General features: G+C 29.0%; 44 protein-coding genes. 27 read left to right on the top strand and 17 right to left on the bottom strand.

Annotated elements, in window-relative coordinates:
• Positions 1–160: 160 nt before the first annotated feature.
• Entirely contained in the window at positions 161–613 is a 453-nt protein-coding gene (locus CAMP5053_RS05865) for a DUF411 domain-containing protein (protein ID WP_261545228.1), read from the top strand.
• Between the two features lie 10 nt (positions 614–623).
• On the opposite strand, the gene CAMP5053_RS05870 is transcribed toward CAMP5053_RS05865, so the two are convergent.
• Genes CAMP5053_RS05870 through exbB form a run of 3 tightly spaced genes read right to left on the bottom strand, consistent with a single transcriptional unit; the run spans position 624 to position 2,087 of the window.
• The gene (locus CAMP5053_RS05870) at positions 624–1,277 is read right to left on the bottom strand and encodes an energy transducer TonB family protein (RefSeq protein ID WP_261545229.1); all 654 of its coding nucleotides are present in this window, start codon (positions 1,275–1,277) and stop codon (positions 624–626) included.
• Positions 1,274–1,663 carry a TonB system transport protein ExbD gene (gene exbD / locus CAMP5053_RS05875; protein WP_087700129.1) on the bottom strand — a complete coding sequence of 130 codons (390 nt, stop codon included), beginning with the start codon at positions 1,661–1,663 and terminating at the stop codon, positions 1,274–1,276. Before exbD ends, CAMP5053_RS05870 begins: the two co-directional genes overlap by 4 nt.
• Positions 1,656–2,087: a TonB-system energizer ExbB gene (gene exbB / locus CAMP5053_RS05880; protein ID WP_261545230.1), complete on the bottom strand. Its 432-nt coding sequence runs from the start codon at positions 2,085–2,087 to the stop codon at positions 1,656–1,658. The genes exbD and exbB overlap by 8 nt, the downstream gene beginning before the upstream one ends.
• Before the next feature lie 155 nt (positions 2,088–2,242).
• Between exbB and cfrA the strand changes: the two genes are divergently transcribed.
• Entirely contained in the window at positions 2,243–4,333 is a 2,091-nt protein-coding gene (cfrA, locus tag CAMP5053_RS05885; protein WP_337217473.1) for a TonB-dependent ferric enterobactin receptor CfrA, read from the top strand.
• Here the strand turns inward: cfrA and CAMP5053_RS05890 are convergent.
• Both CAMP5053_RS05890 and rho read right to left on the bottom strand, forming a co-directional pair.
• A complete protein-coding gene (locus tag CAMP5053_RS05890) occupies positions 4,330–5,862 on the bottom strand; it encodes a DNA polymerase III subunit gamma/tau (RefSeq protein WP_261545232.1) in 1,533 nt (510 codons plus the stop codon). The genes cfrA and CAMP5053_RS05890 overlap by 4 nt on opposite strands.
• Positions 5,863–5,864: 2 nt before the next feature.
• Entirely contained in the window at positions 5,865–7,169 is a 1,305-nt protein-coding gene (gene rho, locus CAMP5053_RS05895) for a transcription termination factor Rho (RefSeq protein ID WP_087700123.1), read from the bottom strand.
• Positions 7,170–7,344: 175 nt separating this feature from the next.
• On the opposite strand from rho, the gene CAMP5053_RS05900 reads away from it, so the two are divergent.
• Positions 7,345–9,690 carry a heavy metal translocating P-type ATPase gene (locus CAMP5053_RS05900; RefSeq protein ID WP_337217474.1) on the top strand — a complete coding sequence of 782 codons (2,346 nt, stop codon included), beginning with the start codon at positions 7,345–7,347 and terminating at the stop codon, positions 9,688–9,690.
• Positions 9,687–9,896, top strand: coding sequence for a cbb3-type cytochrome oxidase assembly protein CcoS (gene ccoS / locus CAMP5053_RS05905; protein WP_087700119.1), 210 nt, complete (start codon positions 9,687–9,689; stop codon positions 9,894–9,896). The genes CAMP5053_RS05900 and ccoS overlap by 4 nt, the downstream gene beginning before the upstream one ends.
• A gap of 11 nt (positions 9,897–9,907) precedes the next feature.
• Here ccoS and CAMP5053_RS05910 read toward each other — a convergent pair whose 3' ends face one another.
• Positions 9,908–10,213: a c-type cytochrome gene (locus CAMP5053_RS05910; protein WP_087700117.1), complete on the bottom strand. Its 306-nt coding sequence runs from the start codon at positions 10,211–10,213 to the stop codon at positions 9,908–9,910.
• Positions 10,214–10,342: 129 nt separating this feature from the next.
• On the opposite strand from CAMP5053_RS05910, the gene CAMP5053_RS05915 reads away from it, so the two are divergent.
• From CAMP5053_RS05915 to gmhA, 4 genes are read left to right on the top strand one after another with little or no spacing between them, the layout of a single operon-like run.
• Positions 10,343–10,858, top strand: coding sequence for a D-glycero-alpha-D-manno-heptose-1,7-bisphosphate 7-phosphatase (locus tag CAMP5053_RS05915; RefSeq protein WP_214126364.1), 516 nt, complete (start codon positions 10,343–10,345; stop codon positions 10,856–10,858).
• The gene (gene rfaD / locus CAMP5053_RS05920; RefSeq protein WP_087700115.1) at positions 10,855–11,808 is read left to right on the top strand and encodes an ADP-glyceromanno-heptose 6-epimerase; all 954 of its coding nucleotides are present in this window, start codon (positions 10,855–10,857) and stop codon (positions 11,806–11,808) included. The genes CAMP5053_RS05915 and rfaD overlap by 4 nt, the downstream gene beginning before the upstream one ends.
• Positions 11,801–13,174 (top strand): D-glycero-beta-D-manno-heptose-7-phosphate kinase, encoded by a 1,374-nt coding sequence (gene rfaE1 / locus CAMP5053_RS05925; protein ID WP_337217475.1) that lies wholly within the window; start codon positions 11,801–11,803, stop codon positions 13,172–13,174. Before rfaD ends, rfaE1 begins: the two co-directional genes overlap by 8 nt.
• Positions 13,164–13,724, top strand: coding sequence for a D-sedoheptulose 7-phosphate isomerase (gene gmhA, locus CAMP5053_RS05930; protein ID WP_261545236.1), 561 nt, complete (start codon positions 13,164–13,166; stop codon positions 13,722–13,724). Before rfaE1 ends, gmhA begins: the two co-directional genes overlap by 11 nt.
• Positions 13,725–13,731: 7 nt before the next feature.
• Here gmhA and pyk read toward each other — a convergent pair whose 3' ends face one another.
• The 6 genes from pyk to CAMP5053_RS05960 form a co-directional block, all read right to left on the bottom strand.
• Positions 13,732–15,183 (bottom strand): pyruvate kinase, encoded by a 1,452-nt coding sequence (pyk, locus tag CAMP5053_RS05935; protein WP_214100452.1) that lies wholly within the window; start codon positions 15,181–15,183, stop codon positions 13,732–13,734.
• A gap of 12 nt (positions 15,184–15,195) precedes the next feature.
• Complete coding sequence (locus CAMP5053_RS05940) at positions 15,196–16,542, bottom strand: FAD-dependent oxidoreductase (protein ID WP_087700107.1); 1,347 nt, start codon at positions 16,540–16,542, stop codon at positions 15,196–15,198.
• Between the two features lie 109 nt (positions 16,543–16,651).
• Positions 16,652–17,275, bottom strand: a complete 624-nt coding sequence (locus CAMP5053_RS05945; protein ID WP_087700105.1) for a type III pantothenate kinase — start codon at positions 17,273–17,275, stop codon at positions 16,652–16,654.
• Positions 17,262–17,594: a hypothetical protein gene (locus CAMP5053_RS05950; RefSeq protein ID WP_087700103.1), complete on the bottom strand. Its 333-nt coding sequence runs from the start codon at positions 17,592–17,594 to the stop codon at positions 17,262–17,264. Before CAMP5053_RS05950 ends, CAMP5053_RS05945 begins: the two co-directional genes overlap by 14 nt.
• Position 17,595: 1 nt before the next feature.
• Positions 17,596–18,591, bottom strand: coding sequence for a hypothetical protein (locus CAMP5053_RS05955; RefSeq protein ID WP_261545238.1), 996 nt, complete (start codon positions 18,589–18,591; stop codon positions 17,596–17,598).
• Complete coding sequence (locus tag CAMP5053_RS05960; RefSeq protein ID WP_261545239.1) at positions 18,588–19,133, bottom strand: hypothetical protein; 546 nt, start codon at positions 19,131–19,133, stop codon at positions 18,588–18,590. The genes CAMP5053_RS05955 and CAMP5053_RS05960 overlap by 4 nt, the downstream gene beginning before the upstream one ends.
• 149 nt (positions 19,134–19,282) lie before the next feature.
• On the opposite strand from CAMP5053_RS05960, the gene gatC reads away from it, so the two are divergent.
• The 8 genes from gatC to CAMP5053_RS06000 are packed head-to-tail and all read left to right on the top strand — an operon-like array spanning position 19,283 to position 25,509.
• The gene (gatC, locus tag CAMP5053_RS05965) at positions 19,283–19,570 is read left to right on the top strand and encodes an Asp-tRNA(Asn)/Glu-tRNA(Gln) amidotransferase subunit GatC (RefSeq protein WP_039625566.1); all 288 of its coding nucleotides are present in this window, start codon (positions 19,283–19,285) and stop codon (positions 19,568–19,570) included.
• A 21-nt stretch (positions 19,571–19,591) separates the two neighbouring features.
• On the top strand, positions 19,592–20,161 hold the full coding sequence (locus CAMP5053_RS05970) for a CvpA family protein (RefSeq protein ID WP_087700098.1): 570 nt from the start codon (positions 19,592–19,594) through the stop codon (positions 20,159–20,161).
• Positions 20,151–20,606, top strand: coding sequence for a Fur family transcriptional regulator (locus CAMP5053_RS05975; protein ID WP_039617809.1), 456 nt, complete (start codon positions 20,151–20,153; stop codon positions 20,604–20,606). Before CAMP5053_RS05970 ends, CAMP5053_RS05975 begins: the two co-directional genes overlap by 11 nt.
• 11 nt (positions 20,607–20,617) lie before the next feature.
• Positions 20,618–22,120 carry a lysine--tRNA ligase gene (lysS, locus tag CAMP5053_RS05980; RefSeq protein WP_087700096.1) on the top strand — a complete coding sequence of 501 codons (1,503 nt, stop codon included), beginning with the start codon at positions 20,618–20,620 and terminating at the stop codon, positions 22,118–22,120.
• Positions 22,121–23,362, top strand: a complete 1,242-nt coding sequence (locus CAMP5053_RS05985) for a serine hydroxymethyltransferase (RefSeq protein WP_087700093.1) — start codon at positions 22,121–22,123, stop codon at positions 23,360–23,362.
• Positions 23,359–23,904, top strand: a complete 546-nt coding sequence (locus CAMP5053_RS05990) for a DUF1882 domain-containing protein (protein WP_261545240.1) — start codon at positions 23,359–23,361, stop codon at positions 23,902–23,904. Before CAMP5053_RS05985 ends, CAMP5053_RS05990 begins: the two co-directional genes overlap by 4 nt.
• A gap of 19 nt (positions 23,905–23,923) precedes the next feature.
• Positions 23,924–24,730, top strand: coding sequence for an SPOR domain-containing protein (locus tag CAMP5053_RS05995; RefSeq protein WP_087700089.1), 807 nt, complete (start codon positions 23,924–23,926; stop codon positions 24,728–24,730).
• The gene (locus CAMP5053_RS06000) at positions 24,727–25,509 is read left to right on the top strand and encodes a shikimate dehydrogenase (RefSeq protein WP_337217476.1); all 783 of its coding nucleotides are present in this window, start codon (positions 24,727–24,729) and stop codon (positions 25,507–25,509) included. The genes CAMP5053_RS05995 and CAMP5053_RS06000 overlap by 4 nt, the downstream gene beginning before the upstream one ends.
• On the opposite strand, the gene dnaJ is transcribed toward CAMP5053_RS06000, so the two are convergent.
• Complete coding sequence (gene dnaJ / locus CAMP5053_RS06005; protein ID WP_261545243.1) at positions 25,506–26,627, bottom strand: molecular chaperone DnaJ; 1,122 nt, start codon at positions 26,625–26,627, stop codon at positions 25,506–25,508. The genes CAMP5053_RS06000 and dnaJ overlap by 4 nt on opposite strands.
• A gap of 113 nt (positions 26,628–26,740) precedes the next feature.
• On the opposite strand from dnaJ, the gene CAMP5053_RS06010 reads away from it, so the two are divergent.
• Genes CAMP5053_RS06010 through recR form a run of 3 tightly spaced genes read left to right on the top strand, consistent with a single transcriptional unit; the run spans position 26,741 to position 29,215 of the window.
• Positions 26,741–27,412, top strand: a complete 672-nt coding sequence (locus CAMP5053_RS06010) for a response regulator transcription factor (RefSeq protein ID WP_087700084.1) — start codon at positions 26,741–26,743, stop codon at positions 27,410–27,412.
• On the top strand, positions 27,409–28,641 hold the full coding sequence (locus CAMP5053_RS06015; RefSeq protein ID WP_087700082.1) for an ArsS family sensor histidine kinase: 1,233 nt from the start codon (positions 27,409–27,411) through the stop codon (positions 28,639–28,641). Before CAMP5053_RS06010 ends, CAMP5053_RS06015 begins: the two co-directional genes overlap by 4 nt.
• Before the next feature lies 1 nt (position 28,642).
• A complete protein-coding gene (gene recR / locus CAMP5053_RS06020) occupies positions 28,643–29,215 on the top strand; it encodes a recombination mediator RecR (protein ID WP_087700079.1) in 573 nt (190 codons plus the stop codon).
• Here the strand turns inward: recR and CAMP5053_RS06025 are convergent.
• The 3 genes from CAMP5053_RS06025 to CAMP5053_RS06035 are packed head-to-tail and all read right to left on the bottom strand — an operon-like array spanning position 29,202 to position 32,477.
• Complete coding sequence (locus tag CAMP5053_RS06025; RefSeq protein ID WP_087700077.1) at positions 29,202–30,221, bottom strand: hypothetical protein; 1,020 nt, start codon at positions 30,219–30,221, stop codon at positions 29,202–29,204. The genes recR and CAMP5053_RS06025 overlap by 14 nt on opposite strands.
• The gene (gene uvrC, locus CAMP5053_RS06030) at positions 30,218–32,011 is read right to left on the bottom strand and encodes an excinuclease ABC subunit UvrC (protein WP_337217477.1); all 1,794 of its coding nucleotides are present in this window, start codon (positions 32,009–32,011) and stop codon (positions 30,218–30,220) included. Before uvrC ends, CAMP5053_RS06025 begins: the two co-directional genes overlap by 4 nt.
• On the bottom strand, positions 32,004–32,477 hold the full coding sequence (locus tag CAMP5053_RS06035; protein WP_261545245.1) for a hypothetical protein: 474 nt from the start codon (positions 32,475–32,477) through the stop codon (positions 32,004–32,006). Before CAMP5053_RS06035 ends, uvrC begins: the two co-directional genes overlap by 8 nt.
• Before the next feature lie 134 nt (positions 32,478–32,611).
• On the opposite strand from CAMP5053_RS06035, the gene nhaD reads away from it, so the two are divergent.
• Together nhaD and guaA are read left to right on the top strand one after the other, a co-directional pair.
• Positions 32,612–33,970 carry a sodium:proton antiporter NhaD gene (nhaD, locus tag CAMP5053_RS06040; protein ID WP_214100446.1) on the top strand — a complete coding sequence of 453 codons (1,359 nt, stop codon included), beginning with the start codon at positions 32,612–32,614 and terminating at the stop codon, positions 33,968–33,970.
• A 9-nt stretch (positions 33,971–33,979) separates the two neighbouring features.
• Positions 33,980–35,515, top strand: coding sequence for a glutamine-hydrolyzing GMP synthase (gene guaA, locus CAMP5053_RS06045; RefSeq protein WP_039641066.1), 1,536 nt, complete (start codon positions 33,980–33,982; stop codon positions 35,513–35,515).
• Here guaA and CAMP5053_RS06050 read toward each other — a convergent pair whose 3' ends face one another.
• Positions 35,516–36,067, bottom strand: a complete 552-nt coding sequence (locus tag CAMP5053_RS06050) for a class I SAM-dependent methyltransferase (RefSeq protein WP_337217478.1) — start codon at positions 36,065–36,067, stop codon at positions 35,516–35,518.
• Positions 36,068–36,179: 112 nt separating this feature from the next.
• On the opposite strand from CAMP5053_RS06050, the gene CAMP5053_RS06055 reads away from it, so the two are divergent.
• The 6 genes from CAMP5053_RS06055 to CAMP5053_RS06080 all read left to right on the top strand — a co-directional run bounded on the left by CAMP5053_RS06055 (position 36,180) and on the right by CAMP5053_RS06080 (position 44,512).
• Positions 36,180–37,619 carry a hypothetical protein gene (locus tag CAMP5053_RS06055; protein ID WP_337217479.1) on the top strand — a complete coding sequence of 480 codons (1,440 nt, stop codon included), beginning with the start codon at positions 36,180–36,182 and terminating at the stop codon, positions 37,617–37,619.
• A 263-nt stretch (positions 37,620–37,882) separates the two neighbouring features.
• On the top strand, positions 37,883–39,133 hold the full coding sequence (gene purD, locus CAMP5053_RS06060) for a phosphoribosylamine--glycine ligase (RefSeq protein ID WP_337217480.1): 1,251 nt from the start codon (positions 37,883–37,885) through the stop codon (positions 39,131–39,133).
• Complete coding sequence (locus CAMP5053_RS06065) at positions 39,130–39,588, top strand: RDD family protein (RefSeq protein ID WP_337217481.1); 459 nt, start codon at positions 39,130–39,132, stop codon at positions 39,586–39,588. Before purD ends, CAMP5053_RS06065 begins: the two co-directional genes overlap by 4 nt.
• Positions 39,578–41,614 (top strand): LPS-assembly protein LptD, encoded by a 2,037-nt coding sequence (locus CAMP5053_RS06070; protein WP_261545247.1) that lies wholly within the window; start codon positions 39,578–39,580, stop codon positions 41,612–41,614. Before CAMP5053_RS06065 ends, CAMP5053_RS06070 begins: the two co-directional genes overlap by 11 nt.
• The gene (locus tag CAMP5053_RS06075) at positions 41,614–42,270 is read left to right on the top strand and encodes a phosphoribosyltransferase (protein ID WP_087700061.1); all 657 of its coding nucleotides are present in this window, start codon (positions 41,614–41,616) and stop codon (positions 42,268–42,270) included. Before CAMP5053_RS06070 ends, CAMP5053_RS06075 begins: the two co-directional genes overlap by 1 nt.
• Positions 42,271–42,403: 133 nt before the next feature.
• The gene (locus tag CAMP5053_RS06080) at positions 42,404–44,512 is read left to right on the top strand and encodes a polyribonucleotide nucleotidyltransferase (protein ID WP_214100440.1); all 2,109 of its coding nucleotides are present in this window, start codon (positions 42,404–42,406) and stop codon (positions 44,510–44,512) included.
• Positions 44,513–44,596: the final 84 nt, after the last annotated feature.

Consider the following 44,596-nt stretch of genomic DNA (forward strand, 5'->3'; position numbering starts at 1 on the left):
TGGTTTTAGTTTTTGGTAAAGTTAATATTTGTAATAAGTATTTGTGAGTGAAATAGGAATATAATTTTGATTTTGGTATATTTTAAAATAAAAATTATTGGTTTTATAAAAAATATTAATTTTTATAATGTATTTTATCTTTTTTATTTTTGGAGGATATATGAAAAAATTATTTTTAACTTTATCGCTAGGTTTTACAACTTTATTGGCTAATGAAAAATTATTGAATATTTACGAAAGTCCTACTTGTGGATGTTGTGATCTTTGGGCTAATTATATGAAAGATAAAGGCTATAAAGTGCAAATACACAAAAGCGAGGATTTTTTAAAAATAAAAGAAAAAATGAATATTCAGCCTATGTATCAAAGTTGCCATACTGGCGTAATTGATGGTTATGCTATAGAAGGACATGTTCCTGAAGATGCAGTTGCTTGGCTTTTGAAAAATAAACCTGAAGATGTTATAGGTATTTCTGCTCCTGGTATGCCTCAAGGAAGTCCTGGGATGGAGCAAGGTTACGAAGAAGAATATCCTGTAGTTTTAATGCTTAAAAATGGAGATTATAAAATTTATGGGATCTATAAAGGACATAATTTAATCACGACAAACTAAGCAATTTTGCTTAGTTTATTTTATATATTAAGGGTATTCTTATATGAAAAGTTTTTTCATATTGTGGAAAATTCTTAGACGCTATACGTATAGTTTCTAAGGCACTATCGTTCAATAATTTATATTTTGATGGTTTTAATATTTTTAAGTTTAATAGATTTTTATCTTGAGTCCATGTGAATTCTACTAAAATTTCACCACTCATTCGCATTTTTTTGGCTTGTCTAGGATAGATTAAAGCTTCATCTATAGCTTGTTTGACTTCTTTTAAAAGTTCATTGTTATTAGTTAAAGATATGCTTTCTTGAGAAGTTGTTGGAGTGTTTTTTTCTTGGGTTAAAGTTTTTTGAGGTTTTATTTCTTCATTTAATTGATTTGTTATCTTGGTATTAGTTAAAGTATTTACTTTTTTAGGTTGAATAACAGATTTTTCTTTTGTTTGTTCTAGTTTTTTTATTTTTTCTTGTTTAGGCTGTTCGGTTTTTGCTTTAGGAGAATCTTGTAAAAACTGTTTTATAGCTATATTAAATTTTGCCTCTTTTGTAGTGCTGTGTTGTATATGCAAAAAATTCTTGGTATGAATAAAAACAAAAAATAAAGGTAAAAAGAGAAATAAAGTGATAAAAAATGACTGATTTTTATGATTATTTATAAATGTTTTCATCTTTTTTGCTCTGTTAAAATTTGAAAATTTTCATGATTTTTATTTTTTAAAATATCAATAATTTTTACAAAACTTTCAAATTTTGCTTCTTTATCACTTTTTAATTCCACTAAGGTTTTAGAATCTATAGTGTCAAATTTTACTTTTATTTCTTCTAGGGAGATTGCTTTTCCATCGATATAAAATTTATTTTCTTTATCAATCAAAATACTCACTTTGTCCTTGTTTTCATTTATGGAATTTGAATTTTCGCTTTGTGGTAGATTGATTTTGATTTCACCATGTGCGATAAAAGTGGATATGCTTAAAACAATAGCTAGTAAAACAAGCATTATGTCTATAAAAGGAATGATGTTTAAACCTTCATTTTTTGGTAATTTAAGCATTTTTATCCTTAAAAATACGATATGCATTACTCAAGGTTGATATTTTTCTAAGCAATCCATTATAAGCCATTAAAGAAGGAATGGCAACTAAAATTCCCAAAGCAGTAGCCTTTAAGGCTAGTGATAAACCAATAACAATAGATTTAACATCAATATTCCCACTTGCACCCATATCATAAAATGTAATCATAATCCCCACTACAGTTCCCAAAAGTCCTACATAAGGAGCATTAGTGTAAATGATATAAAGCATAGTAAGATTTTCACTAATTGCATCATCAAATTTTTCTTGATATTGATAATCATTTAGTTTAATTTTTCTAAAAAACAATATACGTTCTATAGTACACCATATAGCAATAAATGCCATTATCCCTAAAACTACAAATATAATTAAATCAATATAAGTTTTTAAAAATTCCATCATATCCTCATTTTAAATTTTTTGTGATTATATTACTAAAAGTTAAATTTTTTATTAATAACAATTATCATAATTGATACAATAAATTTATTTTAAATTAATAATTATTATCATAATATTCCAGTTTTGAAAATTTATTTATAAGAAAGGAAATAATGAAAAAACATTGTTTATCGTTTTGTGTTGCTAGTTTTTTGGTTTGTAATGCTTTATCGCAAGAAGTTTTATTAGATAGCTCCATAGTAAGTGCTTCTGGTTTTTCTCAAGATATTAAAGAAGCTCCTGCTACTATAAATGTGATTAGCAAAAAAGATTTAGAAAGTAAGCCTTATAGAGATGTTGCCGAAGCTATTGCTGATATTCCTGGTGTGGATTTATTTGCTAGCAAGGGAAAAACTGGATCTTATAACATTACCATGAGAGGTATTACCGGATACACTTTAATTTTAATCGATGGGCGCCGTCAAGGGATAGGTGGAGAAGTCGGGCCTAATGGTTTTAATGAAATTTCAAATTCATTCCTACCTCCAATTTCTAGCATAGAAAGAATAGAAGTAATCAAAGGACCAATGAGTACTTTATATGGCTCTGAAGCTTTAGGTGGTGTTGTAAATATCATCACAAAAAAAATAAGCGATAAATGGGAAACATCAGTTAGTTTAGATAGTATTTTTAATGCACATAAAGAATGGGGTAATACTTATGGCACAAGTATATATTCAAGTGGTCCATTGATGAATGATCGACTGGGATTAACTTTACGTTTTAGAGAGTTTTATAGGGAGCAATCTAATGTTGAATTTAGCAATGGGAGTGGTCAAAGAGTACAAGGTAATCAAGCACAAAGTCCTACAAAAGCAAATAATTTTAATTTAGGAACTCGGTTAAATTATTTAGTAGATGATTATAATACCTTGATATTTGATATTGATTTTTCAAGAAATCATTATGATAATAAAAAAGGACAACTAGGAACGCTGACTAAACCATCTGGTGATAATGGGGCCTTAACAGGTGGCTATACAGACACTATGCAAGTAGATAAGTTGGTAACTTACCTAAGTCATGAGGGTGTGTATGAAGATTTTTCGATTACTTCTACCTTGCAGTATAACCGTGTAAGTAATGATGGACGCGAGGTGGTTGGTCAAAAAACACAACCATTTTTAGGACAAAATAGAAATATAGTTGCTGAAGATATTATTTTAGATACAAAATCAGTTATTCCTTTAGGTCAAAGCCATATTTTAAGCGTGGGTGGTGAATATAGACTTGAAAAAATGCAAGATAAAATCGCTAATCCTACTAATTTTGATCAGTATTTATTAGCTTTTTTTGCAGAAGATGAGTATAGTATAAGAGATGATTTAAGATTTACTTTTGGTGCAAGATATAATTATCATGAAATTTTTGGAAATAATATTTCTCCAAGAGCTTATTTGGTTTATAATCCCACTAGCGAACTTACTTTAAAAGGTGGTGTTTCAACAGGCTTTAGAACCCCATATGCTAATAGATTGATAGCTGGTGCTTATAATTATAGCGGACAGGGTAAATATCCTATGTATGGAAATCCGAATTTAAAAGAAGAAACCTCGCTTAATTATGAACTAGCTGCTGTTTATAATAATGATTTATTTTATATTTCAGCAACTGGCTTTTTAACAAATTTTAAAGATAAAATTTCTAGTCAAAAATTCGGCAAAGATAGTATGATTTCGAGTATTGGAAAATGCGAGGCTGATATATGCTATCAAGCGATTAATCATGGCAAGGTTGAATATAAGGGTATAGAGCTTGGAGCGGGGATTACTCCTATAGAGCATTTAAATTTAGATCTAGCTTATACTTATCTTGATAGTGAAGTAAAAGATGCACAAGATAAGGCTGTGATAGGAAAACCAGAAATTGATAGTTTAAAACACAATATCGTGTTAAAAGCAAGTTATAATATCTTTAATAAATTCACTTCATGGGTAAAAGGTGAATGGCAAATAGATCGTTATATGGGTGATACAAATATTAATAGAGAATATTATCAAGATGTCTTTCTAGCTTCTATGGGTGTGCGTTATGATATTAATAAAAAATGGAACATTAATGCAGCAATTTATAATCTTTTTGATAAAAGTTTTACAAATGATTGGGATTCTTATAAGAGTGATGGCAAAGATGTTTGGGTAAATACTTATAATCGCATAGAAGAGGGAAGAAGAATTTATATTTCAATCAATGGTAGTTTTTAATTTTGTATTGTCGGAGGACCAAAGAGCTTGTTAAGAGCTTCTTTGGTTTCATCTTTAGGATCATATTTTTTAGCGTCTTTTTTAAAATTTTCAAAATGCTCATTTAAATTTGGAGTGCTTTTTACTTCTTGTTTTATAGGGGTTTTGAATATATCTTGTAGTTTTTGAGTATCTATGGTTTCTATTTTTTGAATTTTAATTTGTGTTTTTTCTCCAAAAAGCTCATGAAGTAATGTTTTGATTAATTTAAAACCATTGTTTAAAACCATTCTATCATCATCTTTAGCATGTGAACTAATACTTAAAATATTACCTTCAAAAGAAATAAACTGCGTGGTTTTTTTGAAAACTTCAGCTAAGTCATAATCTCTTTTATATATTGCTTTTAAGAGATTTTCATAAGGACTAAGCTTTTCTTCTTTAAGAGTTTGTTGAATAGAAGGAATTTCTTGTTGTTTTGGACTTGGTATGTTATCTTGTTTTGAACCTTTAATAGCCTCATCAATGCCTTTTAGATAAGTTGCCTCTATAAGCATGAAAGCCATAACGCAAAGTACAAAACTATCATCATCACTAGAATTTAACATAGTCTTAGCACGTGAAAGAATTCTAAAAAATCTTTCATAAATTAACATAGAAAAAAGATTGTTTTTGGCAAAAAATGCTTCTTTTAGAAAAAATATCATCTCATCAATAACATTGTTTGCTTCATAATCTTCAAATTCTTTTAAAAACTCAAGAACTTTATCTTTATCACTAGCTAAAATGGCTTGATAAAATTCTTCAATTTTAGCTGGATCTAAAAAGCCTAGCATAGCGGTGATTTTTTGTGTTTGTATATTATTTTGGCAATATACTATGGCTTGATCTAGCAAGGTTAAGGTATCTCTTAAAGAACCATTTCCACTTCTTGCAATGAGTTTTAAAGCTTCTTTTTCATAACTAATATTTTCTTTTTCTAAAATCCATTCAAGATGATTTAAGATATCATGGGTAGAAATTTGCTTAAATCTAAAATGCTGTGTTCTTGAAAGAACTGTAGCAGGAAGTTTTAAAGGATCGGTTGTTGCTAGTATAAATTTTACATAACTTGGTGGCTCTTCTAAGGTCTTAAGTAAAGCATTTGCAGCTTGTGGGGTAAGCATATGCACTTCATCGATAATAAAAATTTTAAATCTAGCTAAAGATGGAGCGTATTTGACTTGTTCGATAAGCTCTTGTATATCTTCTAAGCTTCTATGGCTTGCTGCATCCATTTCTATAATGTCTATATTAGAACCATTAAGCGAAGATAAGCATTGAGAGCATTCTCCACAAGGGTTAGCACTTGGTCCCTTTTCGCATACTAGGGCTCTTGAAAAAATTCTTGCACTTGAAGTCTTTCCACTTCCACGTAGTCCTGAAAACAAATAAGCATGTGCTAAACGGTTGTTTTCAAGAGCATATTTTAAGCTTGTAGAAACAGTATTTTGCCCTACAAGTTCATTGAAATTTTTTGGTCTGTATTTAACAGCAAGAGCTTGAAGCATTGCTACTCATTCATGATAGATAATAACTCTTCATTGCTTTTAGTTTTTAGCATTTTAGAGTATAAGAATTTTAAAGCCTCTATGTCATCCATTTGCGAAATAGCTGATCTAATTGCCCAAATTTTTTGAAGTTTTTCAACACCTTGGAGCAATTCTTCTTTTCTAGTTCCTGATTTTATGATGTTAATTGCAGGGTAAATTCTTCTGTCTGAAATATTTCTATCAAGAACGATTTCACTATTTCCCGTTCCTTTAAATTCTTCAAAAATTACTTCATCCATTCTTGAGCCTGTTTCTATCAAAGCAGTTGCTATAATGGTTAATGAGCCACCATGCTCTATATTTCTAGCTGCACCAAAAAAGCGTTTTGGTTTATGTAAGGCATTTGCATCAACCCCACCACTTAAAACCTTGCCACTACTTGGTGTGGCAGTGTTATAAGCTCTTGCTAATCTTGTAATAGAATCAAGCAAAATAATAACATCTTTACCTGTTTCTACCATTCTTTTTGCTTTTTCTATAACAAGTTCAGCTACTCTAACATGATTATAAGCAGGTAAATCAAAAGTTGAGCTAAAAACCTCACCTTTAACACATCTTTGCATATCTGTAACTTCTTCAGGACGCTCATCTACCAAAAGTACAATCAAATGAGCCTCTGGGTGATTTTTAGCAATAGCAGTAGCTAGTTCTTTCATTAGCTCAGTTTTACCAGTTCTTGGAGGTGCCACAATTAAGCTTCTTTGACCTTTTCCTATAGGAGCAAATAAATCAAGCATTCTACCTGTTAGTTTTAAAGGATCGTATTCTAATTTGATTTTTTCAGTTGGAAAAATTGGAGTAAGATTGTCAAATAAAGGTCTTTCTCTAGCTTCTTTTAATGGAAGATAATTAATCGCTTCGATTTTTAATAAAGCGTAGTATTTTTCTTGATCTTTTGGTTCTCTAACTTGACCAGTAACTATATCTCCAACACGCAGAGCAAATTTGCGAATTTGTGAATTTGATACATAAGCATCATTTACACTGTCACTTAAATTTGAATCCATTCCACGTAAAAAGCCATAGCCTTCAGGTGAAATTTCTAAAATCCCCGTAAAGAGTATAAAGCCACCTTTTTTGGTTTGTGCTTTTAGAATTTCAAAAATAAGATCTTGTCTTCTAAATTCTCTTGGATTTTCTATTTCTGCTTCATTGGCGATTTTAACTAAGCTTTCTAGATCAAGCAACTTTAAATCTTCTATCTTGTAACCTTCCACTGGAACGTGTGTTCTTTGATGTTGTTTTTTTTCTTTTGTATTTTCCATGTATCCTCTAAAATGTAGAAAATGTAGTATTTAATAATAAATAAGAGATTTTATTCAAAAAAATGCTTCTTTGTCAAATTTTTAAAATTATAATATAGCTTTGTAAATAATTTTTAAAATAGTGATTTTAAAAAAATGATAAAATATTGTAAAAAATTATTAAAGAAAGTATAAGATGAAATGCAAACACTGCCAATTAAGCTTTAGACAAGATCAAATGATAGAAAAAAATGGAAGTTATTTTTGCTGTAAAGGTTGTGAGAGTGTTTATGAGATTTTACAAGAAAATAATTTGGAGGAATTTTATGAAAAACTTGGCAATCAAACCCTAACCCCTGCGATAATAGAACACAATGTTAAAGATTATGAAAAATACATACAAAAAACCAAAGAAGGTTTTAGTGAGGTTTTTTTACTTATAGAAGAAATTCATTGTGCTGCTTGTGTTTGGCTTAATGAAAAAATTCTCATTAAAAGTGAAGGGGTGATAGAAGTTGATATTAATTCTATTACTCATAAGGCTAGAATTATTTTTGATGAAAAAAGCATAAATTTAGCAAAAATTATCCAAAGTATAGAAAGTATAGGTTATAAAGCTAGTGTGTATTTGCCTACAAAGAATGAACAAAGAGCAACTCAAACCAAAAGAGATTTTTATGCAAAATTAATAGTTGCTATAGCTTGCGTGATGAATATCATGTGGATATCTGTAGCTAAGTATGCTGGATTTTTTAGTGGCATGGAAGCTGATACTAAGGATATTTTACATTTTGCTGAATTTTTACTTTGCACTCCTGTGCTTTTTTACACAGGCTCGATTTTTTATAAAAATGCCTATTATGCTTTGAAATTTAAAAGTGTTAATATGGACACTTTGGTAATTAGTGGAGCAAGTTTAGCTTATATATATTCAGTGTGGGCAATGTTTTCAAGAGCTTCGCAAGTGTATTTTGATTCTGTGGCGATGATTATTTGTTTTGTTTTTATAGGAAAGTACTTAGAGCTTTTAAGTAAGAAAAAAGCTCTTGATACGCTTGATCATTTACGATCATTTTTAAGTAATGAAGTAAGGGTATTAAAAAATGACAAAATAGAAAATATTGATATAGAAGAAGTGCAAATAGGAGATATTATAGAGTTAAAAGAAGGCGATAGGGTTTTAATAGATGGAGTGTGTATTAGTGGTAATATTAGCTTGGATATGTCTAGTTTAAGCGGAGAGAGTTTACCGCTTGATGTGCAAAAAGATGATATGATTTATTCTGCTTCTTTGGTTTTAAGCGGGAATGCTTTATATAAGGCAAATGCACTTTATAAGGATTCTAAATTAGCTAGAATTATTAATTTACTCGAAAACTCAAGTTCAAAAAAAGCTAAAATAGAAAAAATAGTGCAACAAGTAAGTAAGTATTTTTCGCCTATTATCTTAACTTGTGCTGTGCTGTGTTTTGCTTTTACTTTTTTTGTATTAAATTTAGGTTTTGAGGAGGCTATGATACGTATGGTTTCTGTGTTAATCATAGCTTGTCCATGTGCTTTGGCTTTGGCTACTCCGGTGGGTTCTTTAGTGGCAATTAGTGCTGGTTTGAAAGAAAAAATTTTATTTAAAGAAGCAGGTGTTGTAGAAGATTTGAGTAAGTGTAATGTGGCTGTATTTGATAAAACAGGGGTTTTGACAAAGGCTAGTTTGGAAGTTAAAAAAAGCTTTTTGGATGAAAGGTTAGATAAAAATGAGTTATTAAATTTCTTACACCTAACTAACCATCCAGTAGCTAAAAGTATTTTGAAATTTTTAGATGAAAAAATTGATAGTAGAATAGAATTTGAAAAAGTTCAAAATTTTCAAGCAAGAGGTTATAAAGCTTTTTTGGGTAAAGATGAATTTTTGGGAGGAAATGAGAAATTTTTTAAAGAAAATCATATGCAAGTACAAGAATTTCAAACCACGCATTTTATATTTGCTAAAAATAAAATTATATTAGCAGTTTTTGAATTAGAAGACAGTATGAGAGAAAGTTCTGAAGAGTTGATTGAATTTATGAAAGAATGCAAAATGCAAATTTATATGTTAAGTGGTGATAATTTACCTGCTGTGAGTAAGGTGGCCGAAAAATTAAAAATAAATAATTTCAAAGCTTCATGTATGCCAGAAGACAAAATGCAAACAATAGCCAACTTAAATCAAACAAGTAAGGTTTTAATGGTAGGAGATGGGGTAAATGATGCTTTAGCACTTTCTTATGCAGGTGTTGGGGTTTCTTTAAAAGAAGGTTCTGAGCTTGCTATGGAAAATAGTGATATTATATTGTTAAAAAACGATCTAAAAAGCTTACAAAAGGCTATACAAATAGCTAAAAAAACTTATCAAATTATTAAACAAAATTTAGCTTTTTCTTTATTTTATAATGCCTTGAGCATGCCTTTAGCTTTTTTTGGTTTGATCAATCCTTTAATTGCGGCTTTATCGATGTCTTTTAGTAGTATAATAGTGATTTTAAATGCTTTAAGGATTAAAAAATGAATGGTGTTTTAATGATGATGATAGGTGTTTCTTTGATTGCTTTATTTTTGGCAATTTGTGCTTTGCTTTGGGGTATAAAGAATAAGCAATTTGATGATGATTATAAATTTACTATTTTAAATGATAGTGAAGACGCTTTAAATGATGCAGTGATTTTAGAAAAAAGAAAAAAAGAAGCTTTAGAAAAGAACAAAAAACAGCCATAAAGGCTGTTAAATTATTTTTTTAAGCTTTCGATATAATCTTCAATTGCTTTAAAATCTGCTTCTGTTAAACCTTTAAGATTAATTTTCATGATCGCTCCTTGACCATAAGCATTTCTTTTACCTGCTGCATAATCTTTCATGTATTGTAATCTTTCAGCTGCAGTTAAAGTATTTAAAGCAGGAACTTTGTTAAGATAAACTTTATCTGCTTTAGCACCATGACATACTGCACACTTTTTATAAAGTGTAGCACCATCTGCAGCAAAAGCTGAAACACCAAGACACGCTAAAGCTGATAAAACAAGTAGCTTTTTCATTATATCACTCCTATATAAATTGAAAATAAAATGCGTTTAATTATAAGCTTTTTTTATTTAAAGTCGCTTAAAAAACTTTTTTACTTGATAAATTATAAAATCTTAAAAAAAATACATTATAATTTTTTTATGGAAACTAAGGCATTATTTTTAGATAGAGATGGTATTATAAATACTGATAAAAAATATGTTCATAAGATCAGTGATTTTGAATTTTGTGATGGTATTTTTGAACTTTGCGAATTTTTTCAAAAGCAAAATTTTTTAATTTTTGTAGCTACTAATCAATCAGGTATTGCAAGGGCTTATTATAGTGAAAAAGATTTTGAAATTTTAAGTTCATATATGTTAGGTGAGTTTTTAAAAAGAAATATTAAAATAGAAAAAATTTATCACTGCCCACATCTAGAAAATTGCGAATGTCGTAAACCAAAACCTGGTATGTTTTTAAAAGCACAAAAAGAATTTAATATAGATTTTTCTCAATCTTTTTTTATAGGGGATAATTTAAGTGATATGCAAGCTGGAATTAATGCTGGTATAAAAAATCTATTTTTAATCAATGAAAATTATAATGATGATGAAAATTATAGAGTGTTTAAAAATTTAAAAGAACTTTTGCATTATTTAAAGGATAGAAAATGAAAATAGTGATAACAGGTGGAGCAGGTTTTATAGGCTCTGCACTTGCTTTAGAACTTCAAGATAAACATGAAGTTTTAATTGTAGATAAAATGCGCTCAAGCGCTACTTTTGAAAATGGAAATTTAGAAAGTTTTGGTCATTTTAAGAATATTTTAGATTTTGAAGGTGAGCTTTATGTAGGTGATATTAATGATGAAAAAACTTTAAAAGTTATAAAAGCTTTTAAACCTGATGTGATCTTTCATAAGGCTGCAATTTCAGATACAACTGTTTATGATCAAAATAAAGTTTTAAAGACTAATTTAAACACTTTTAAAGATTTTATAGAACTTGCTTTGGAGCTTAATGCAAAACTAATCTATGCAAGTTCGGCTTCAGTTTATGGAGATGCTCCAAGCCCACAAACTGTAAATTTAAGTGAAGCCCCTAAAAATCCTTACGCATTTTCAAAATTAATGATGGATAAATTAGCAAAAAAATACTTTGATAAAATACATATAGTCGGGCTTAGATATTTTAATGTATATGGTAAGGGAGAATTTTTTAAAAATAGCACTGCTTCTATGATTTTGCAATTTGGACATCAAATTTTAGCGGGTAAAAGTCCGCGTTTGTTTGAAGGAAGCGATCAAATTTATCGTGATTTTGTGTATATTAAAGATGTTGTGAGCGCAAATTTGCAAGCTTTAGAAGCAAAAAGTGGAATTTATAATGTAGCTACAGGCAAGGCAAGAACTTTTCAAGATATAGTTGATATTTTACAAAAAGAATTAAATACTAATTATCCTTGTGAATATATTTCTAATCCTTATAAAAACGCTTATCAATTCCATACCCAAGCAAAACTAGATGAGAGCTTTTCGTATAGAGCTAAATTTAGTCTTGAAGAGGGAATAAAAGATTATTTAGATGAGATTAAAAGGCTTTATGAAAAGGAAGTAAATGCTTGATTTTTTGAGTTCTAAAAAGCCAAAAATTTTAGTTGTTGGGGATTTTATGGTGGATCATTATATATGGTGTGATTGCACTAGAATTTCCCCAGAAGCTCCTGTAATGGTGATGAAATCACAAAAAGAAGATAAAAGACTAGGTGGAGCTGGTAATGTATATGCAAATTTAAAAAGTCTTGGCGCTGAGGTTTTTGCTCTAGGACTTGTGGGTGATGATGAGAGTGGGAGATTTTTAAAAGAGAATTTAAATGCAAAATTATTAGTAGAAAAAGGTAGAAAAACCCCTCTTAAGAGCAGGGTTTTATCACATTCTCAGCAAGTTTTAAGACTTGATGATGAGAATGATTTTGATACTAAATTAGAAGATGAAATTATCCAAGAGTATAAAAAAATCGCAAAAGATTATGATGCAATTATTTTGAGCGATTATGCTAAAGGAGTTTTAACTTCAAAAGTAACAAAAGCTTTGATAGAGCATGCAAATACTTTAAATTTACCTATTTTGATTGACCCAAAAGGAAGTGATTTTAGTAAATATCAAAATGCAACCTTGCTAACTCCAAATAAAAAAGAAGCTATTCAAGCTTTGGGTGTAGAAAAAATTGATAATTTAGAAAAAGCTTTAAAAAAATTAAAAGATGATTTAAATCTAGCTTATTCTATTATAACTTTATCTGAAGAAGGAATAGCACTTTTTGATGAAAAATTGTATATTATTCCTGCAAAAGCCTTGGAAGTTTATGATGTAACAGGAGCTGGAGATAGTGTTATAGCTATGCTTGCTTATGCTTTGGCCTTAAAAGTTGATATTGTAAAAGCGTGCGAGCTAGCAAATGATGCAGCAGCTGTTGTAGTAGCAAAAGTAGGAAGTGTGAGTGTAAGTTTAGAAGAGATTAAAAATCTAAAAAAAGCTTCTTTTGAAGATAAAATTAAAAACAAAGAAGAGCTTGTAAAATTAATACAAAATCAAAAAGTAGTTTTTACCAACGGATGTTTTGATATTATGCATTATGGTCATATAAAATATCTTGAAAAAGCTAAAAAATTAGGAGATATCTTAGTTATAGGTTTAAATTCAGATGAAAGCGTAAAAAGACTAAAAGGAAGCTCAAGACCTATAAATTTAGAGTTCCAACGTGCATGTATGCTTGCGAGTATGTATTTTGTAGATTATGTAGTGATTTTTAATGAAGATACTCCTTATGAATTAATAGAGTTTTTAAAGCCTGATGTGTTAGTTAAAGGAGCTGATTATAAAGGCAAAGAAGTGGCGGGCTCAAATTTAGTAAAAAAAGTAGAATTAATTGACTTTGAAGATGGATTTAGCACTACTAATATAATTAATAGGATTACAAATGATAAATAAAATTGAAAAGGAATTTATTCAACATCAAAAAACTTTAGAACAAAGTTTGAATTTAAAAGAGCAAATTGCTATGGTTGCTCAAGAGTTAAAAGTATGTTTGGAAAATGGAGGGAAAATTTTAATTTGTGGAAATGGTGGAAGTGCTGCAGATAGCCAACATTTTGCAGCTGAACTTAGCGGAAGATATAAAAAAGAAAGAAAGGCTTTAGCTGCTATTGCCCTAAGCACTGATACTTCTGCTTTAAGTGCTATAGGAAATGATTATGGTTTTGAATTTGTTTTTTCAAGACAAGTTGAAGCTTTAGCTAATAATAATGATGTATTGATTGGAATTTCTACTAGTGGAAAAAGTCCAAATGTGATCAAAGCTTTTGAAAAAGCCAAGGAAGTTGGTGCTAAGTGTATAGGGCTTAGTGGAAAGGGTGGTGGAGTGATGAATGCATTATGTGAATATAATATAGTCATTCCAAGTGATGATACGGCTAGAATCCAAGAAATGCATATTTTAATTATACACTGCTTATGTGATTTGATAGAAGAAGAATATTAAGTTTGGGTTATTTTCCCAAACTTAAATAATATTCAATTTGATCTTTTTGTAAAATTCTAATTAAATTTGTACTTCCTGCGACACCTACTGGAAATCCTGCGGTAAGAGTGTAAACTCCATCTTTTTTCATAAGGCCTTTTTCAACTCCAAGTTTTACAGAATTGCTTAAAAGTTCTGTTAAATTTTCATGTTTTTCTATTAGTATAGCAGGTTGAACTCCCCAAACTATACTTAAAAAATTTAAAGCTTTTTTAGAATGAGTAATAGCTATGATATCCATTTTTGGACGATATCTTGCTGTTTTAACTGCAGAAGCACCACTACTTGTGATGGTAAAAATTGCATTTGCATTTAAATCGGTTGCTAGTTGCGTGCTTGATTTAGCAATGATATCAGTTTCATTAAAACATTTAAAATTTTCAAATTTTTCATAAGGGTAATTTTTTTCTGTTTCAATGATAGTTTGGGTCATAATATCAACTGCATTTGCCGGATCAATCCCTACTGCACTTTCTTCGCTAAGCATAACTGCGTCAGTACCATCAAGTACTGCATTAGCAACATCTGAAATTTCAGCTCTTGTGGCAGTTTTTGATTTTGCAAGTGAAAAAAGCATTTGAGTAGCAGTAATGACAGGTTTATTAGCCTCGTTGGCTTTTTTAATGATGAGTTTTTGTATATTTGGCACTCTATAATAAGGCACTTCAATACCTAAATCTCCTCTTGCAACCATTATCCCATCGCTACAATTTATGATTTCATCGATATTTTCAACAGCATCAAATTTTTCTATTTTTGCAAAAATAGCAATTTTAGCATTATTTTCATCAAGTATTTTTTTAACTTCATCAATATCATGAGCATTTTGCACAAAAGATATGGCTAAAAAATCAACATCATTCTTAATACCCCACGCAAGATCGTCTTTATCTTTTTGAGTGATAACATCGATATTGATTTTTGTATTTGGAAAATTAATTCCTTTGTTTGAGCTAAGCACCCCACTATTTTCTACTTGGGTTTGGATAAAATCTTTTTCAACTTGTATAACTTTAGTTTTTATAGAGCCATCACAAAGGTAGATATATTCCCCAACCTTTAGCATAGAAAGAATTTCAGGATGATTAATACAGACTTTATAATGTTCATTAGAAAGTTTTTCACCTTCAAAAGTATCTTTGTAAAAGTCTAGTCTATCTCCATTTTTTAGCTCAAAAGCTTCTGGAATCTTTAAGGTTCTAATTTTTGGCCCACTAATATCTTGTAAAATTCCAATTCTTGCATTAAGTTCAGCTGCTACTTTTCTAATAGTAGTTAAGTTTTTACTATGATACTCATGGGTTCCATGTGAAAAATTTAAGCGAAAAACATTCACTCCATTAATAATCATTTGTCTTATTGTAGCCTCATTTTCGCTTGCTGGCCCAATCGTTGCAACTATTTTTGTTTTTTTTAACATTTATTATCCTTTTTATAGTAGTTCGCTAGTAAATAAATCCTCATTAAAATTAGCACCTAAATATTGACAAATAAGTTTTGCATCTCTATAGCCATTACCAAGACAGCTTGTAGCACCTGGACTTGGTGTCATATTGAAAATTATACCTGGAATTTCAGTGATGCTTGCCTCGCCAAGCATTAATTCTCCTGCTTTTTTATCAAGCACTTGAGGGCGTACTCCGCCAAAGTTTTTAGCATAGTAAATATCATCTGTTTTTAAACTAGGAACTATTTTTTTGGCATCTTTTACAAAAAGTCTTTTATTGATATAAGGAATTTCAAACAAATAATTATAAAGAATATAATTTCTAATAGTAGAATCTTTAAAAAGATTAAAACAAATTTTAACTACATTCATATCTAAATTTAATGTTTTGAAAAATTCAGGTAGTGATTTAAAGCCATGATATCTTTCTAGCATAGGAATAACTAAAGCAGTAGGACCAAAGCGCGTATTCATATTAGCTAATAAATCAGGATCACCATGTAGTGCTGCAAATGGGAGTTTTGGATTTTGTACCATATAAACTTTACCATTTAAAATTTTTCTTTTTGCCATGTAAAAACTTCCTGCAACAGGAAAGCAAGATTTATCTAATCCTATGCCCATTTTATGTGCTAAAAATAAAGAATGCGCTCCCGCATTTACTATAATCGATTTTGCACTATATTCTTTAAAATCTCTTGTTTTTATATAAAAAATATCATCTTTTTTTTCTATAAAAACAACTTCTTGATTATAAGCTACATGGGTATTTTTACCTTGTTTGCAAGCTTGTTCTATAAGATTTTGACTCATTAATCCAAAATCTACCGTGGTGTAAATTTCACCTTCTTCTACACCCATAGCTACTATATTATCTGCTCTATCATTGATGCTATCTTCACCTAAGACAACATTGGGTTCTATTTGTTTAATATCATTTTTGGTATAAAATTTAATATAAGGATATAATTCTTTAAATTCTTCATATCTATTTTTCATATACTCGCATTCTTTATCTCCAACTGCAAGTGCAAGTTTTTGGTGTGAGTGCATAAATTTATTTTGTGCATTTTGCAAAAGACCGTATTTAACAATCATATCTGCAGTTTTTTTGACTTTTTTTGCTTTTTCTAAGGTATAGTTTGTTTCTATATCGCCACAGTGGATAGTTTGCGAATTGCTTGTGCTATGACTATTTAAAGTTGCGGCATTATTATATTTTTCTAATAAAGCAATACTTTGAATATTTGTATATCTAGCTAGCTCATAAAATGCCGCAGCACCAGAAATCCCACCGCCAATTACTACGGTATCAAAATGTTTTTGATCCATTGTTGTCAATTCCTTTTGTATGTTTACTTTTGCTAATGATATCAAAATATAGTTGTTTTGAGTTTAAATAAAGCTTATAATTTTAAGAGTGGGGGTGCAGAAATAAATTTTAAAGTATAAAATTTTCACAAACAGCTTTTTTCATACCTCTAAAAATTAAAAATTTATCATAAATAGCATAGTCAAAAAAATTTGCGAGAAATTGTCCATCACCGCCGGTAAAATACAATTTTTTACCATATGCACTATCTTTTATGAGTAAATATATGCTTTTAAACACACCATAACTTAAAGCATCAACAGTTCTTTGGGGAAAAGCATCAAAATTTATTTGGGTATTTAATTCATATTTTAAACGTGATGAAATATTAGAAAAAGATTTTTTGTAGCTTTCAATACCAGGAAGAATAAATCCGCCAAGATGAATAGAATTAGAGATAATATCTACAGTAATTGCAGAACCCGCATCAACTACAACACCATCTTCTATAGTATAGCAAGCTGCTATTCTATCGACCCCTAAATTATCATAAATAGTATCAAAGTTAAAATATGGAGCAAGATTGATAAATAAGGGATTTTGTTTCAATCTTTGCTCTAAATTTGGATTAACATTGATATAAAATACTTTCTGTGTTGGCTCATATTGTAAAAACTGTTCTATACTCATAGAATGAAATTTTTGCTCGTTTAAAAAACTTGCGGTTGTATTGCCAATATCACATAAAAGCATAGCTTTTAATCCCTTTGGTAGCTAAATATTCTTTTGCTTTTGAGCAAATTAAAGCTTGATGAAAAATAAAATAATTTTTGAAATTTAAATTTAGAGTTTGGTTTATATTTTGAAAAATACTTTCAAATTCTAGACATTCTTTTGTTAAAATTTTACTTTTCGCAAAAGAAAATAAAATTAAGCAGTATTGCTTACTTGTATTTTCTCCATAAATGCAAATTGTTTTTTTCTTTTTGCTAAAAACATGAATATCTAAAGACTTAGTGTTTTTTAAAATAATCCCATGTTTTATAAGAATATCACTAAGTTCTTGATTCATTTTAGTTTAATTGCAAAAATTTATTTTGATAGAAAAATTTACCATTAACCATAAAACTTTTCTCATCAACAGCTTCATTGAGTGGATATACTATGTAATCTTTTAAATTTGTATTCAGTTTAATTAAATAGCCTGTTTTTTCAAAAATATATAAAGAGTTGTTATATAAGGTACTTTTAGAAAATAGAGCAAATTGAAATTTTACTTCATCAATTTTTCTAAGATTATAATCATTTTTAAGAATTCTTCCATCTTTTGTAAGTATGAAAATTTCACTATCATTGGTATTTACTTCTTTAATATTTTCGTTTAAATATAAGGTTCTATTTGGAGTGACAACAATGATTTTTTGTGCTGTTGCAGCAACCATTGTATCATTTTTTACATGAAGATAAATAATATTGTTAAAAAACTCTTCACTGCTTACTAAAATCTCTTTGCTAACTTTTAATGTGCTTTTGTTAAGTATAGCTAATTTTCCATTAAGCATAGGATATATTATAATAGTATTTAAAAAATAAGGATTAGCATAACGACTATCTTGAGCATAGGATGTGCCTAAGTTTTGAAGCATTCTGATACCAAGGTTTTTATTTGCATATACTAAAGTATTACTAGCTAAAACCAAAGCTATATCATCTCCATCTATACTCGCACTTACCACGCTTTCGTTAAATTTATGAGAAAATAATTCTTCACCTTGTAAATTTAAGATTTTAAAGTTTCCATTATCATCAGCTATGATGATTTCTTCTAAATACGCATTTAGGATATGATAATTTTTATCTAGTTTAAAATTAATAATATTACCCATGCTATCTACAAAGGAATTATTGCTTAATTGTGCTATATTGTTATTGAAATTGATAATTTTACCGTTAACATTTTGAGAACTATAAGGAAGTTGTTCTGTTTGTGTTGGTTGATAATACTCCCTTTTTGTGCCACAAGCACTAAAAAATATTAAAGTGATAATAAATAAATAAAAGTGTTTCATTTTATTCCTTGGTAATGTTTTAAGCTTGTAATAATTTGCCATAAGGGAGAATTTATAGGTATTTTATTAAATTCTATATCTGCATTTTTAAAATCATTTTGTTTTAGAAATTCAAAACCTGCTAGCAAGGTATTATAATCTTTTAAAAATTCTGACTTTTGATTATTTTGAGCAAGTACTATTTGTTTTAACAAAGGATCTATATTAAGATTTAAAGTTTGGTTAAGATCTTGATTGTTTTGACCCATGATGAATATGGTATATAAATTTGCATTTTTTTGTTTTAATTCTTCGAGTAATTTTTGATCTGAAGGATTTTTTAATAAATTATTAAAAATTATATTACTTTCTTGAATATTACTTTCTTGTTTTAGATTATAAAAATAACTTCCACTAAAATATGCAATTAAAAGCACAATAATTGCAATGAAATAGTATTTGTATTTTTTTATAAAGCGTTCGGATTTAATAAAATTTTCCATCATTTGCTCTTGAGAGCTTAATTCTTCTTGGACTGCTTTTAAGTTTTCTTTTAAAGCCATATTTTCCCTTTTTTAGCAAGAATAAACATTATTTATTGTTTTAAGTCTATAATTGTAACATATAAAAATGAAAAAATAAATGATTTTATGTTATAATTTTTAATCTAAAAAGAGTTTTCTTGGATATAAATTAAAAATTAAGGTAAATCATGCAAATTGATGATAAATTATTGACTAAACTTGAAAAGCTAAGTGCTTTAAAAATTGCTGATGAGAAAAGACAAGAATTAGAAGAACAATTAAGTCAAATTGTTAATTTTGTAGAAAAATTAGATGAATTAAAACTTGATGATGTGGAAGCTATGACAAGCACTACAAAAGGTGGAACGCCATTTAGACTAGATGAAAGTATAAAATCTGAAGTATTTGATGTAATTAGCAAGCATGCTCCAAATTCTCAAGATGGATTTTTTATAGTTCCTAAAATAATTGAATAAAATATTTGGAGTTTAGTGTAGATGGAAAATTTTTCGTGGTTTGATGTATTTGTTTTGGGCTTAACTGTGATTTTAGGCTTGAAAGGTTTAGTAAGTGGTTTATTTAAAGAAATTTTTGGCTTGTTAGGTATAGTTGGTGGGGTTTTACTTGCTTCAAGATATGCTAAAGAAGTAGCAGAAATTATCAATAATAATTTTTATGCAATTGAAAATGAAAATCTTGCAATTTTTGCAGGTTTTTTAGCTTTATTGATTGTGATATGGATAGCATGTATGGCTTTGGGAAATATATTATCAAAAATGTTTAGCATGAGTGGTCTTGGTTTTATAGATCGTATTGGTGGATTTTTATTTGGTAGTGCTAAAATATTTTTAATTTTTGCTATTTTGGTGGCTTGCATTAATAATATAGAATTTTTAAATTCAAGTTTAGAAAAATATGCAAAAAATAGTCAAACCTTGGATTTACTTAGAAAAACAGGTGAATATATAATGAATACTAATTTTACTCAAAATGGTTTAGATAAAATACAAGAACAACTTATAGATTCTAATATAAGTCTAAATTCGGAGGTAGACAATGCAAATTGAAAATATAGAATACGATGTTTTGCTTGAGCGTTTTAAAAAAACACTTAAAGACAATGGCCTAAAATATACCAAGCAAAGAGAGGTGCTTTTAAAAACTTTATATAATAGTGATATGCATTATACTCCAGAAAGTCTATATGTAGAAATAAAGCAAAAAAATCCCGAATTAAATGTAGGCATTGCAACAGTTTATAGAACTTTAAATTTATTAGAAGAATCAGGTATGGCTACTTCTATATCTTTTGGTGCTTCAGGAAAGAAATTTGAACTTGCAAATAAACCTCATCATGATCATTTAATTTGTAAAAGTTGTGGTGAGATTGTAGAATTTGAAAATCCTATTATCGAACAACAACAAATGTTAATCGCAAAAGAATATAATTTTAAATTAACAGGACATTTAATGCAACTTTATGGTCTATGTCCACAATGTAGTAAAAAATAAAGGTATATTTAATGTTTGATAATATTTTAGAGCAACAAAAAATTCAAAAAGCGCAAGAACTAAAAGAACTAGGAATCAACCCTTATCCGCATTTTTTAAAAAAAGAAATGAGTATAGATGAGTATAAGGTTAAATTTGCTTACGTTAAAGATATGGAAAATCAGCGCGATGAAAATGCTCATGGAGTATTAGCAGGAAGATTAAAACTTCTTAGAATAGCTGGTAAATCGGTATTTGCTAATATAGAAGATGAGCAAGATAATTTACAAATTTATTTTAATCAAAACATTTTAGGGGAAGAATACTTTGCTATTTTGAAAAAATATCTTGAAGTAGGGGATATTGTTTTGGTTAAAGGTTTTCCTTTTATGACTAAAACAGGAGAATTTAGTCTTCATGTAGAACAAATTCAAATAGCTACAAAAGCCATAGTGCCTTTACCGGAAAAATATCATGGATTGACAGATATTGAGCAAAGATATAGAAAAAGATATCTTGATATGATTATGAATAGTGAGGTAAGAAAAGATTTTATTTTGCGTTCTAAAATTGTTTCTTATATTAGATCTTTTTTTGATAATAAAGGATTTTTGGAAGTTGAAACACCAATGATGCATCCTATTGCAGGGGGAGCAAATGCAAAGCCTTTCGTGACTTATCACAATGCTTTGGGCGTGGAAAGATTTTTAAGAATTGCCCCAGAATTATATCTAAAACGTTTGATTGTAGGTGGTTTTGAGGCGGTTTATGAGATTAATAGATGTTTTAGAAATGAAGGGATGGATTTAACGCATAATCCTGAATTTACTACAATCGAGTTTTATTGGGCTTATCATAATTATCATGATTTAATGGATTTGACAGAAGAGCTTTTTGCGATGCTTTTAGATAAGTTAAATTTAGATAAAAAACTTGAATTTGATGAAAAAATAATTGATTTTTCTAAGCCATTTGAAAGAATTACTTATAAAGATGCATTAAAAAAATATGGTGGTTTAGATGATGAGCTTATTAACAATAAAGAATTAATTTTAGAAAAGCTAAAAAAAGACGGCTTTGAAGCTAATGAAAAATTAGAATTAGGTCATTTACAAGCTGAACTTTTTGATAATTATGTTGAAGATAAATTGATTGATCCTACTTTTGTGATAGATTTTCCTATTTCTATAAGTCCTTTGTCTAGAAGAAGTGATAAAGACAAAGATATTGCTGAAAGATTTGAGTTGTTTATCGCAGGTAGAGAAATTGCTAATGGATTTAATGAGCTTAATGATCCACTAGATCAATATGAGAGATTTTTAAAGCAAATTGAAGCAAAAAATGCAGGCGATGAAGAAGCATGTGAAATGGATGAAGATTTTGTTAATGCGCTAGGTTATGCTATGGCGCCAACCGCAGGTCAAGGTATAGGAATAGATAGATTGGTTATGCTTTTAATTAATAAAAAATCAATTCGTGATGTAGTACTTTTCCCAGCTATGAGACCACTTAAAAATGAGATAAAAGGAGAGTAAATGTTGGAAAAATTTGATAAAGAAATTTTTGATTTAACCCAAAAAGAGCTAGCAAGACAATGCGATGGTCTTGAAATGATAGCAAGTGAAAATTTTACCATACCAGAAGTTATGGAGGTAATGGGTAGCATTTTAACAAATAAATATGCAGAAGGCTATCCTGGTAAAAGATATTATGGCGGATGTGAATTTGTAGATGAGATTGAAACGATTGCTATAGAAAGATGTAAAAAACTTTTTAATTGTAATTTTGCCAATGTACAACCTAGTTCAGGCTCACAAGCAAATCAAGGTGTGTATATGGCATTATTAAATCCTGGTGATAGAATTTTGGGTATGGATTTAAGCCATGGAGGACACCTAACTCATGGCTCTAAAGTAAGTTCTTCTGGAAAGGTTTATGAAAGCTTTTTTTATGGAGTTGAGCTTGATGGAAGAATTAATTATGATAAAGTGAGAGAGATAGCAAAAGAAGTTAAGCCAAAACTTATCGTTTGTGGTGCTAGTGCTTATCCTAGAGTGATTGATTTTGCTAAATTTAGGGAAATAGCAGATGAGGTTGGTGCGTACTTGTTTGCTGATATTGCACATATTGCAGGTTTAGTTGTAGCAGGCGAGCATCCTAGTCCATTCCCTTATGCTCATGTTGTAAGCTCTACTACACATAAAACTTTAAGAGGTCCAAGGGGTGGGATTATTATGTGTAATGATGAAGAAATTGCTAAAAAGATAAATTCTGCAATTTTCCCAGGTATTCAAGGTGGTCCGCTAATGCATGTAATTGCTGCTAAGGCTGTTGGGTTTAAATATAACCTAAGCGATGAGTGGAAAATTTATGCTAAGCAAATTATTAAAAATACTGCTACTTTAGCACAAGTTTTAATAGATAGAAAATATGATTTAGTAAGTGGTGGCACTGATAATCATTTGATTTTATTAAGTTTTTTAAATAAAGAATTTAGCGGTAAGGATGCAGATTTAGCGCTAGAAAGAGCAGGTATTACAGCTAATAAAAATACTGTTCCAGGTGAAACTAGAAGTCCTTTTGTAACGAGTGGTTTAAGACTTGGGACAGCAGCTTTAACGGCAAGAGGCTTTAAAGAAGAGCAAATTGCTACTGTTGCAAATTATATAGCTGATATTTTAGATGATATACAAAATACTAAATTACAAGAAGAAATCAAGGTTAAACTGAAGGATTTAGCAAGTAATTTTATTATTTATGAAAGGGCTTTATTTTGATTACAACAATGGATTTAGCTTTAATTAAAATGGTTACAAGCCATTATTATATAAAGCGTGATACTATAATAAATAAATACGAATACAAGGGTAGAATTTTCTTTGACAAATTTGAGAAAGTCAATGCTCCATTAACTGCTAGTGTTATACAAGAGCATATGGAAAAAAAGATAATCGTGGCACATTCTTTGATCAATAGTTTTGATAAAGTTGAAAATATTGTATTTGATTATAATGGTTTTAATGCGGAGCGTTTTTGGCATAGAGCACAACTTATTTTAAGAGAAGAAGGTTTTATTAATTTTACTGCTTATAGAACAAGAACTAATAATCATTTGCATTTATATATCCATAAAGGACATACAACCTTTAATGAGGCTTGTTCTTTGGGTTCAAAATTATCTTTACTTTTTTCTCAAAAAATGCCTGTAGAGTGGAAAGTTTTTCCTAGTATGGATATACCTAGAGAATTTAATATTTTAACCCTACCCTATGAAGTTTATCAAAAAGAACGCGGTGCTTCTTGGTCTAAACATATGTAATTTTTTGAAAGGATGAAAAATGGAAGAAAACAATAAAAACGAATTTGATGATATTATTTTGCAAAAAAGCAATAAAAGCGAAAAACTCAAAAAAATTTTACTTAGATCGATTATTTTAATCATTGTATTTTTAGTTGTTATGATAGTAATGAAGCTAATTAATGATCCAGGTGAAGAAAAAACTTTGCAAATGCCATCAGAACCACAAGAGCAAGCTGCTTATGAAAATAATTTTAATTCTTTACCTATTACAGATAGTACTAAAGAAGAAGATGAATTTGAAGCTTTGGCTAGAAAATTAAAAGAAGAAAGCTCTTTGGTTGATACAAATACTACTATAGAGGAAAAGCAAGAAGTTCCAAATAATAGTGTGTTAGATCAAATTGCTACAGTAGAATCAAAAGAAGAGTCAACTAAGGTAGAAGAAAAACAAGAAGAGATTAAGCCTGTAGAAAAATCTATAGAAAAACCAATTCAAAAACCTTCTGAAAAACCAAAAAATAATGTAGTTGAAAAGCCAAAAGCTCCAGAGCAAAGCAATACAAATGAATTGTTTGAGAGTATAAAAACTCCAAGTGTTCAAACGCAACTTCCTGTAGGTGCGTATATTCAAGTTTTTTCTTTAAATAGTTTGGATCCTAAATCAAAAGAATTGAATATACTTAAAGAAAATGGATATGATTACAAAATTTATAAAACAACAGTAAATGGTAAAGAGTTAACAAAAGTTTTAGTTGGGCCTTATAAAGAAAGTGAATTAAAGGCCGAATTAGAAAAAGTACGTTCTAAAATTGCAAAAGGTGCTTTTACATTTAGAGTAAAATGAAAACTTTTGCAGTTATAGGCGATCCTATTATGCATTCTAAATCCCCAAGAATGCATAATAATGCCTTGCAAGCTCTCAAAAAGGATGCAGTTTATATAAGATGTCACCTAAAAGATAAAACAAAATTAAAAGAAACTATTCAGAAGTTAGATGGGGCTAATATTACCATACCTTTTAAAGAAGTAGCTTGCGAAATCGCTGATTTTAAAGATGAAAGCGTTATACATATAGGCTCTGCTAATACTTTATTGAATAAAAATAATAAAATTTATGCTTATAATACAGATTATCTAGGATTTTTAAAAGCGATTGAAGATTTTTCTTCTGTTGAAAATACCTTGATCTTGGGTGCTGGAGGTACAGCCAAGGCTTTGGCATATGCTTTAAAATCTAAGAATATTAAAGTCACAATAGCAAATCGCTCTAATGCTAGGTTTGAAAATTTAAGTAATTATCTGTGTTTTTTATATGATCAACTTGACTTAAATGAAAAATTTGATTTAATTATTAATACAACTAGCGCAGGCTTAAATGATGAAAAATTACCTTGTCAAGAAGAGATTTTAAAAGGTGTTTTTCAACAAGCCAAATATGCTTTTGATGTGATTTATGGTAAAAATACACCTTTTTTAAAATTAGCAAGAGAAAATGGCTTGAAAATAAAAGATGGTACACAAATGCTTTTATGGCAAGGTGTTTTTGCTTTTGAGTTGTTTTTGGAATGTCAAAAAACAGAAGAAATTTTTAAAGCCATGGAGATGGCTTTAAAACTTCCTTAATGACTAAACCAGGATTTGATTTTATCAAACAAGCTTTCTTGTTCTATAAAAGCTTCTTCATCTGCCAAGCCAAAGCTTTTTTCAAGTTGTAACAATAGATTTTTTTGTTCTTCGGTGAGAGTTTTTGGAAATTTTATTTCAATTTGTACAATATGTGAACCAAGTTTTCCATTGTGAATATTTTTAACACCTTCATTAGTTAATTCAAATTTTTGCTTATCTTTTGCACCTATTGGAAGCTTAAGATCAGCTTCTCCTCTTATGGTAGAAACTTTAATAGTTTTTCCAAGAGCAGCTTGAGTAAAAAATACAGGTACTATAGTATAGATATCATCATCATGTCTGATAAATTTATCATCATCTTCTACAATGATTTTGATATATAAATCACCTCTTTGAGAATAATTTGGAAGCTCGTTGGCTTTGTTTTGCACTCTAAGACTCATACCGCTATCTATACCTTCTGGTATATCAAGCTCTATACGATCTTTAATTTCTTCATAACCATTACCATGGCATGTTTTACATTTATCTTTGATAATCTGACCGCTACCTTTACAATGATCACAAGTTTGTACAAAGGTCATAAAGCCTTGCCTAATACCAACTTGACCTTTCCCATCACAATGAGAACAAGTATTTAATTTTCCATTTTCTGAGCCACTTCCTTTGCAAGATTTACAAAAACTTTTATAGGTAAAATCAATTTTTTTCTTACAACCAAACACAGCTTCTTTAAAATTAATTTTTGATGTTATCTTTGAGTCATGGGGGTATTTGTTTTCTTTTTCCTTTTTACGTGTTGAACTGCCAAAACCAAATCCTTCTCCAAAAAAGCTTGAAAATATATCTCCTAAATCAACATCTCCAAAACCGCCAAATCCACTTGCTTGCCCTTTAAGCCCTTCTTTCCCATATCTATCGTATATGCTTCTTTTTTCATCGTTGCTAAGCACCTCATAGGCTTCATTAACAAGTTTAAATTTTTCTTCCGCTTCTTTATCTCCTTGGTTTCTATCAGGATGATATTTTAATGCCATTTTTCTATAAGCTTTTTTTATGGTCTCTTTATCTGAAGTTTGAGAAATTTCTAGTATTTCATAGTAATTAAGTTCCACTTTTTTCCTCTCTTGAAAAATTAATATTGTAATTTTAGCAAAAAAATAAATGAATAGTTAAATTATGTGTTATAATGTTAAGTTTGTAACATATTTTCACTAAAGGGGTAGAGATGATTAATGTTTTAATGATCGAAGATGATCCAGATTTTGCAGAGTTTTTGGCAGAATATTTGGCCCAGTTTAATATAAAAGTTACTAATTATGAAGATCCATATTTGGGAATGAGTGCTGGTATAAAAAACTATGATTGTTTAATTCTTGATTTAACTTTACCTGGACTTGATGGTCTTGAAGTTTGTCGTGAAATAAGGGAAAAATATAGTATTCCTATTATTATTTCTTCAGCTAGAAGTGATTTAAGTGATAAAATTGTAGGCCTTCAAATAGGCGCAGATGATTACTTACCAAAACCATATGATCCAAAAGAAATGCATGCAAGAATTATGAGTTTGATTCGTCGTTCTAAGCGAACTAATGAAACTCCTGAAAAAATAATCAATTCAGCATTTAAAATTGATGAAAAAAGACATGAGATAAGTTATAATGATGAAGTTTTAATATTAACACCTGCTGAGTATGAAATTTTAAGTTATATGATAAGACAGCATGGCTTTTCGGTAAGTAGAGAGCAGCTTGTGTATCATTGTAAAAGCCTAAAAGATAAAGATTCCAAAAGTCTAGATGTAATTATTGGTAGGTTAAGAACTAAGATCGGTGATAGTTCTAAAGCACCAAAGCATATTTTTTCTGTTAGAGGAATAGGGTATAAGTTGATAGGATGAAAATCACAATTAATCTTAAGATTACTGCTCTTTTTGCAACAGCTTTTTTGTTTGTTTGTGCATTATTTGTTTTGCTTGGAAAAATTCAAATTGATTCGTATTTAACAAGTGAGCAAAATAGACAAAAAGATATTATCGAAAAGATTATTTATAATTTGGAAAGAAAGGAGAAATTTTCTGTTCATGATTATCTTCTTTCTAAGTCCTTTGTCTTGGTTGAAAGTGAGCGTAGTATAAAACATATTGTTACAAAAGGTGAAAAGGTTTTTAGAATCAATTCTTTATATGGCAACTTTGCTTCTATTGTTTATCATAATCAAATTTATTTTTATGTTGAGCAAGATAAAACAAGATGGCTTTATGAATTAAATTCTTCCACACGTTTAGAATATTTGTTTTTGCTTAGCTTTTTTTTCAGTTTGATTTTAATTATATTTTTATACTTTTCTGTATTAAAATCACTAACACCTTTAAAAATTTTAAAGAAAAAAATTAAAAATATTAGTACAGGTAAAATAGAACCTTTATCTGAGTATTCTCAAATTAATGATGAAATTTCTGAAATTTCTTTTGAATTTGATCACGCAATTAATAAAATACAAGAACTTGTAAAATCTAGACAATTTTTTTTAAGAATGATTATGCATGAACTTAAAACACCTATTGGAAAGGGTAGGATAGTTTGTGAGATGTTAGACAACCAAAAACAAAAAGATCGCTTGGTGGCGATTTTTGAAAGGCTTGAACTATTGATTGATGAATTTGGAAAGATTGAAAAGGTTTTATCAAGAAATTGTCAACTCAATTTGCAAACCTACCATCTTAGTTTAATTTTAGAACAAGCTGAAGATTATTTGATGAGAGATGATTTTTATCAGAAGGTTAAGATTGTATATAAAGATGATGTTATGATTGTGGCAGATTTAGAACTCTTCTCTTTAATGCTTAAAAATTTAATTGATAATGCTATTAAATATTCTGATGATAAAAGCTGTGAAATTATATGTTCTGGAGATTATATAATTGTTAGAAATAAGGGTGTGCAGCTTAAAAAAACTTTTGATTATTATTTAAAGCCATTTGTAAGAGAACAAAATACCCAAGTTGAGGGCATGGGGTTAGGACTTTATATTATTAATAATATTTGTAATCTTCATGGTTATAATTTAACCTATAGTTATGAAGATGGATATCACACCTTCAAAATTGTTTTTTCAAGGTTAAAATAGCTTGAAGGGTATAGAAAAATTCAATGAGTTAGTAGAGATTTTTTCTGCTCTTCCCACTATAGGTAAAAAAACGGCTTTAAGGCTTGCGTATCATGTGTGTATAAAAGATCCTTTACTTGGTTCAAAACTTGCTTATCATATTGAAGAATCTATTAGAGCGATTAAAAAATGCATCCAATGTGGATCTTTAAGCGAAAATGAATTATGTGAAGTATGTTCTAATATAGAAAGAAATAATAATATAGTTTGTATAGTACAAGATCCAAAAGATGTTTTGGTTTTAGAAGATAGTGGAAGTTATGATGGACTTTATTTTGTACTAGAGAATACTAGTGAGGATAATATTATAAAATTAAGATTAATAATTGAAAGTAAAAATGTAAAAGAAATATTTTTTGCTTTCACACAAGGATTAAATTCTGATGCTATTATTTTTTTTATAGAGGAAAAACTAAAAGATTTAAATTTAAGCTTTTCACAAATAGCCCAAGGTATTCCAAGTGGTGTAAGTTTAGAAAATGTGGATTTTATATCTTTGCATAAGGCAGTAAATCATAGAACTAAGCTTGATTGATGTATTTTTTTAACAGTGCTAACCATTCAATTTTGTTAATGTCATTTAAGACCATATTGGCAAAGTCACAGTTTTTAATCCTATCTTTGGAAAAAAGCAAAATGGTATTTTTGGGATTTTTTATTTTGTATTCATGTAGTATTTGGCTAATATGTATTAAATCAAATTTAATAACTTCATAATCTATTAAAATCAATTTGAAATTTAATTGTAAAGCCTTTTTAAAATCACTTAAATTGTTTACAGCTTGATTATTTGGACAAAATTGATTGGTTATATTTAAAATAAGATTATTTTCAAAACTAGTAGATTTAAAAATCAAAACATTAGAATTTTCTTTTCTATAGTTCTCTTGCGCAAAATTAACATTTAAAAAATTAATTATGTCTTCAGTGTAAATTTCAGTAAAAGTAAAATTTAAAATATCATCAACTCTTTCTTTTGAGATAATAAAAGTAAAATTTCTTTCTTTATAATCATTTATAATTTCACTGCTAATTCCTATATTTAATAATATACATTGTAAAAGAAAATTTTCAATAACATTGTTGTTTATAATACCCACATGAATATTTTCAAAACAATTATTTGTGGAAATTTTATTGTGGTGATATTGCTGTAAAATTGGCTTTAGTGTAGATAAATTATCTGCTTGTAAATAGCTTAAACCTTGAATAAGATACTGGAAATTTTTTTGTACAAGTTTATTTTGTAGTTTTTGATCTTGTAATTGCTTGTTGATTGAATCAAATAATAGTTTTAAATTTTCCTTTAACTCTTCCAAAGAATTTGATTTTGGCAAAGAAAAATATTTTTCAATCTCCTGAGTTAAAAATTTATTTTTTTTGATTTTCTGATTTTTTAGAGTTATACAAATACACGCAATGATAAAAATCAAAATACTCACAAAGGTATAAACGAAGAATAGTTTTTGGTCAATAGGGTATAAAAAATAATAATTTAAAAAGCATAAAATTAAAGTCAAAAGACTAATAAGTAATATCATAAATTATCCTTGATTAATTTGGCTATTTTTGCATTAGAAAGTGATTTTAACTCATCAAAATTAGCTTTACTAATCTTATCAAAACTACCATAATAATCTAAAAATTTTTTAATATATCCTTGGGAAATTCCAAGTTGCATTAGCTTAGAACTTTGCAAATCTTGCTTTCTTTTTGTTTTTTGATGAAAACTAATTGCAAAGCGATGTGCTTCATCACGCAATTTTTGTAAAAATTGTAATTTTTTATCATCGGTGGAAAGTTGAATTTTGCCTTCTTGGGTATAAATTTTATCTTTTGCATTTCCTTTTGCCCTATAAGCTTTTGTATCTATTTTTTCTTTAGAAATTGTTAAAATATCTACATTTGCTCCAGAACTTTTGATGATATTATTTGCTAGCTTTAATAAAGTATCTCCTCCATCAATTAACCATAAATCAGGCGGAGGATTTTTATCAAACGACATGGCTCTTTTACTAAGAGTTTGAAGCATTTGATCGTAATCATTTTTATAGGATAAATGGTAGTGCCTATAAGAACTTTTGTCAAATTTTCCATCTTTATAGGCTACCAAAGCACCGACATTTGCTTCACCTTGCATGTGAGAATTATCAAAAATTTCTATATGATTAGGATAATTTTGTAGGTTAAAAAATTCTTTTAATTCTTTTAAAAATAAATAATCATCACTTTTTAAGTGTTTTTGTATATTTATTTTTGCATTTTCTAATGCAAGCTCACACAAGGCCTTTTTTTCACCAAGTTTTGGAGTCTTAAGGTGAAATTTTTTAGAAAATCTCTCACTAAGTAAATTTTGCAAAAGATTCATATCTTCAAATTCTTCATGTGTATAAATTCGGGTTGAATTTATTGGGCTATCTTGGGTGTAATTTTCTAATATGTATTGCTTGTATACTGCATTTAAGTCAAATTCATCTTGATGATTTAGGGTTAGCACTTTATGGTTTGAGCTAATTATCCTACCATTATTGATGACAAAACGCACCATAGAGAGTATATTTGCTTCATGGTATATGGCAAAAACATCAAAATCTTCTAATTTTGCAAGGTCTATTTGTATTTTTACGCTTAAATCTTCTATTGTTTTGATTTGATCTCTTATAATAGCTGCTTCTTCGTAGTTTTCGTTTTTTGCATACTCTAGCATTTTATTTTCTAATTTTTTTGTTAAAGATAGAGGATTTAAAAGAGCTTGAGTAGCCTTTTGGATAATTTTTTCATATTCTTGCTTAGAAATTTTTTGCTCACATGGTCCTTTGCAACGCTTAATTTGATAAAAAAGACAAAGCTCTTTGCAAGATTTTTTTTGTCTTAGTTCAAATGATAAATACAAAGCATTTAAAAGCTCTTTTGCTCCTTTAAAAAACGGACCAAAATATTTTATTTTATTTTTTTTGATGATTTTTCTTGTAATTTCAAATCTTGGAAAATCTTCGTTTAAATCTATGTAAATATAAGGGTAGGTTTTATCATCTCTTAATAGTATATTGTATTTTGGATGAAGCTGTTTTATAAAAGAATTTTCCAATATTAAAGCATCGGCCTCACTTTTTGTGGTAATAAATTCTAAATGATGAGTCTGGCTGATCATCTTTTGAATTCTTAAACTATTGTTGGGATTTGGGCAAAGATTTGGAGTGAAATTAAAATAACTTCTAACGCGGTTTTTTAAATTCTTGGCTTTACCTACGTATAAAAGCTTACCTTGTATATCAAAATACTGATACATGCCAGGTAAATTGGGTAAAGTCTTGAGTTCGTTTTCAAGCATTTTTTATAAGCTTTCGCAGTTCTTCAAATTTATTATATAAAATAGGATTTTTAAAATGGTTTCTAAAATCTCCATTAGAAAGTTCTAGATGAGTATTTTTATGTTCAATAAAAATACTATTTTTAGATGTAAAGTTTTTATCATTAAGTATTTTTATGTTTTCTACTTTTGCAAAATTACTCATTGGCTTAGCTAAAGTATAGTTTTTTATGAGACTTTTAATCATTTTTTTGGTATTATCGTGATTAAGCTCCATATATGCAATGTGGTGTTTAACTAAAATAACCAAAGTATTATTTTTTATAAAGAGTTTAGTAATCATTTGTTGGTGATTAAGGTTTAACAAATTTAAAAACTCTTTATATTGTAAAAGTGCTTTTAAAGGTCTATAATGTTTATATTTTTCAGAATTGGCAAGTGTATTGATAACATCATGACTTGTTTTAATTTTATTTTCAACTTTCATTTGATTATTGTAACATTTTTTTTATTAATATTGTTAAGTGCGTGTGGCTATAAAGCTGCTCCATTTTATGAAATAAAAGATAATAATGGTAGTGTAAAAGAGATAAAAAAATTCCAATCTTTGGAGAGTGAAATATGAGTAAAATACTTTTTTTACTTTGTTTTGGCGTTAGTTTTTTATTAGCTAGTCAAACACATGAGTTAAATTTAGCTTTTAGTGCTTTGGGTATAGGCGTTTTAATAATTTTTATATTAGGCTATTATTTTATTGCAGCAGAAGAAAAATATCATATTAATAAAACCAAACCCGCTTTATTTATAGGAACTTTGTCTTTTGTTATCATAGGTATATATATGGTAATGAATGATTTAGATACGCAGATACTTGAAGAAAGTGTTAACCACCTTATTTTAGAAATTGCACAAATTGTCTTTTTCTTAATAGCTGCTATGACTTTTATAGAGGCTTTGATAGAAAGATCAGTTTTTGAAACTTTAAAATACAAACTTGTGAGTAAGGGTTATACTTATAGAAAGTTATTTTGGCTAACAGGAATTTTAGCTTTTTTTATCTCCCCAATTGCAGACAATCTTACAACTGCTTTGATTTTATCTACCGTGCTTTTAACCATAGATAAGCATAACAAAGAATTTTTAATCCCTGGTGCTATAAATATTGTAGTGGCGGCTAATGCAGGTGGAGCTTGGTCGCCTTTTGGTGATATTACTACTTTAATGGTTTGGACGGCAAAAAAAGCTACATTTTTTGAATTTTTTGCTCTTTTTCCTGCTTCTTTTATTGGTTGGTTGCTTACTGCTTATTTATTATCGCGTTATGTGCCTAATATTGAGCCAAATTTTCACAAAAATAATCTAGAAAAAATTGAGATTAAACCAGGTGGCAAAGTTTTTATTGTACTTGGTTTTTTAACTATTGCTTTAGCAGTATTTATTCATAGTATTTGCGATTTACCTGCGATGTGGGGTATGATATTTGGCCTTTCTTTGCTTAGCTTATATGTATATTTTTTTAATAGAAAGCAAAAAAAGAAAGACTTAAATATTTTTCATTATATGACGCGTATAGAGATGGATACTTTATTGTTTTTCTTTGGTATTTTATCTGCAGTTGGCGCCTTGCATTTTGTTGGTTGGCTTGCTTACGCTTCTGATCTTTATGCAAAATTTGGAGCTACTAGTATTAATATAGGCGTAGGATTTTTATCTGCTATTGTAGATAATGTTCCGGTTATGAGTGCGGTACTAAAAGCAAATCCAAGCATGGATGATACTCAATGGCTTTTAGTAACTCTTACAGCAGGAATAGGGGGATCATTAATAAGTTTTGGTTCGGCTGCTGGAGTAGGAGTAATGGGTAAAATGAAAGGAATTTATACTTTTAATGCTCATTTAAAATATGCATGGACGATTTTGGTTGGTTATATAATATCTATTATAGTTTGGTATGTACAATTTCAATTGTTAAATTTATAAAGGAGTTAGATGAAAAAAGCAGATATTTTAGTTTTGGATTTTGGTTCACAATACACACAACTCATTGCTAGAAGATTAAGAGAGCAGGGTGTGTATGCAGAAATTTTACCTTTTAATGTGAGTTTAGATGAGATTAAGGCTAAAGAGCCTAAGGGTATTATTTTAAGTGGTGGACCAGCTAGTGTATATGCAAATGATGCTTATTTTTGTGATAAGGGTGTCTTTGATTTAAATATACCTGTTTTAGGGATATGCTATGGTATGCAACTTATGGCACATCATTTTGGAGCAAATGTCGCTCCAGCAGGTCATAAAGAATATGGTAAAGCAACTATAGATATTCAAAATGATAGTGATTTGTTTAAAAACTTACCTAAAAAGCAAACAGTGTGGATGAGCCATTCTGATAAGGTTGAAAATTTACCACAAGGTTTTGAGGTTTTAGCAACTAGTGAAAATAGTCCATTTTGTGTGTTTGGAGATGAGAAGCGTAAATTTTTTGCTTTACAATTTCATCCTGAAGTGCAACACAGTGAATTTGGAAAAAGCATCTTGAAAAATTTTGCTAAGTATGCATGTAATTGTGATAGTGTATGGAATATGGGATCTTTTGCAAAAACTCAAGCACAAAAAATCAAAGAAGAAGTAGGAAATGATAAAGTACTTTGTGCAGTAAGTGGTGGAGTGGATAGTAGCGTAGTGGCTGCATTGTTAGCAAGTGCAATTAAAGATCAAGTAGTGGTTGTTTTTGTTGATAATGGTCTTTTAAGAAGCGGTGAAAAAGAACAAGTTGAGTATATGTTTAGACATACTTTGGGTATTGATCTAATTAGTATTGATGCTAGAGAGATTTTCTTAAGTCGTTTAGCAGGGGTGAGAGATCCTGAGCAAAAAAGAAAAATCATAGGAAATACTTTTATAGAAGTTTTTGAAGAAGAAGCTAAAAAACATAAAGATGTAAAATATCTAGCGCAAGGGACTTTGTATACTGATATTATTGAAAGCTCGGTCGTAGGAGCTAGTAAAACTATAAAATCTCATCACAATGTGGGTGGTTTACCTGAAAAGATGAATTTAAAACTCATCGAGCCTTTAAAGGAAATTTTTAAAGATGAGGTAAGAGCTTTAGGAATGGAGCTTGGCTTAAGTAAAGATGTGGTTTATCGTCACCCTTTTCCAGGGCCAGGTCTTGCTATACGTATAATGGGTGAGGTAAATGAGCCTAGTTTGGAGCTTTTAAGAAAAGCAGATGTTATTTTGATTGAAGAATTAAAAAGTAGTGGTTGGTATGATAAGACATGGCAAGCTTTTTGTGTGCTTTTAAACGTACAAAGTGTTGGTGTAATGGGAGATAATAGGACTTATGATAACGCAGTTTGTGTGCGTGTTGTTAATGCAAGTGATGGTATGACCGCGACTTTTTCTCATTTGCCTTATGAATTATTAGAAAATATTTCACGCCGTATTATTAATGAAGTAGAAGGAATCAATCGCGTGGTGTATGATATTTCTAGTAAGCCACCAGCAACGATTGAATGGGAATGATTATTTAGTACAAAAATATACAAAAGCAGGGGGAAGATTTTGCCAAATGATAGGTGAAATTTCTACCTTGCTAAAAGTAGCAAAAAGTTTTTTCTTAAAAGCCCTTCCTTTTGGTGTTGGGAGTATATAAGCAAATGTTGCAAAACAACCGTTTTCCTCTAAAGCATCATGGATAGATTTTAATAATAAATCTTGCTCTTTGGAATTTAATAAAGCCCAAGGAATTCCTGAGATGATCAAATCAACGCTGTTGATCGCTCTTTTTTCTAGCATATTAGGCAAGAATTCTGCTGAGCTGATTTCTATATCTATATTTTTTATATTTTGCTTTAATTTTTTTGCCATGTGAGGGTTGATTTCAACGGCAAAAAAACTTGCATTATGATTTTTTTGCTTGAAAATATATTTTGTAAAACTTCCTGTGCCAGGTCCTATTTCAACGATATTTTTTGCATGTTTAACATGGGAAGTTATGAGTTTGCTTAATTTTTTAGAGCTTGCACAAAACGCTCCTGTTTGTTTTGGGTGTTTAAAATATTGATATAAAAACATAAATAAAATACCTAAAATATTTGTTTTGAAGAAATTCTAAAATATTATTGTAAATTTATAAAAACAAAGTTAAAATAAGAATTTAATTTTTCTTTAGATCAAGGATTTGGATATGCACGGAAAAATAATGGTTTATGTGGATGCTACTGGGAGAGGAACAGTAATTAATCTAGCAAAAACATTTTTTGAATTTAATAAACATGCATGGCATGATAAAAGAAGTATGCCAACGGTTGGTATGTTTGTTGAATTTAGATCCGATGGAAAGCATATTACTGATTTAAGACCTTCTAAATTCCAAGAATTTACAGATAATGATTTTATTAAAGAAAGAGATTTTTGGAAAACAGATAGTGATGATGAATTAGAAGATTTAAGATTAACAAGACGTGATGCTTATGTTCAAGAACTTTATAGAGAAACTGATTATGATAATCTTGATAAAATCACATTAAATTTAACCATTCCGCAAGCTATTCAAAGGTATTTTTATAATGAAACCTTGTCAATTAATGCAGTAAAAGATATTAACACAGATGAAGTGCCATATATTATAGATTTTTTTGCTATGAAACGTTTCTTATATAAGGCTTTAGATACTTTGTTGTTCTCAGATAATACCATCAATCAAGCTGATTTTTCTGCAATGAAGAATATCATAGTACACCTTGAAATGGCATATAAAGATATGAAAGATAAGCAAAAACATATTAATATGGAACGTTTGTATGATGAGGTATTTTTATCTCATCAATGTCATTATCAAGCTCTTTTGGCTTCAATTGATAATAGGAAAAATAGGAAATTAGCACTTGATCGTCAAATGAGTACTTTAATTACAGATATAAAATCAAAACAAGCAAGATTGGAATCTGAAAATGGTAAAAAACGCCAAGAATTTGAAGTGTTAATACAAAGTAAAAAACAAAAATTAATAGAAATTAAAAATGAAGCGGATTATTTTACAAAAAGTGTAGAAAAATTAGAGGCGATGAAAAAGTCTTTTTATGAAAAAAATCTTACTATTTTTAGTAATAGTTTTAATATGGCAAGAGAAAAACTTTTTGAAAAAATTAAGCAAGGCTTGAATATTTGTGCTACAAAACTAGATATAGAAATTTGGAAAAAATCTTTAAAGTCGACAAGTATAAAAAATTCTTATTTTAAAACAGCAAGTGAAATTTCTTTTTGTACTCTTTCTTTTGCTGAACTTTACTTAAATAGATTAAACAAACATGCACTAAACCCAAATGATCAGCTTTTATTTTCTTATGTTAAAAAAGTAAGAAAGGAATGCGAAAAGAGTTTTTTAGTAGTTACTTCTAATCCTGATTTATATGTTAGCATGAAGATTCAAATTTTTGCAATGAATCCTTATTATGTAGTTAAACATGCACCTAAAAAAGTAAATTATCAAGGATTAATGAAAAATACTGAATTTGATATAGTTTATGTAGATGAAAAGACTATATGGGCGCCTGTTGCTGATGTTATCTTAGAAGGGAAATATTTCTTAAAAAAAGATTCTAAAACTAAATTTAAAATTTTATAAAAATCCTTTTTAAACCCTATTTTTAAGTTTTCTTAGTTATAATTATATTGCCTAAATGGTTCGATATGGTATTAAAGAGGATCCAACACATTAATTATAAGCTGTGATGTGTGATTTACCGTGTTCTGTGACTTCGTTTGAGTTTTGAAAAAAGCGAGAAGCTGCAGCCTTTAAAAATCACCTAATGGCATACTTTGACTTTTTGAGGGTCAGACACTTATACTCCGGCCATTTGGGTTTTTGCAACACTTTTAAGGAAAATAATGAAAATTTTAATATTAGGAAGCGGTGCAAGAGAGTATTCTATCGCTTTGGCTCTTCAAAAAACAAATGATAATTTAGAATTTTATTTTGCTCCAGGAAATGGTGCTACTGCTAAAATAGGAACTAATCTTAATATGAAAGATCCTAAGGTGATTACAGCTTATGCAAAAGCATCTGAAATTGATCTTTGTATAGTTGGGAGCGAAAATTTTTTAGCAGAGGGTATAGTAGATCTTTTTAAAGAAAACAATATTGCTATTTTTGGACCTACTAAAGCTGCTGCTATGCTAGAGGCTTCAAAATCTTATATGAAGAGTTTTTTAAAAAAATATAAAATTAAAACAGCTAAATTTTTAAATACAACAGATTATGAAAAGGCTAAGAAATTTATTATGAGTTTAACACCTCCTATAGTGGTAAAAGCAGATGGCTTATGTGCGGGTAAAGGAGTAATTATAGCACAAAGTCACGAAGAAGCTTTGGAAGTTACTAAAAATATGCTTAGTGGTGAAAGTTTTGGCGAAGCTGGAAAAATTGTTGTAATTGAAGAATATCTTAATGGTTTTGAATTAAGTGTATTTGCGGTTTGTGATGGAAATGATTTTGTATTATTACCTGTTGCGCAAGACCATAAAAGATTATTAGATAACGATAAAGGACCTAATACAGGTGGTATGGGGGCTTATGCTCCAAGTGCTTTAGCAAGTGAAATCTTATTAGAGCAAGTAAAAAAAGATATAATAACACCGACTCTTAAAGGCATGAAAGAAGAAGGTGCTGAATTTGTCGGTGTGTTATTTATAGGTTTGATGGTTGTAAATAATAAACCTTATGTTTTGGAATATAATGTGCGATTTGGCGATCCCGAGTGTGAAGTTTTGATGCCTTTGATAGAAAATCCTTTGGATTTATTTTTAGCATGTGTGAATAAAAATCTTGCCAATGCTCATATAAAAATTAAAAACGAATTTGCTGTGGGTGTAGTTTGTGCAAGTAAAAATTATCCTTACAAGGACTCACCAAAAGCCTTGATTGAGATAGACAATATCCCGCAAAATTCTCATATTTCTTATGCTGGTGTAAGTTTGGAAGATGATAAATTATACGCTAGTGGTGGTCGCGTATTGGTTTGTGTGGGAACTGGAAAAAGCATTGAAGAAGCTCAAAAAAATGCTTATTTACTTTGTGAAAATGTCCATTTTAAAGGAAAACAATATAGAAAAGATATTGCTTTTCAGGTTCTTAAATGAGTGCAAATCAAGAATTATTTGATAAATTAGAAAAAGAAGAGCTAAAAATAGCAAGTTTTAAAAAAAGATTTTTAGCTTATATTGTTGATAGTTTTGTGATTTTAGCTATTGTAAGTATTATTTTATTTGATAAGATTGACTCTATGCAAACTTATGATGAAATTCATAATCTTTTAATGCGTTTTGCTAGTGGAATTTTGATTTTGCAGTTTGCGTATCATAGCTTGTTTACTTATTTATATGGTGCAACTTTAGGAAAAATACTTTTGAAAATTATGGTGATTGATCAAGAATTACTAGATAAGCCAAATTTTACCCAAAGTGCCTTAAGGGCAGGTATAAGACAAGTTAGTGATATGTTATATGGTTTAGGTTTTGCTTGGGCTTTGAGTAACATTGTTTTAAAAACTTGGCATGATTATGCAGCAAAAACAGTGGTGATAGATCTTGCGTAAAATATTACTTTCTTTGGCTTGCATAGGAAGTTTATATGCTTCTAAAGTAGATATTTATGCTTTAGATGTTGTAAAAAAAAATGATATTATAGAAGCAAAAAATAATGTAGTTGTAGTTTCTGATTTGTATTTAATAACTGCAAGCGAGGCTAAATTTAATGAAACAACTAAAGATTTAGAATTATTTGGTGATATAAATATCTTAAGAGGACAGAAAGAAAGAACTAATTCTACTTATACTAAAATTAATCTCAAAGATAATACAACAGCTTTTAAAAATTTATTTTTTTCAAATAATGATTTGGAAGTTTGGTTGCAGTGCCATCAAGCTAAAATTGATGATAAATTTATAATAAGTAAAAAGTCTGTTGTGTCTAGTTGTAATGTTGAAAATCCTGATTGGGAGATTCGTTTTGATGAAGGAAAACTAAACAAAGAAAGTAATTTTTTGCATCTTTATAATGCAAGATTATATGTTAAAAATACTCCTGTGATGTATTTGCCGTATTTTGGTTTTAGTGTGGATACCAAAAGAAAAAGTGGTTTGTTAATTCCTCAGGTAGTTTTAAAACAAAGCGAGGGATTATATTATAATCAACCAATCTATTATGTTATTGATGATAATGCAGATATACAATTTGAACCTCAAATTAGAACAAAAAGAGGTTATGGACTATATTCAACTTTAAGATTTATCGATAGTCCTTATTCTCAAGGCGAAATTAGTGGTGGTATTTTTGGAGAAAAATCAAGCTATAAAAGAGAAGAAAATTTAAAAAACAAAGAACACTATGGTTTAGAAATTAAATATTCAAGTGAAGCTCTGTTTAAAAGTCTTTTGAGTGATGAATTTCAAGAAGGTTTATGGGTTGATGCTACTTATTTAAATGATGTTGATTATATGAATTTGAGTTCTAGCGCAAAAACAGAAGCTTCTTTGGTCACTTCTAAAATAAATTATTTTTTATCAGATGATGATAATTATTACGGTGCTTATGCAAAGTATTATATAGATACTTCTAAAATTAGCAATAAAGATACTTTGCAAGAATATCCATCTTTTCAATATCATAGATATCTAAATGGTTTTTTTGATAATTATATACAGTATAGTCTAGATGCTTCTTTTCATAGATATTATAGACATACTGGTATTTATGCTAAAACTTTAGATTTTGATTTACCATTAATTTATCATACAAGTTTTATGGATGATTTTTTAAATTTTACCTTTACCGAAAGGGTTTATGCTAATTTTGTGGATTATTCCAATACAGATATTAAAAACCAAGAGCACTTATTTCAAAATTCTCATAATTTTTCTTTATATACAGATCTTTCTAAGCCATATGAAAATTTTTATCATACTTTGTATTTAGGAGTTAATTATTTTCTACCTGGAGCCAAGTCTGGAGAAATAACAGAAGATTTTATAAATATTGATAACAATCCTGAACAATTTAATTTTTCAATGTTTCAGTATTTTTATAATACTTTAGGCAAAAAAAAATTATACCATAGTTTAAAATTAAAATATTTTACCAAAGAAGGTAGTTTTGGTGGTTTTGATAATATTGTAGAATATTTTTACAATGATTATATAAGCTTTAGAAATGAAGCAGAATATTCAGGAGTAGATAGTCGTTTTGATAAAGTTTTTAGTGAAGTATTATTTGATTATGATAAATGGAAATTTAGCCTAAATCATGCTTATAGAATTTATGAAAAGGAAAAATATAACTTTTTGGGAACTAAAGCCCAATATGATATAAACACTAATTATCAAATTTTTGGTGGATTATGGTTTGATTTAGATAAAAATCCTGATAAATGGGAGGTGGGTTATACTTATCAAAGAAAATGTTGGAATTATTCTTTGATGTATCGTAAAGATATTTCACCTAAGCTTACTAGCGGAGGGATTAGCGCCAAAGATCAAAGCGGTGTATATTTTATGTTTAATTTTTATCCATTGGGCGGAGTTTCTTATGATTTTTCTTTGGAAGAGAATGAAAGGTCTATATAATGTTTTTTGAAGATGAAAAAGATGCACTTGAGAGATTATATGATATATTGCCGTTGAATAAACTAAAAGATTATATTATCATTACACCTTCTTTAAAATCTATAGTTTTTGTTAATGCGCTGGCACAAAAATTAGAAATTCCATATGATTTTTTATTCACAGAGCAAATTAAAGCTCCTAATAATGATGAGTGTCAAATAGCTATGATTAGCGAGACAAAAGAGCTTGTTTACAATAAGGCTTTAGTTAAAGCTTTTGATATAAGCTTAGATTATATTTATGGTGAGGCAAACAGGACTTATGAAGAAAAAATTTTAAAAAATGTATATCGTTATAGAAAAGGAAATCTTTTAAAAGGTTTAAAAGGAAAAAATATTTTAATGCTGCATGAGGGCTGTGAAAGTGGGATTACTGCTTCTTCATGTATTAAAAGTTTGCTAAAAGAAGAAGTAAATAGCATTATTTATGCCACTGCTTTAATGCCAAGCGATGTGTATGATTATATTAGTGTTTTTGTAGATGAGGTTTATTGCGCGCAAAAAATTGATCATTTTGTGAATATTGAGTTCTATTTTAAAAATAAAACGATTTTGCAAGCCCATGAAATTTTAGATATTTTAGAAGAAAGTAAATATTATCTTCCTTTAAAAAAGTAAATTTATATCTAAACAATTTGTTGTTTAGATATAAATTTATAGGCAAAATAAAAACAGGCTTTTTAAGTTTTAATTTTTAAAATTTAAAAAGCTTATTTGGTTTTGTCTATGATAAAAATTTAAAGGAAAAATCATGCGACATGAAATAAATATCAATAATCATATTGAAATATTTGATACCGATAAGGTAGCAAAACAAGCCGCAGGTGCAGTTTTAATGCAAGAAAAAAATGCAGTAGTTTTAGCAACTGTAGCAAGAGAAGAAAAAATGGTAGAAGAGGATTTTTTACCTCTTACGGTGCAATATATAGAAAAAGCTTATGCAGCAGGTAAAATTCCAGGTGGCTATGTAAAAAGAGAAACTAAACCAGGTGATAATGAAACTTTAAGTGCAAGGATTATAGATAGAAGCTTAAGACCTCTTTTTCCAAAAGGCTATGCTTATCCAACCCAAATTGTAGTTATGGTTCTTTCTGCTGATCCTGAAGTAGATTTACAAGTAATGAGCTTAAATGCTGCAAGTGTTGCTTTATATTTAAGTGATATTCCTATTAAAGCGCCAGTTTGTGGTGTAAGAATAGGCCGTATAAATAATGAATTTGTTTTAAATCCAAGCAACAGTGAGCTAAAAAATAGCACCCTAGATCTTTATGTAGCAGGTGTGAAAGATGAGCTTTTAATGATAGAAATGAGAGCTTTGGCAAATAATCAAAACAATAAACATTGTATGAATGAGTTAAGCGAAGATGATACTTTAAAAGCTTTAGATTTTGCAGGTAATGCAATTTTACGTGGCTCCAATGAATATGAAAAAACATTTGCTGCTTATAGAAAAAATTCCAAACTTGAGTTTAAAATAGAGCTAGATAATGCTCAAATTATTGATTATATAAAAAATACTTATATAACAAAACTTAAAATTGCTATTAATCAAATGGCAAAAAGTGAAAGAGCGAGTGAAATTTTGCAAATTGCAAAAGAAATTGAAAGCGAAGCAATAGCTATCGAAAATGAATGGAAATTTGAAGATATTGAAAAAGCTTTGCATGTATGTAAAAGAGAACTTATTAGAAATCAAATTATTAATGAAAATAAACGAGCAGATGGTAGAGGTTTGAAAGATGTTAGGAAAATAGACATAGAAACAAATATTTTACCAAACGCTCATGGATCTTGTCTTTTTACTAGAGGACAAACCCAAGCTTTAGTTGTTGCAACTTTAGGAAATGATAATGATGCTCAAATGTCAGATTTGCTAACAGAAAAAAATCCAATTTGTGAAAAATTTATGGTTAATTATAATTTTCCAGGTTTTTCTGTAGGTGAAGCTAGCCCTATAAAAGCTCCTGGTAGAAGAGAACTAGGGCATGGAAATTTAGCAAAACGAGCTTTACATCCTAGCGTAGATATAGATTATGCTCATACCATTCGTTTGGTATCTGAAATTTTAGAAAGCAATGGTTCTAGTTCTATGGCTACTGTTTGTGGTGGTGCTTTGGCTTTAAGAGCTGCAGGAATAAAAAGTGAAAAACTAGTAGCAGGTGTGGCAATGGGGCTTGTTTTTGAAGATGAAAAATATGCTATTTTAACAGATATTATGGGGCTTGAGGATCACGATGGAGATATGGATTTTAAAGTGGCAGGAAGTTATGAAGGAATCACCGCTTTGCAGATGGATATAAAACTTGGTGGTATAGAGCAACAGGTTTTAAAAGAAGCTTTATATCAAGCAAAAGAAGCTAGAGAACATATTTTAAAACTAATGGAAGAAGCTGATAGAAACATCATTGTTAATGAAGCTATTTTGCCAAAGATTGAGATCTTTAATGTAGATCCGAACAAAATCCCTGATATCATAGGTCAAGGTGGTAAAACTATAAAAGAAATCATCGAAAAATTTGAAGTTAATATTGACTTAGATAGAGATAAAGGTGAAGTTAAAATAGCAGGAGTTAATCATGATTTGATTTCTCAAAGCAAAGAATATATATTAAATTTGCTCCATTCCAAAGGCTCTAATAAAAAACGCGATAGAAAAGAAATGCCTAAATTTGATATCGGAGAAGAATTTATAGGAAAAGTTCAAAAAGTTGTAGAATTTGGAGTTTTTGTAGAACTTAAAGATGGCGTGGATGGTTTATTGCATAATTCTAAGATTAAAGAAAAGTTAGAAGTAGGTAATGAAATTAAAGTTAAGGTTGCGGAAATTAAAAACGGAAAAGTCTCTTTAGATTTAGCCTAAATTTTGAGCATATTAAAAATATGCTCAAAATTTTGTATTATATCTTGACAAAAGAATATTCTTTTGGCATAATTTCATTTTTTG

The organism is Campylobacter sp. S4:11, from assembly GCF_024723695.1.
GTDB lineage: Bacteria > Campylobacterota > Campylobacteria > Campylobacterales > Campylobacteraceae > Campylobacter_D > Campylobacter_D jejuni_C.

Coding starts and splice junctions, on each gene's coding strand:
- cfrA (WP_337217473.1), top strand. CDS start 2,243: ATGAAAAAACATTGTTTATCGTTTTGTGTTGCTAGTTTTTTGGTTTGT.
- rho (WP_087700123.1), bottom strand. CDS start 7,169: ATGGAAAATACAAAAGAAAAAAAACAACATCAAAGAACACACGTTCCA.
- CAMP5053_RS05960 (WP_261545239.1), bottom strand. CDS start 19,133: ATGGCTTTAAAAGAAAACTTAAAAGCAGTCCAAGAAGAATTAAGCTCT.
- CAMP5053_RS06000 (WP_337217476.1), top strand. CDS start 24,727: ATGAAAACTTTTGCAGTTATAGGCGATCCTATTATGCATTCTAAATCC.
- gmhA (WP_261545236.1), top strand. CDS start 13,164: ATGATAAATAAAATTGAAAAGGAATTTATTCAACATCAAAAAACTTTA.
- uvrC (WP_337217477.1), bottom strand. CDS start 32,011: ATGCTTGAAAACGAACTCAAGACTTTACCCAATTTACCTGGCATGTAT.
- CAMP5053_RS06055 (WP_337217479.1), top strand. CDS start 36,180: ATGCACGGAAAAATAATGGTTTATGTGGATGCTACTGGGAGAGGAACA.
- CAMP5053_RS05865 (WP_261545228.1), top strand. CDS start 161: ATGAAAAAATTATTTTTAACTTTATCGCTAGGTTTTACAACTTTATTG.
- CAMP5053_RS05970 (WP_087700098.1), top strand. CDS start 19,592: ATGGAAAATTTTTCGTGGTTTGATGTATTTGTTTTGGGCTTAACTGTG.
- lysS (WP_087700096.1), top strand. CDS start 20,618: ATGTTTGATAATATTTTAGAGCAACAAAAAATTCAAAAAGCGCAAGAA.
- CAMP5053_RS05915 (WP_214126364.1), top strand. CDS start 10,343: ATGGAAACTAAGGCATTATTTTTAGATAGAGATGGTATTATAAATACT.
- guaA (WP_039641066.1), top strand. CDS start 33,980: ATGAAAAAAGCAGATATTTTAGTTTTGGATTTTGGTTCACAATACACA.
- rfaE1 (WP_337217475.1), top strand. CDS start 11,801: ATGCTTGATTTTTTGAGTTCTAAAAAGCCAAAAATTTTAGTTGTTGGG.
- CAMP5053_RS05940 (WP_087700107.1), bottom strand. CDS start 16,542: ATGGATCAAAAACATTTTGATACCGTAGTAATTGGCGGTGGGATTTCT.
- rfaD (WP_087700115.1), top strand. CDS start 10,855: ATGAAAATAGTGATAACAGGTGGAGCAGGTTTTATAGGCTCTGCACTT.
- CAMP5053_RS06015 (WP_087700082.1), top strand. CDS start 27,409: ATGAAAATCACAATTAATCTTAAGATTACTGCTCTTTTTGCAACAGCT.
- CAMP5053_RS06050 (WP_337217478.1), bottom strand. CDS start 36,067: ATGTTTTTATATCAATATTTTAAACACCCAAAACAAACAGGAGCGTTT.
- CAMP5053_RS05945 (WP_087700105.1), bottom strand. CDS start 17,275: ATGCTTTTATGTGATATTGGCAATACAACCGCAAGTTTTTTAAACGAG.
- CAMP5053_RS05995 (WP_087700089.1), top strand. CDS start 23,924: ATGGAAGAAAACAATAAAAACGAATTTGATGATATTATTTTGCAAAAA.
- ccoS (WP_087700119.1), top strand. CDS start 9,687: ATGAATGGTGTTTTAATGATGATGATAGGTGTTTCTTTGATTGCTTTA.
- CAMP5053_RS05890 (WP_261545232.1), bottom strand. CDS start 5,862: ATGCTTCAAGCTCTTGCTGTTAAATACAGACCAAAAAATTTCAATGAA.
- gatC (WP_039625566.1), top strand. CDS start 19,283: ATGCAAATTGATGATAAATTATTGACTAAACTTGAAAAGCTAAGTGCT.
- CAMP5053_RS05910 (WP_087700117.1), bottom strand. CDS start 10,213: ATGAAAAAGCTACTTGTTTTATCAGCTTTAGCGTGTCTTGGTGTTTCA.
- CAMP5053_RS05955 (WP_261545238.1), bottom strand. CDS start 18,591: ATGAAACACTTTTATTTATTTATTATCACTTTAATATTTTTTAGTGCT.
- CAMP5053_RS05985 (WP_087700093.1), top strand. CDS start 22,121: ATGTTGGAAAAATTTGATAAAGAAATTTTTGATTTAACCCAAAAAGAG.
- CAMP5053_RS06075 (WP_087700061.1), top strand. CDS start 41,614: ATGTTTTTTGAAGATGAAAAAGATGCACTTGAGAGATTATATGATATA.
- CAMP5053_RS06035 (WP_261545245.1), bottom strand. CDS start 32,477: ATGAAAGTTGAAAATAAAATTAAAACAAGTCATGATGTTATCAATACA.
- CAMP5053_RS06080 (WP_214100440.1), top strand. CDS start 42,404: ATGCGACATGAAATAAATATCAATAATCATATTGAAATATTTGATACC.
- CAMP5053_RS05900 (WP_337217474.1), top strand. CDS start 7,345: ATGAAATGCAAACACTGCCAATTAAGCTTTAGACAAGATCAAATGATA.
- purD (WP_337217480.1), top strand. CDS start 37,883: ATGAAAATTTTAATATTAGGAAGCGGTGCAAGAGAGTATTCTATCGCT.
- exbB (WP_261545230.1), bottom strand. CDS start 2,087: ATGGAATTTTTAAAAACTTATATTGATTTAATTATATTTGTAGTTTTA.
- CAMP5053_RS06010 (WP_087700084.1), top strand. CDS start 26,741: ATGATTAATGTTTTAATGATCGAAGATGATCCAGATTTTGCAGAGTTT.
- CAMP5053_RS05870 (WP_261545229.1), bottom strand. CDS start 1,277: ATGAAAACATTTATAAATAATCATAAAAATCAGTCATTTTTTATCACT.
- nhaD (WP_214100446.1), top strand. CDS start 32,612: ATGAGTAAAATACTTTTTTTACTTTGTTTTGGCGTTAGTTTTTTATTA.
- CAMP5053_RS06065 (WP_337217481.1), top strand. CDS start 39,130: ATGAGTGCAAATCAAGAATTATTTGATAAATTAGAAAAAGAAGAGCTA.
- CAMP5053_RS05975 (WP_039617809.1), top strand. CDS start 20,151: ATGCAAATTGAAAATATAGAATACGATGTTTTGCTTGAGCGTTTTAAA.
- exbD (WP_087700129.1), bottom strand. CDS start 1,663: ATGCTTAAATTACCAAAAAATGAAGGTTTAAACATCATTCCTTTTATA.
- pyk (WP_214100452.1), bottom strand. CDS start 15,183: ATGTTAAAAAAAACAAAAATAGTTGCAACGATTGGGCCAGCAAGCGAA.
- CAMP5053_RS06025 (WP_087700077.1), bottom strand. CDS start 30,221: ATGATATTACTTATTAGTCTTTTGACTTTAATTTTATGCTTTTTAAAT.
- CAMP5053_RS05950 (WP_087700103.1), bottom strand. CDS start 17,594: ATGAATCAAGAACTTAGTGATATTCTTATAAAACATGGGATTATTTTA.